At 47.2% G+C, this 57,671-nt stretch carries 38 protein-coding genes (1 of these 38 cut by a window edge); 6 read left to right on the plus strand and 32 right to left on the minus strand.

The window, feature by feature from the left end; translation table 11 throughout:
* The 7 genes in view from ACO05Z_RS06555 to panD are tightly spaced (at most 39 nt apart) and all read right to left on the minus strand, a layout consistent with a single transcriptional unit that may run on beyond the window.
* Window positions 1–1,447 carry the 5' portion of a non-ribosomal peptide synthetase gene (locus tag ACO05Z_RS06555; protein WP_421901355.1) on the minus strand. The gene continues 1,853 nt to the left of window position 1, outside the view, so only the first 1,447 of its 3,300 coding nucleotides appear in the window; it begins with the start codon at window positions 1,445–1,447; its stop codon lies off the left edge, out of view.
* A gap of 39 nt (window positions 1,448–1,486) precedes the next feature.
* Complete coding sequence (locus ACO05Z_RS06560) at window positions 1,487–4,501, minus strand: type I polyketide synthase (RefSeq protein ID WP_421901356.1); 3,015 nt, start codon at window positions 4,499–4,501, stop codon at window positions 1,487–1,489.
* A gap of 36 nt (window positions 4,502–4,537) precedes the next feature.
* Entirely contained in the window at window positions 4,538–10,618 is a 6,081-nt protein-coding gene (locus ACO05Z_RS06565; RefSeq protein WP_421901357.1) for a condensation domain-containing protein, read from the minus strand.
* A gap of 2 nt (window positions 10,619–10,620) precedes the next feature.
* Window positions 10,621–17,217 carry an amino acid adenylation domain-containing protein gene (locus tag ACO05Z_RS06570; RefSeq protein WP_421901358.1) on the minus strand — a complete coding sequence of 2,199 codons (6,597 nt, stop codon included), beginning with the start codon at window positions 17,215–17,217 and terminating at the stop codon, window positions 10,621–10,623.
* A complete protein-coding gene (locus ACO05Z_RS06575) occupies window positions 17,217–19,043 on the minus strand; it encodes a non-ribosomal peptide synthetase (RefSeq protein ID WP_421901359.1) in 1,827 nt (608 codons plus the stop codon). Before ACO05Z_RS06575 ends, ACO05Z_RS06570 begins: the two co-directional genes overlap by 1 nt.
* Window positions 19,044–19,045: 2 nt before the next feature.
* Window positions 19,046–19,921, minus strand: coding sequence for a 4'-phosphopantetheinyl transferase family protein (locus tag ACO05Z_RS06580; protein WP_421901360.1), 876 nt, complete (start codon window positions 19,919–19,921; stop codon window positions 19,046–19,048).
* The gene (gene panD / locus ACO05Z_RS06585; RefSeq protein WP_421901361.1) at window positions 19,884–20,300 is read right to left on the minus strand and encodes an aspartate 1-decarboxylase; all 417 of its coding nucleotides are present in this window, start codon (window positions 20,298–20,300) and stop codon (window positions 19,884–19,886) included. Before panD ends, ACO05Z_RS06580 begins: the two co-directional genes overlap by 38 nt.
* A gap of 428 nt (window positions 20,301–20,728) precedes the next feature.
* Between panD and ACO05Z_RS06590 the strand changes: the two genes are divergently transcribed.
* Window positions 20,729–22,837 (plus strand): TonB-dependent receptor, encoded by a 2,109-nt coding sequence (locus ACO05Z_RS06590; RefSeq protein ID WP_421901362.1) that lies wholly within the window; start codon window positions 20,729–20,731, stop codon window positions 22,835–22,837.
* A gap of 55 nt (window positions 22,838–22,892) precedes the next feature.
* Here ACO05Z_RS06590 and ACO05Z_RS06595 read toward each other — a convergent pair whose 3' ends face one another.
* Window positions 22,893–23,927 carry a helix-turn-helix domain-containing protein gene (locus ACO05Z_RS06595; RefSeq protein ID WP_421901363.1) on the minus strand — a complete coding sequence of 345 codons (1,035 nt, stop codon included), beginning with the start codon at window positions 23,925–23,927 and terminating at the stop codon, window positions 22,893–22,895.
* A 258-nt stretch (window positions 23,928–24,185) separates the two neighbouring features.
* On the opposite strand from ACO05Z_RS06595, the gene ACO05Z_RS06600 reads away from it, so the two are divergent.
* From ACO05Z_RS06600 to ACO05Z_RS06610, 3 genes are read left to right on the plus strand one after another with little or no spacing between them, the layout of a single operon-like run.
* Window positions 24,186–25,976 carry an ABC transporter ATP-binding protein gene (locus ACO05Z_RS06600; protein WP_421901364.1) on the plus strand — a complete coding sequence of 597 codons (1,791 nt, stop codon included), beginning with the start codon at window positions 24,186–24,188 and terminating at the stop codon, window positions 25,974–25,976.
* Window positions 25,973–27,754, plus strand: a complete 1,782-nt coding sequence (locus ACO05Z_RS06605; protein WP_421901365.1) for an ABC transporter ATP-binding protein — start codon at window positions 25,973–25,975, stop codon at window positions 27,752–27,754. The genes ACO05Z_RS06600 and ACO05Z_RS06605 overlap by 4 nt, the downstream gene beginning before the upstream one ends.
* Before the next feature lie 22 nt (window positions 27,755–27,776).
* Window positions 27,777–29,183 (plus strand): MATE family efflux transporter, encoded by a 1,407-nt coding sequence (locus tag ACO05Z_RS06610; RefSeq protein ID WP_421901366.1) that lies wholly within the window; start codon window positions 27,777–27,779, stop codon window positions 29,181–29,183.
* An 81-nt stretch (window positions 29,184–29,264) separates the two neighbouring features.
* Here the strand turns inward: ACO05Z_RS06610 and ACO05Z_RS06615 are convergent, their stop codons facing one another.
* From ACO05Z_RS06615 to ACO05Z_RS06665, 11 genes are all read right to left on the minus strand, one after another.
* Complete coding sequence (locus ACO05Z_RS06615) at window positions 29,265–30,269, minus strand: class I SAM-dependent methyltransferase (protein ID WP_421901367.1); 1,005 nt, start codon at window positions 30,267–30,269, stop codon at window positions 29,265–29,267.
* 69 nt (window positions 30,270–30,338) lie between these two features.
* On the minus strand, window positions 30,339–32,402 hold the full coding sequence (locus ACO05Z_RS06620) for a TonB-dependent receptor (protein WP_421901368.1): 2,064 nt from the start codon (window positions 32,400–32,402) through the stop codon (window positions 30,339–30,341).
* Between the two features lie 184 nt (window positions 32,403–32,586).
* Complete coding sequence (locus ACO05Z_RS06625; protein WP_421901369.1) at window positions 32,587–33,555, minus strand: helix-turn-helix domain-containing protein; 969 nt, start codon at window positions 33,553–33,555, stop codon at window positions 32,587–32,589.
* A 153-nt stretch (window positions 33,556–33,708) separates the two neighbouring features.
* The gene (locus ACO05Z_RS06630) at window positions 33,709–34,620 is read right to left on the minus strand and encodes a DUF4198 domain-containing protein (protein WP_421901370.1); all 912 of its coding nucleotides are present in this window, start codon (window positions 34,618–34,620) and stop codon (window positions 33,709–33,711) included.
* 17 nt (window positions 34,621–34,637) lie between these two features.
* A complete protein-coding gene (locus ACO05Z_RS06635) occupies window positions 34,638–34,943 on the minus strand; it encodes a hypothetical protein (RefSeq protein ID WP_421901371.1) in 306 nt (101 codons plus the stop codon).
* Between the two features lie 4 nt (window positions 34,944–34,947).
* Complete coding sequence (locus tag ACO05Z_RS06640; RefSeq protein ID WP_421901372.1) at window positions 34,948–36,153, minus strand: tetratricopeptide repeat protein; 1,206 nt, start codon at window positions 36,151–36,153, stop codon at window positions 34,948–34,950.
* Window positions 36,150–36,803, minus strand: a complete 654-nt coding sequence (locus ACO05Z_RS06645; protein WP_421901373.1) for a TonB family protein — start codon at window positions 36,801–36,803, stop codon at window positions 36,150–36,152. Before ACO05Z_RS06645 ends, ACO05Z_RS06640 begins: the two co-directional genes overlap by 4 nt.
* The gene (locus ACO05Z_RS06650) at window positions 36,800–37,213 is read right to left on the minus strand and encodes an ExbD/TolR family protein (protein WP_421901374.1); all 414 of its coding nucleotides are present in this window, start codon (window positions 37,211–37,213) and stop codon (window positions 36,800–36,802) included. Before ACO05Z_RS06650 ends, ACO05Z_RS06645 begins: the two co-directional genes overlap by 4 nt.
* Before the next feature lie 4 nt (window positions 37,214–37,217).
* Complete coding sequence (locus tag ACO05Z_RS06655; RefSeq protein ID WP_421901375.1) at window positions 37,218–37,802, minus strand: MotA/TolQ/ExbB proton channel family protein; 585 nt, start codon at window positions 37,800–37,802, stop codon at window positions 37,218–37,220.
* Window positions 37,792–39,219, minus strand: coding sequence for a MotA/TolQ/ExbB proton channel family protein (locus ACO05Z_RS06660; RefSeq protein ID WP_421901376.1), 1,428 nt, complete (start codon window positions 39,217–39,219; stop codon window positions 37,792–37,794). Before ACO05Z_RS06660 ends, ACO05Z_RS06655 begins: the two co-directional genes overlap by 11 nt.
* Before the next feature lie 12 nt (window positions 39,220–39,231).
* On the minus strand, window positions 39,232–39,993 hold the full coding sequence (locus ACO05Z_RS06665) for a DUF3450 domain-containing protein (protein ID WP_421901377.1): 762 nt from the start codon (window positions 39,991–39,993) through the stop codon (window positions 39,232–39,234).
* A 466-nt stretch (window positions 39,994–40,459) separates the two neighbouring features.
* Between ACO05Z_RS06665 and ACO05Z_RS06670 the strand changes: the two genes are divergently transcribed.
* A complete protein-coding gene (locus ACO05Z_RS06670; protein WP_421901378.1) occupies window positions 40,460–41,875 on the plus strand; it encodes a hypothetical protein in 1,416 nt (471 codons plus the stop codon).
* Window positions 41,876–42,154: 279 nt separating this feature from the next.
* Here ACO05Z_RS06670 and ACO05Z_RS06675 read toward each other — a convergent pair whose 3' ends face one another.
* The 9 genes from ACO05Z_RS06675 to ACO05Z_RS06715 form a co-directional block, all read right to left on the minus strand.
* Window positions 42,155–43,312 carry a serine hydrolase domain-containing protein gene (locus ACO05Z_RS06675; protein ID WP_421901379.1) on the minus strand — a complete coding sequence of 386 codons (1,158 nt, stop codon included), beginning with the start codon at window positions 43,310–43,312 and terminating at the stop codon, window positions 42,155–42,157.
* Between the two features lie 152 nt (window positions 43,313–43,464).
* Complete coding sequence (locus ACO05Z_RS06680) at window positions 43,465–44,091, minus strand: trimeric intracellular cation channel family protein (protein ID WP_421901380.1); 627 nt, start codon at window positions 44,089–44,091, stop codon at window positions 43,465–43,467.
* A gap of 235 nt (window positions 44,092–44,326) precedes the next feature.
* On the minus strand, window positions 44,327–45,109 hold the full coding sequence (locus tag ACO05Z_RS06685; protein WP_421901381.1) for a hypothetical protein: 783 nt from the start codon (window positions 45,107–45,109) through the stop codon (window positions 44,327–44,329).
* Window positions 45,110–45,377: 268 nt separating this feature from the next.
* The gene (locus ACO05Z_RS06690) at window positions 45,378–45,914 is read right to left on the minus strand and encodes an adenylyl-sulfate kinase (protein ID WP_421901382.1); all 537 of its coding nucleotides are present in this window, start codon (window positions 45,912–45,914) and stop codon (window positions 45,378–45,380) included.
* 6 nt (window positions 45,915–45,920) lie between these two features.
* Window positions 45,921–46,694 carry a class I SAM-dependent methyltransferase gene (locus ACO05Z_RS06695; RefSeq protein ID WP_421901383.1) on the minus strand — a complete coding sequence of 258 codons (774 nt, stop codon included), beginning with the start codon at window positions 46,692–46,694 and terminating at the stop codon, window positions 45,921–45,923.
* Window positions 46,695–46,716: 22 nt separating this feature from the next.
* A complete protein-coding gene (locus ACO05Z_RS06700; protein ID WP_421901384.1) occupies window positions 46,717–47,475 on the minus strand; it encodes a phosphocholine cytidylyltransferase family protein in 759 nt (252 codons plus the stop codon).
* Window positions 47,476–47,489: 14 nt separating this feature from the next.
* On the minus strand, window positions 47,490–48,095 hold the full coding sequence (locus ACO05Z_RS06705) for a gamma-glutamyl-gamma-aminobutyrate hydrolase family protein (protein ID WP_421901385.1): 606 nt from the start codon (window positions 48,093–48,095) through the stop codon (window positions 47,490–47,492).
* 32 nt (window positions 48,096–48,127) lie between these two features.
* The gene (locus ACO05Z_RS06710) at window positions 48,128–50,518 is read right to left on the minus strand and encodes a PEP-utilizing enzyme (RefSeq protein ID WP_421901386.1); all 2,391 of its coding nucleotides are present in this window, start codon (window positions 50,516–50,518) and stop codon (window positions 48,128–48,130) included.
* A 199-nt stretch (window positions 50,519–50,717) separates the two neighbouring features.
* Window positions 50,718–51,935 (minus strand): hypothetical protein, encoded by a 1,218-nt coding sequence (locus tag ACO05Z_RS06715; RefSeq protein WP_421901387.1) that lies wholly within the window; start codon window positions 51,933–51,935, stop codon window positions 50,718–50,720.
* A 195-nt stretch (window positions 51,936–52,130) separates the two neighbouring features.
* Here ACO05Z_RS06715 and ACO05Z_RS06720 point away from each other — a divergent pair, with 195 nt between their 5' ends.
* On the plus strand, window positions 52,131–52,403 hold the full coding sequence (locus ACO05Z_RS06720) for a Nif11-like leader peptide family natural product precursor (RefSeq protein ID WP_421901388.1): 273 nt from the start codon (window positions 52,131–52,133) through the stop codon (window positions 52,401–52,403).
* Between the two features lie 8 nt (window positions 52,404–52,411).
* Here the strand turns inward: ACO05Z_RS06720 and ACO05Z_RS06725 are convergent, their stop codons facing one another.
* The 4 genes from ACO05Z_RS06725 to divK all read right to left on the minus strand — a co-directional run bounded on the left by ACO05Z_RS06725 (window position 52,412) and on the right by divK (window position 57,644).
* Window positions 52,412–54,679, minus strand: a complete 2,268-nt coding sequence (locus tag ACO05Z_RS06725; protein ID WP_421901389.1) for a PAS domain S-box protein — start codon at window positions 54,677–54,679, stop codon at window positions 52,412–52,414.
* A 29-nt stretch (window positions 54,680–54,708) separates the two neighbouring features.
* On the minus strand, window positions 54,709–55,140 hold the full coding sequence (locus ACO05Z_RS06730; RefSeq protein ID WP_421901390.1) for an RrF2 family transcriptional regulator: 432 nt from the start codon (window positions 55,138–55,140) through the stop codon (window positions 54,709–54,711).
* A 101-nt stretch (window positions 55,141–55,241) separates the two neighbouring features.
* A complete protein-coding gene (locus ACO05Z_RS06735; RefSeq protein ID WP_421901391.1) occupies window positions 55,242–57,191 on the minus strand; it encodes a response regulator in 1,950 nt (649 codons plus the stop codon).
* A gap of 87 nt (window positions 57,192–57,278) precedes the next feature.
* Window positions 57,279–57,644 (minus strand): DVU0259 family response regulator domain-containing protein, encoded by a 366-nt coding sequence (gene divK / locus ACO05Z_RS06740; RefSeq protein ID WP_320176105.1) that lies wholly within the window; start codon window positions 57,642–57,644, stop codon window positions 57,279–57,281.
* Between the last annotated feature and the right edge of the window lie 27 nt (window positions 57,645–57,671).

The following is a 57,671-nucleotide window of genomic DNA, read 5'->3' on the forward strand; positions in this document are numbered from 1 at the left end:
TAAGATGTGCTTGCGGGGCACTCGCGGGATGTTTTGCGTGCCAGATATCTTCACTGTCAGCAAACAGCTCCAGCAGCCGCATATATTCTTCGAACATGTCCTGAGTGAGTCCTTCAGGGTATGCGTCAGCTTGAGTGTCCCAGTTGATCTTGAGTCCATCGTTCAGCAGGAAGTACTGGCAGTCCAGTTGCACCTGAGGTGTTTCGCCTTTGGTGGAAAGAACCTCGCCGAAAGAATCGATAGCCTGTTCCAGTGCCTTACCTGTGGTTCGTCTGTCGGGCATGGCTGTGAAGACCACCGGCATGGCCTGAATTTCCAGTGCTCCTTTTTCGCGGGTGAGTTCGCGGAGTAAACGCAGGCCTGATACACTGCCATGTTCCAGATCGGTCCACATTCTTTGCTGCAGATTCTTTGCTCGTTCCAGAAATGTTTCTCCGGAATCAAGATTCACTTCAAGCAGGGTGAAGGAAGCAAATTCGCCTACTATGTCGGATACATCGGAATGCCAGTCCAGATTGCGATTGAAGCGTGGGAAGTTGAGTGTAAAATGCTTCATGCCGCTCCAAAGCCCGATTACTTCGCTGTAGACCGCTCCCATGAATGAGGTCAGGGACAGGCCATGATATGAGCATATACGTTGAATCGCCTTAGTCCGTTGCGGGTTGAGTGTTTGGGTGAAGGTCACAAAGCCTTTTGAGCCCGTAACAGCTGATTTTTTTTTAGCCGGAGGACGGGGCAGGGCCGGTGGAGGCGGTAGAGTTGTCAGCTTATCCTGCCAGTAGGCCAGATCATTTTTGTACGTTTCACTTTGCTCAAATTTTTCAAGGGCCAGAACATAATCCCGGAAGCGTAGGTTCAGGTCGGGAAGAGCTGTTTCCGGATCGCGATACAATGTTGCCAGATCTTCAAAAATTATCTGGAAACTGCGACCGTCAAAGCACCACATATCCCATTTGAAATGCAGGTGTCCGTCATTCGGACCGGAAGTGGCGCTGAACCGGAACTGGCTCTGGGGCCATTTTTCCAGATCGGCTACAGTTTCCTGCATTTCCAGAGCAATCACTTCGAGTCTTTTCTTTTGTTCTTCGGGATTGAATCCGGTCAGGTTTTCATATTTCACTTCCATGGCAGGGGCGTTTTCCAAAACCCGTTGCTGCCCGTCTCCGTGAATGACGCAACGCAGCATATCGTGACGGTGCACCAGCAGGTTGAGGGCCTTGGTGAAGCGGTTGCGGTCAAAGTCTCGACAGCGGAATTCCAGATACATCTGCATTCCGGTGCCGCCCTGAAGTTCATTGCTCCTGCCGATCCAGTAGGCCTGTTGCAGGTCGGTGAGAGGAAAGGGCTTGTACCTGTCTTCTGCTGAAGGGGTTAGATGGTTCTGCTCTTTTTCGGGAGCAAGGATTTTATTGAGTTGAGCTTTGGTAAAAGTGAATTTTTTAGTCATGGTTTCCTCATGGTTCAAAAGGGAGCGAAAGACTCTGTCTTAGGAGGCCGCGAGTGGGCTGGATTCTTCGTTTTCTTGTTCTCGAAGAAGGGCTTCAACATGTTCTTCAAGGGCACGCAGGGTACGCATATCGCTGAATTCTGCGAGGGAAACAGTAACGCCCATCATGGTCTGAATGGTTGTCATGATGCGGATAGCTGAGATGGAAGTTCCTCCCAATGCGAAGAAATCATCATCTTTCCCCAGCTCCTCAATGCCGAGAATCGAAGTCCAGATTGCTGTTAAAGCCTCGCCTAAGCTCATTTCCTGTTCATTGCTTAGTTCCAATGTATCCTGTTCGGCGGGTCGGCAGACTTCGCCAAGCGATGTGCCGGGTTTTGCTATGTCCAGCCAATGACGGTCCCGGGCAAATGGATATAGAGGCAGGGAAAGTAAGGGGCCGGAAGATTCTTCAGGTTTCGGGGTGATCCCTTGTTTGTAAAGTTCGATGAGTCCCTGTGCGGCGGCCTGACTGTCGGTGTCTACCTGTTGTTTTGTGAAATCCAGCAGCGGTATCCATGCGCATTGCGTATTCAGGGAGGCTAAGGTTTGAACAGCCGGGGCGATCAGTACCGGGCGCGGACCGATTTCCACAAAAAGATTCTCTCCGTTCTGAGCTGTATTGAGCAGTCCCTGACTGAACAAAACCGGATTAAGGGTATGGTCCAGCCAGTATTCAGGTGATGTGAGCAGGGTTGTTTCTGCCTTGCCTGTAACATTGGAAATGATCGGCATTTCCGGCGAGTTGAAATTCGTCTTCTCCAGTTCACGGGTAAATTCAGCAATCATGGGCTGCATGAGCGGGGAATGAAATGCATGGGAAACATCAAGTCTGGTGCAGCGAATTCCCTGATTATCCAATACTGATTTGAGCTTTTCGATCTTGTTCGGTGTTCCGGATACTACAGTCTGTTCCGGAGCGTTGCAGGCGGAGATCACCAGAGCAGGGTCGGAATTTTCAGGAATTGCGTTGAGGTATTGGCCAAGTGTTTCCGGTGTTGCGGCGACAGCCAGCATATCCCCTTCAGGCAGTCCTGCCATCAGCCTGCCTCGTGCGCAGGTAAGCCTTAATGCGTCTTCCAGAGAGAAAACCCCGGCAATGCAGGCTGCGGTATATTCACCGAGGCTGTGTCCCATGACAGAATCAGGTTTGATCCCCTGTGCCTTAAAGGTTTTGTATAGAGCGTAGCCTACTGCCAGGAGGACCGGCTGGGCCATGTCTGTGCGGCTTAACTCGTCTTTGCTGATTTCCGGAGAAAGGGCCGAAGCCATGAGATTTTTACCCGTATATCTTTCTATGAGGAGTCCGCATTTATCAATGCTGTTCCTGAACACGGAATTTTCCCGATAGAGCTCTTTAACCATTCCGGGATATTGACCGCCCTGTCCTGAAAACACAGCCACAAGGTTTTTGGTTGATTTGCTGGCAGGCTTGCCGGGAAGTGTGTTTGCCGCTTTGAGCAGGGAGTCCTTAAGCTGTCCGGGATTGTAAGCCCAGATTCCTGTTCGCCACGGGAGTGTTTTACGGTGGGCGAGGCTTTGGATGGAGAGGTCCTGCAGGGAAATATCCGGGTTACTTTCAATATGATCAGCCCATTTCCGGCAGAGTTCACCCAGTGAATTACGGCTGGCTGCGCTGAGATAGATACAATGGGTACCTTCAGTTTCCCGGTTGCTGTGCTTTGTGTCTGCGGCAGGCCACTCTTCAACCACAGCATGACAATTTGTTCCGCCGAAGCCGAAAGAGCTGACGGCCGCTATTCTCGCAGAATCCTGAAGCCACGGTGTCTTTTCCGTAATTATACGGAAGTCACTGCCATGGAGCGGAATTTCCGGGTTCGGGGCCTCGTAGTTGATCTGGGGAGTGAAGGTTTTGTTCTTGAGAGACAGGATTACTTTGATCAGGGAGAGCATGCCTGCGGCTGCTCCGAGATGTCCGTAGTTGGCTTTGACCGACCCTAGCACGCAGGGCATGTTTCGCTTGTCATCCTTGAAGATGGATTGCAATGCCTTGAATTCGATTGGGTCGCCCAGTGCTGTCCCGGTGCCATGGGTTTCAACATATTGGATTTCACTACTGCGAACACCGGCAATACTGTGAGCATTGCGAATGACCGCTTGTTGTCCTTTGATACTGGGGCTGGAGTAACCGGGACGTGCTGCTCCGTCATTGTTGACCCCGCAGCCACGGATTACGGCTTGAATGGAATCTCCATCAGCAATGGCGTCATCAAGACGTTTAAGCAGTACGGCTCCCACGCCTTCCCCGCTGATGGTTCCGCAGGCCTGAGCATCAAAAGGACGGCAATGGCCCGTGGGGGAAAGAATGCTTTCCGGTTCAGCCAGATAGCCCCAGTTACGTGGAGAGCTGACACTTCCTGCCACAGCCAGAGCCATGTCGCAGCTATGGTCCAACAGGTTCTGGCAGGCGGTGGCTACCGTTACCAGCCCGGTGGAGCATGCGGTCTGGATATTAAGGCTGGGCCCGCACAGGCCAAGCTTGTATGAGATCCATGTGCTCAGAAAATCCTGCCCGTTGAAGAGAGCCGGCTGGAGGTAATTGAGGCACTGGTTGGCCTGATAATCGGGCTGCACATTGCAGGGCCAGTAGAGGCTGAATTGTGCCCCGGCGTAGACAGCGGTCAGTCCGCAATCTGATCCCGGAATATATCCGGCATTTTCAAAGGCGTGCCATGAGCATTCCAGCATGAGCCGCAATTGCGGGTCCATGTTACGGGCCTCTGCGGGAGTGTATCCGAAGAAGTTTGCATCGAAATATTCAATGCCTTCCATTTGCGCGGTCATGGGCACAAAGCATGGGTGTTTCCTGATGTGTTCGGGGCATCCTGCCTCATCAAGAAGTTCCGGCCCCAGTGGACGGATTTGTTCCATGCCGTTTTCAAGATTACTCCATAGCTGATCCAGGTCATCGGCCTGACTGAAGCGTCCGGCCATGCCTATTACAGCCACGGCGTTCATATATTCATCCCTTTCCCATTTGTTGTCTGCTGACATGATTGTTCTCCGCCCTGTCAGGGGTTGGGTGTTTCGTTATTTTGCGGCCTGTTTCTTGCGTTTCTGGCGGGCCGCGCGCTGGGCTGCTGCCCTTTTGTCGGTTTTTTCATCGGCTGGGGAGCTATCTGTCCTATCCTGTTTCGGACGGATCTGTCCGTCTATTGCCAGAGCCATTTCCCGCACGCTTGCGTGCTGGAATATTCCCGTGCTGCCGATGTCCACTCCAAATATTTCATCCACCTTAACCCTGAGCCTTGGCAGTAGTACTGAACTGCCGCCAAGTTCGAAGAAGTTGGCTTCGACATCCAGATGTTCAAGGTTCAGCACCTCCTTCCATACTGCTGCCATGCGTTGTTCTGTGGCAGAAGTAGAGGATGATTTTTCCGCATTACCTTTGTTGCCTGTTTCCTTTTGCGTCAGTGCGTTGGGCAGTTTAGGGCACAGCGGGTGTATCAGCGGGTAGCTGGGGGTGAAGTTGCTGTTGCTGGTTAGGCTGATGGCTTGAGCATTGGATACCTTGGAATGGAAATCCGCAGAGATTCCCGGGTTGGTACGGTCTAAACCAATCAGTGCTGCGGGCAGGCCGCTCTGGAGCATGCCCAGCATGCTGATGAAACCTTGACGAGGAGTGATGGAAAGGAATCCGCGTTTGGCAAGGAAGCTGCTCTGCATAATGCTTTCTTGAGAAGTTGTGTCCGAAGTGAACAGGGACCAACTTAGATTGCAGCCTGTGCCGGGGCCCTGTATCGCCATGTTGTGGATGAAGGACTCTTTGAGTGCGCTGCATGCCCCGTAGACACTGAACCCTCGTTCTCCCCAATGGGCGAAAACCGTGGAGAAGTTGATAAACGGTCCCACTCCATGATGGGACTTGAAAGACTCTTCCAGATTCTGGAGGTTACGCAGGGTGGTCGCTGTAGCTTCCGAGAATTTATCAAAATTGAGTTCATGTATCTGGTGAGAGCTGGTGTCAGCAGCCATATGCAGGATGCCACCGGGCTTGCACTCAAAATGGTTGCAGGCTTTTTTTAGGGCCATGTCCAGTGCATCCCGGTCAGCAAGATCGGCCTGAGCATAGAGCACTCGTTTTGTGTCGATGTTTTTAGTTAGTTTTTTGAGTGCGCTTTGACCCTTCTGTTGCGGGCTGCGTCCGATTATGAGCAACCGTCCGTTTGTGGAGGAGAGTATCTGGGGAAGCAGACCGGAGCCTACAGTTCCAAGGCCGCCGGTGCAGACGCAGAAACGGTCACTGCGGAACGGTTTTTCCCACTCGGTATTTGCCGGAACGGGTGCAAAGTCGATAGAATTCAGGTTGGGCACATAACGTTTGCCATTACGCAGGGCCACAGTGGAGTGTGCGGTTGGTTCGCATATTTCTGTGGCAATAGCTTCAGCTTCGGAAGTGAGATCTGTTCCTTCAGTATCCAGAAGTAGAACCCTGTGGTTAATGTTCTGGCGGCGGTGGGCACTGAGCAGGCCGTTAACAATGGAAGCTCCGGGGGAGCATGGTTTTGCCATATCTACAGTCTGAGCATTAACGGTAACAGCGCAAAGCAGATCAGGTTCAGGGATATCCTTGCAACCCAGATGTTTGGTGACATCAAAAACCGGGGAGATGGCTGAGGCCTGCCATTTTTCGAATTGTTCCGCAGCGCATGAAGAACTATCCCGGGCATCCGGAATCAGGCATATGATGCCTACCTTATGTTCTTTAGAATGATCTTTCAGCAGCTCGGTCCAATGTGCGGGATCAGCTGTTTTAAATTTCGACTCGTCCGTGAGTGTGTTAACCACCGTTGCTCCCTTTGCTTCAAGTGCTTGTTGCAGAGGTGTACGCAGCGCGTAGTCCGGACCGACAAGGAACATTGTCCATGAGTCCAGTGTTTGATTATCGCTTCGGTGCAGGTTTTCAGGTACCCAGCGTTTTGTTGCAAACCAGTCAGGCATAGTCCGTTCATTATTGACGAGCAGGTCAACGTCACGGATGGCATCTGCAAAGCCGCCTTCCAAAAAGCGTTTGATAAGCGCTGCCCGCTGGATTTTGCCCAGTCCAGACTTGGGAATATCCCTTGTCGGCACAGGGATTACATGCTTGGGTACGACTCCGAAACCTTGTGAGATAACGGTCTGAATCCGGCTTACCAGTGCTGCTTTTTCTTTAGCGTTATGCAGGTCTGTGGAGAAGAACAGTAATACTTCTTCCACCTTGGTCTTTGCATCGCGGCAGCCAAGTGCTGCGGTGAATCCCGGAACTACACCGGGAAGAGCTTCCACCGCTCCTTCTATTTCCACCTGAGATATGTTCTGACCTCGGATGATGAGAATTTCTTTTTCACGACCGTAAAGAATGATTTTGTCATCGCAGATCAGAGCCAGATCTCCTGTGCTGAACCAGCCGTCTTCGGTGAAGTCTTTGGCGTTGGCCTTGGGGTTATTGTAATAGCCGCGGATTACAGCCGGACCTGCTACCTGCATGGAACCGATTTCTCCCTGCGGAACAACCTCGCCCTGAGCATTGACAATGCGCATGGACATTCCGGGGATGGGTCCGCCGGCGTCCACTATGCTTGCAAATACCTGCCCCGACCCGGGTAACCATGGGCGCGCGATGGTATAAAAGGAGGAAGTCTCGGACATGCCCCATGCATTGGCGAGCACTCCCCGTTTCATGCCGAATGGCAGGAGCACTTCTTCCAATCGCTCAAAGGTTTTTTCCCTTGTGGGTTCTCCTCCGGAGAAAACGTGGGTCAGACTGGAGAGATCCCATTTCTTTTTGGAGTCATCCAAGGCATCCACAGAACTGCGCAGTTGTCTCCAGAGGAATTCCGGGGCCCATGTGCGGGTGATTCTGTATTCAGTTGTCAGATCCAGAATGCGGCATGGGTCGGCTAGAATATATTGCACCGGGCAGAGCACGAGGCGGGCTTTGCGCAGGATGCCTAGAGTGCAGTGTGCAAACAGTGATGCGACATGGTCCAATGAGGTCATTGAGAGAAGAGTTTCATTTTCCAGCGGACCGAGCCATTGTGATTTGCCAATGAGCATAGATGCGATGTTCCGGGCCATGAGTGGCACAGCTTTGGGTTTTCCCGTACTTCCGGAAGTGAAGGCCATATAGATGAGTTCATCGGGGGCTGCCGGTGCGATCTCCGCCTGTTTGCCGTCTCCGGGTAATTCCTCAACAAACAGAACCTGCCCCGTTTTTTCGGGTAGTTTCTGGTCACGTGTGGTCACTAGTGCCGGATGATCCAGAGATTCCAGAATGTATTCAAGGCGCTGGAGAACTGGTTCCGGTGCCTGACCTTCCACCGGGGGTAGGAATATGGTCAGGCAGTAACCGCCTAGCAGCGAAGCCCAGAATAAAGGCAGGATATCAATTTGGTCCGGGCAATAGGTGATAAGTTTGTCTCCGTGCTGCATTCCATTGTTTTGCAAGCCATGGAGGAACTGTTTCGCCTTTTCCATAACTTTGCTGCCCGGAAGTGAGGTCTGTCCCCCTTTTTGTCCGATGAAAATAAATTCTGTGTCAGCAGCATCTTCAATGGTTTGTATGAAGGAAAAGGATTGCGGGTCACGGTCTGGATCACCTCCATACACCTGCGACATGCGACCGAAATCCTGTGTTGATTCAGGAACAGGCATTTCCATGCCCATGGCTGTGTATTGTGGCTCGATGGGGCAGTGCACACCCGGTTTAGCTGCATCGGAATGGTGCAGCATCGGCAGGGAATGTGCAGCCGGAACCAATGTCGCATGAGGATGTTTTTCCAGTGCTTTTTTCGAGAGCACGGGCAGTCTTGAGAGAATTGTGAAATCAACATCACCCGTTTCCGTGAGGGGGATGGAACTGACTTTTACCCAGTGGTCAGGGATGATTGTTCCTGTGCCGGCCGGCAATGCATCATCTTCGCTTGTATACCAGGCGATCAATTGTTCGGTTTTATGCCCTGTAGGCAACTGTCCCGGTGTCGGAGCGGGCATCATTCCAAGAACAAGATTAATTCCCATATTACTAGAAAGACTTCGCGCCAGAGTATTCAGATTAAGGCATTTACCTTCAGTCCATACTGTCCGGTATTCGGGGCTGGGCAAAGGCAGAAGCAACTGTCTGTTTTCAGCAAATCTTCCGGGCAGTCCCGGAATATATTCTACTAGTTCGCCGCTATGATTGCCTTTAATTTGCTTTGAGAACGTGACGGGGATGAAGCATTCATTGCCCTGAAGCTCTTCCATCTCCTCAATATTTATAAAGATGTGTTTTCCCTGATCTTCGGGATATTCCAGAAGCAGGGAGACCTTTGCTCCACATCGCTGCAGCCATTTTAAGTTATGGGCATGGCAGAGTGTGTTCAGGAAGCAGGTGTGCATGTTTTTGAGCTTTCCGCTTTCCAGTGCTTCGCGCAGATCCTGCGGATGAAGCGCAGTGACGATGATGGAATACTCTGTGATATCTTCGGGAAGTGTATCTGCCCATTTGCAGGCGGCTTGCAGTCCTCCGGCTCTGGCAGCCAGCAATTTTGCCAGAGGTGCTTCTTTGGCTTTCAGGAAAAGAATTGTGTCAGTCTTTTTTATTTCCGGCAGGGCCTCGGCATTTTCGCTGGCAGTATCATCTGAAACATTGCTTGTATTCAGAGTAAGTTCTGCAGGATTTTTATCCAGATTTTCCGGCAGGGCTCTGCATATGGAGAGAAATAGGTCCGTGAATGAACCCATGGAGTTGTGCGAAAACAGGGCGGTGTCATACTCAAATATTCCTTCCACGCCGCCCCGGACATCCCAGAGAGTAAGGGCTAGATCATTGTTCACACCGGCTATGGGTAACGGGTGCGGGATGACAGGAAGTCCTAAGAGGTCCAGTTTGTTGTATGAAAAGAAGATCTGGCTCAGCGGTTGCCAGCTTTGTACTCTTGGCTGGGATTCCAATAATCGCGCAAAGGGAAGCTCTTGATTTTCCATAGCTTCAAGCAGGCAGCGCCTTCCGGCGTCAATGGCTTCTGCGATGCTTTTATTTAAGTCCAGCTTGGAGTGAAGCAGCACTTTGTTGGCAAAACAGCCCACAAGAGCTTCCTGCTCGGTTCTGGTCTGGCGGTTGGCAGAAGGAACGGCCATCACTGGTTCAAGTTCATGACCAAACCGATACAGAGCCAGACGGAAACATGTATGAAGGATCATAAACATACTTGTCCCGCTTATATTGGCGACTTCCTGTAGTGCGTCTATTTCGCTTTTCTTTAATATGAAAGGAATACGGCTTGTTCTCTCTTCACGAAATTCCGGGCGGATATAATCTGTGGGCAGGGAATGCAGCGGTGGCATTTTTTTAATCTTGTTCTGCCAGAAAACAGACTGATTTTTGTTCAGCTTCGGCATGACCGTATCGAGCATCCAGGCAACGTAATCACGATGCTGGAATGCAAGCGGCGGTAAAATTGATTCAGAAATGTCATCCTTTTCCAACAGGGAGAACAATTCGCGAAGAAGAACTCCGACAGACCAGCCGTCAGCCACAATGTGGTGTACGCCGAGGACCATGGTTTGTTTTTTAGGGCTTTGCACCAATCCGATGCGGATGGGTTGAGCGTCCTGCAGATCGTATGCGGTGTTCTGGAATTCTGCGGCCATTTCTTGGAGGACCGTGTTGTGTTGTTCCTGTGATTGGACGGCTGCAATCTGCAGTTTCAGGTGCTTGGCTGGAGCCGTTATCTGTTCTGCAATTCCTGAATTTCCGGTCCGAAAGCATGTGCGCAGGGCATGGTGTCTTTCGATAAGGATATTCCATGCTTTTTCCAGCCGGTGGGAAGATGTTTTTTCTTCGAGGTCGAAGGCTCCTACCAGATTGAGCATGGAGTGGTCCGGGGTATCGCTGGTCTGCGAAGCCCACAGGATTTCCTGATATGGGGATAACGGAACGGCGCACTCTGCCGGCAGGATTTCGGGGAGCGGAAATTCTGAAGGATTATTCAGAAGTTCGAGAAGTTGCTCCTTGGAAGCTTTGATGGCGTTGCGCAAGGAGTTGTCCATGGCTCCGGCTGGAGAATCGGCAGTTAATTTACCATTGTCTGCGGCAAGGATTATGCCTTTATCCCGGCACTGTTTCAGGACATCGAGTGCAGTCATTTTTAGAATTCCTCCATTTCGCGGCATTCGTTTTCATCATGCCGATATTCATGGGTGTTTGATGCAAGAAGATCGATGGCCGAAGCCATATCTGCCAGTATTGGCATTTCAAAAATCTGATTGGTTTTTATGGTCACATTGAAATCTTCCCGGATGCGTGTGGCCAGTCTGGTGGCCAGCAGGGAGTGGCCGCCAGAGGCGAAGAAGTCTGCAGCGGGTGATATTGGAGCTTTCCCAAGAAGATCTTTCCAAAGACGGGCAAGTTTTGTTTGAGTCTCGCCGTCAATGTCTTTTGCTTGGCTTGGGTCAGTCGTTTCAGCCATCTTTTTTAAAGTCTGCACATCGACTTTGCCGCTGGTCGTCAGAGGTATTTCTTCTACTGTCAGAAAGATGGAAGGGATCATTGCCGAAGGCAGTATGGAAAGCAGGGAAGCTCTGATTCCTTCCGGAGTGACTGATTCGCCTTTGAAAGGGACGACTGCCGCAGCCAGGATGATGTCGTTTTGCATGGACATGCCGAATACGGCAGCATCACGGACTGTTCTTAATTGCTTCAAGGCATATTCAGTTTCAGCAGGTTCCACCCGCTGGCCTCTGATCTTGAGTTGTCTGTCTTTTCTGCCGAGATAGAGAAGCTCGCCTTCGTGAGTCCACATGCCCAGATCGCCTGTAGCAAAGCTGGGTGCGCCGTTGTGGATGAAGAATCCTTTATCTTCAGGAGCGACATAACCGAGGCCCGTTCCGGCTCCACTAATCCATATTTCTCCCGGAATTCCGTGAGGGAACTCCCTTTGATTTTCGTCCAAAACCGCAACAGATATATTGGCAATAGGTTTACCGATGGGAACCGGCCCTTTGCTCACGGGATCGACGACGTGCCAAGTAGCATCGGCGGTTATTTCCGTGGAACCGTAGAAGTTGTACAGAGCCACATGGGGAAGTAATTTATTGCAGCGTCTGGCTAAATGTCTGGATAGCTGCTCACCGCTGGTGGTCAGGTGGTGAAGTTTGGAAACGTCCTTTGGCGATTTTTCCAGCAAATCAAGCATGGCTTCCAAGAGGGTCGGCACTACTGTTAAGCGTGTGACTTCCTGTTCAATCACTGTGTTGAGCAGATTCTCCGGGTTTGTTGCTTCATTGGTGGAGCAAATATACAGATCGCCACCGTAGAGCAGAGGGCAAAGGTATTCGCACAGGCTGTCCACAAATGAGATGGATGTTTTGGCGCACCATTTTTCTTGCGACTCGCGCGGAATAGCGTGCCAAAGCCATTGAATTCTGTTGAGTAGGTTGCCGTGGGAAAGCTGCACCGCCTTGGGGGTGCCGGATGACCCTGAAGTGAAGTAGAGGCAGGCCACGGTGTCTTTCCCATTCCGGGAAAATTCTACATGCTCCACTTCATGAGAAGGGAAACAGGGGTGTGTGCGGATGATTTCAAGGGAAAGGGCCGGAATTGCAACCCCCTTCCATAATTTAACACCTTTCTCTTCGGTAAGTATCAGTTTTGCCTGAGCGGTCTTTGCCTGCTGCTTTAAGCGTGCAGCAGGAAGATTCTCTGCCAGCGGGAAGAAGGCAGCACCGCATCCCCAGCAGGCCAGCATGGCGATGGCCGTATCAATTCCGGGGGAAAGGTGGAGTCCTACGAAATCTCCCGGTTGAATATCAGTATTTCTCAGGACTCTGATAAGTCCTTCGATGCTTTGTAAAAGTTCCTTGTAGGTCGGTTCTGTTGAACTTAACACTGCTTGACCAGAAACCGGGCAGTGCAAGGGAGTTCGGCTGACCATATCCATAAAAGGTGCCAGCAGGCTTTGGGTATGCGGGAAGTTCTTCTGGGTATTATTCCATGCGGACAGAAGTGAAATGTCCTTGGGGGTTCTAATCTCCAGCGCATTAAGATCTGTCTTAGGGTGTTGTGCTGCTTGCTCTGCAACAAAGCGGAAACGTTTCAGGATATCGGTGATAGCTCTGGAACTGAAGCGGCTGTTATTGAATGTCGCGGTGACCAGCAGAGAACCGTTTTCCTGAGACAGCAGTGAAACCTCCATGTCCAAGGCGGTGCTGTGCTGTTTGCCTGCAAGGAGTTGCAGGCTCATACCGCCGCCTTCGTAAATCCGGGCCGGAGAGTTGTCCTGACTGAAGGCAATGGTGAACAGTGGATGTTCACCTGCTGTTCGAGCAGGAGCCAGTTCCCGAACCAGAATATCGAACGGGACCACCGCCCTTTCCTGCGCTTTTGCTATATGGCGGCTGTTGTCTTTCAGTGTATCCAGCAAACTGTCTGTTCCGTATTCCAGATTCAGAGGGACTGGGTTGACCAGCATGCCCATCATGGACTCCAGGCCGGGGATGGCCCGTGTGGCAGCGTAGGTGCCGATACGGACTTGCTGTGAATTGGTGTGCCGGGCAAGGGTCAGTCCGAACAGGGTGCATGTGGCGGCAAATCCGGTGACTCCGGCCTTGCTTGCAAGTTTAGACAGGTCCTCGGCAAGCTCTCTGGATATTTCAATATTGACGCTGTCGTAGTTCGGAAGTGAGTTGCCTGCGCTATCTTTTTTAGTGCTCCAAAGTCTTGTTACAGCTTCCTCGTTCAGGAATTCCTGTTTCATGGCATCAATATGTGCCTGAATAGCCTGAAGCGTTTGAGGGTCCTGTTCCCAACAGCCAAGATCTGCCTGAGAATATTCAGGGTTGGATAGAGTACTTCCTCTAAGGTCGCTGCTGAGATCGTCCATGAAAATTCCCATGGACCAGCCGTCAAATACTGCATGATGGAAAGCCAGAAGCAGTCTGGCTTCATTCTCGTTTAATAAGATTAGGGAGGCCCGCCCCATAGGAGCATTTTCCATGCTGATGGGTTTAAGTGCGTTACTCTGACGGAGTCCTTCAAAGATTGTCATGGCTTTTTGGGGGTGATCCGCGCGGAGGTCTTCAACAACTAGGGGAAGTTCAACTTGTGGGTTTACCTGCTGAATCAATTTATCTTCATGAAAGATCAGGCTGGTTCTAAGAGCTTCGTGACGGGAAATCACTGAATTAAGGGCTTCCTGTATTGCCCAAGGAGACACGTCGCCTGTGATCTTTATGTTGAAGTGAAGTATGTGATGAGTATGGTCGTTTCGGTTTTGGCTTTCAAACCAGAGGCGTTGTTGTGCTCTCGTGGCTGGGACTTTGTTGTTATGGCACTGTTTTTTTATTGTAGGCAGCTGTGTTGAATCGGCGGTTTGCTGTTCGTTTTTCTCCATGACCCGGGCAAGTTCCCGGATTGTCGGGTTGGAGAATATGGTGGAAACATGCAGTCCGGGATATTCTTCAGCAAGCAGGGATGTATAAAGTCTGACTGCAGCAATGGAGTCTCCGCCCAGTTCAAAGAAGTTCTGGTCAATGTGCAGAGACTGCTGACCAAGGATTGTTTTCCAGGCAGAGGCGACCTCTCTTTGCATATCTGTTTCAGGCATGATGCCGGATTCAGTTTGAGGCGCTTCCCATTCAGCTATGGTCTGGCGGTCTATTTTGTTGTTTTTATTAAGGGGGAATTTCTGGACAACACCGATGAATCGGGGATGCATATGCCGGGGCAGCAATTCCTTGAGATATGCTTTAAGCTCTATTTCAGCAGGCTCCTGAGTACCGGGGAGGCAGGTGCACCAAAGCCCGATGAAGCCGTTGCCACCTGCGTTTTTGTGGATGGTTGCCACGGCCTGATTTATTTGTGAGTGACGGTTCAAGGTCGCTTCCACTTCACCCAGTTCAATACGATAGCCGTTGAGGTTTACCTGATGGTCCCTGCGGCCGATAAATTCTATGTGGCCGTGAGGTGTCAGCCTGCCCAGATCGCCGGTGCGAAACATCGGTACCCCGGTTTGGGGGTGTTTAAGGTAGGATCTGCGGGTTTTCCCTTCATCATGGAGATAGCCAGCTGTTATTCCTTCTCCCGAGCAGAACAGTTCTCCGGGAACAAGTTCCGGGCAGTCCTGTAAATGGTGGTCCCAGACATGGTATGTAACGTTTTGGATAGGGCGTCCGTATGGGATGCTTTTCCATGCCGGATTATATTCTTCAACAGGATAAAGGATGTTCCAGCCTGTAGTCTCGGTGGGGCCGCCGCTGGAAATCAGAGTGCAGTTCCGGGCATGTTCGGCAAGGCGTGGAGGAGTGTCTGTGGGTATCCAGTCTCCTCCGAGGATGGAAATACGTAGAGCTGGGAGACGGGGGGCTTCTGTGTTGGAGTCCAGAAAGTCCAGCAGCATGGTCATCATCGCTGGGACCGTGTTCCAAACACTGACCTTATGTTTTGTGAGGCATTGTACCCAATGGCCCGGATCACGCAAAAGATCAGGGTCTGGAAAGACCATGTGTATTCCGCCTGAAATGCTTCCCACTACATCGAACAGTGCAAGATCGTGGTGAAGGGGAGACAGGGAAAGTACAGCGTCATCTTTGCCAAGATTGAAGGTGCCGAGAGTATGCTGCATCATGTTCAGGATACCGCGCATGGGGACCATAACTCCTTTGGGAGTGCCGGTGGAGCCGGAAGTGTAGATGACGCAGTAGAGGGAAGGATCGAGCAATGCTTCGTTGAACAGGAGTTTTTTGGGTAGGTCTAATTTATCCCAATCCGCAGTCATATCCAGAGCATAGCCGCCTGTTTCTTCTGGTCGAATTTCAGTGGCTCCATCTGTGAGCATGAGACGCGCACCACTGTTTTCCAAGATTCCTAGGCCTCGTGATTGCGGGAGATTGTGATCAAGCGGGATGATGACTCCGCCCAGCCCGTGGATTGCCATGCTCGCGATCGGCTGGAGACGGCCTTTGGATAAGGCTAAAGCTACGGGAGTTCCCGCACTGACGCCCATGTGCGATAATCTATCCTGCCATAGCAACACTTCATCCTTGAATTGTTGCCAGTTCAAGGAACCGTCTTTGTCGCTTATTGCCTTCTTTAAAGGAATCTCGGCGGCGTTTTTCTTGAGCCTATCCCATGGTCGATCCATGTTCACAGCAACTCGTTGTCCAACCAGTGTTTTCCTGCGGATTTGTTCTTCTTCCGGAAGCGGGACGGGGGTAATGCTTTCCCATGTTTGCGGTTTTTCTGCTAAGTTGCGGACAAGATCAGCGTAAGCTGCGAACATTTTATCCGGCATACCGGAGGGGAACATGGATTGATCAACATCCCAGAACAGAAACAGGTTGCCATCCACAACTGCGTACTGGCTATCAATCCAGACCTGGGGAGTCTGGGTCAGGGTTCTTTTGACTTGTCCGATCCGTTCAAGGGAACTGACCCATGATCCGCTTTGACCGTTCTCGGCTTCCGGCTCGCTTGTAAATACATATGGAACCAGAGTGCCGGGTGTCAGGCCTAGTTCCCTGCGCCATTCGCGAAGGACTTTTACGCCTGAAACATGACCATTCCTGAGGTCGTCCCAGACCTGCTGTTGTAGAATATGAGCATGTTCTGCAAAGGACAGTGGCTGCCTGCGGTCCACTTCCATAAGGGAAAAACTTGCAAATTCACCCGCTATATCATTGATGCGGGGATGGACAGGCAGTCTGTTCCAGCGTGGGACGTTGATAGTGAAATGTTTATCTTCGGACCACTTGGACAATGTTTCTGCATAGCAGGCCAGTAACAGGCTGGCCATGGTCAACTCCCGTTTTCGGGCTTCCTCGCATAGGGAATTCCATTGGTCGGCTGATATTTTCGCTTTTTTGCGAGAAAAGGACGGGCCTTGATCGCTACTTGACTCCGCCAGCGGCAGACGCGGTGCCTGAGGAAGCTTTTTGATGCGTTCCTGCCAGTACTTCCAAGAGTTCTGATACTGGGCTGAAGTGCGTATGGTTTCCAGATGAAGTACGTAGTCCCGAAAGCTGACTTCAGGAAGTGGCTCCAATGGTTTGCCGGAGTAAATTGCTTCCAGATCATTGAAGATAATCTGAAGACTGCGTCCATCCATGGCCCAGCAGTCCAGACTTCCCATTATCAGAGCATCTCTTCCAGTGCGGAAAATATTAAAAGAAAACTGGGGCCAGTTTTCCAGGTTGTAGCACTGGTGGGAGAGCTCATTACGCGAATCCTTGAGCTTCAGTTCCCAATTTTTCACTCCTTCACTTTGCTGGTCGTATTCTTTTATTATAAATTCAGGCGGGGCTTCCTGTACCATCTGAGTCCCATCAGGGAGAACTACCGCGCGGAGCATATCGTGCCGTTTGACAACCTCTGACCATGCTGCACAGAAACGTTCTGTATCGAAGTCAATGCATTGTACTTCGAAAAAGATGTGAATTCCGACATCCCCGGAGTCCTGCTCACTTCCCCTGCCAAGCCAATATGCTTCCTGATTCTCTGTAAGAGGGAAAGGTTGGTTTCTTCTGGTTGGATCAGCTTTTAACCGGGGAAGTTCTTCTTCTGATTTCATTCCTTCCAGAAGTTTGAGCAGTCTAGGCTTGGCTTTTGTGATCCGTTCCCTGATTTGCGGGGTGAGAGTACCCGGCTCAGCCTTGCAGACAAGGCCCCGTTCGCCTGCGCATAGGGTGATCCCTTGCTCTTTCAGCTCCTGAAGAAAGATAAGGTCCTTAAAAATATGTGTAGTAGTCATTAGATGATCACCTCGTCATAGGCGTTGCTATTCTGCGGGGAAGAAAGTGGGGTCGTTTTTTCAGCGGCAAGGGAAATAAACATTTCAATCCCTTCCACGGTTCTGGGTTGGTAAAATAGATCCAGAGGGATCATGATGCCCGTGGTGTTTCTGATGGAAACGATAAGTGACGCGGCTTTAAGTGATGAACCTCCGTGGGCGAGGAATGAATCTCCGCTTTGAAAGTTTGTGCTGCCCAGAGTCTGGCGGAATAAATCCAACACCGTATCTGAATCAGACTGCTCCGAGATGTTGATCAACGGGTCGGGAAGACGGTTTTTGTCTACCTTACCGTTGGCATTAAGCGGCATCTCAGGAAGGAAAATTACATGGTTGGGGAGCATGTACTTCGGGAGACGCTTCGCGATAAATTTATTCAGGGATATTTTTGTCAGACCGGATTTTGGTTTGCTGACCACATAAGCCACCGGTTCCGGACCCGGATTGTGAATCACTCCCACATGAGCAGTGGCAACTTCAGGAATAAGTTCGATGGTGGAGCAAATTTCTCCGAGGTTGACCCTGTATCCGGAAATTTTGACTTGATCGTCGATCCGTCCGAGCAGGGTAAGTTCACCTTGCGGGGTCAGCCAGCCGAGGTCCCCCGTGCGGTAAAGAGTCTTGCCGGGGTTGTCATGATCGGGAATGAAGCTTCTTGCCGTACGCTCCGTATCGTTCAGGTAGCCCATGGAAACGGTGGGCCCGCCTAAAACCACTTCACCGGTTCCGCCCGGAGGCAAGGGGGCGCCATTGTTGTCATAAATGTTTATAAAGGTCTGCCCAATAGCATTTCCAACTGAAAGGGACTCTGTATTTTTTGCTACTTCTTTGACCAGTTTTTTGCTGATGATGACTGTGGTTTCGGTGGGGCCGTAGCAATGATAAAAATGTTTGGGAGGAGTTGCCGCAAAGACAGCGTGCAGTATTTCCATGGTCGGTTTCTCGCCGCCCATGAAAAGGTAATCCAAAGAAGCAAAAACATGGGGATCTTGAAGTGCCAGAGCGTTTAAGGCAGCTGTTGCCAGAAACAGGGAATTGACATTGTTTTTTTTCAGGAAATCTTTACAGCGGGCAGCATCAAGTATGTCGCTGGTCTTGCCACCGACAATGGTACAGCCGTTCAAAAGACTACCCCATATTTCCAGTACGGTGGCGTCAAAGGTAAGTGCTGCGCAAAAAGCCACCCGGGCTCCGGGTAAGAGTGCTTCGTGGCAGAAATTTGTGGCATAATGCAGCACGTTTGCATGGGAAACCACCACTCCCTTGGGCTGTCCGGTGGAGCCTGATGTATGCAGTATGTATAGCGGCAGCTCTTCTGCGTGGCGTTCCGGGCTTTCAACGGATTCAATAGGGGACTTGGTTGAAATACTCACCGGCAGAGTGGGGAGACCGCAATATCCATTTTTGTTCTGTCTGTCGCAGGGCGCGATGAGCACCAGCGGTGCGTTGCATCTTTTCAGAATATTGCTGCTCCGTTGTTCAGGCCAGTCCGGGGCCAGAGGGACATATGGAATTCCGGCTTTGGCTGCAGCAAGGAAGGCCACAATGACTTCCGGCGAGCGCTCAAGGAGTACTCCAATAGATTTTTCAGGACCCAGGCCTTGGGCTTGGAGAATACGGGCCATTGCATCGGAAGCTTTATCCAGTTCCATGTAGCTCAAGCTGTAGTCGTTGAAGACACAGGCCGTTTGCTGGCTGTGTCGTTCCACAATGTGGTTGAAACGTTGCAACAGGGAAGGGGAGCTGTGCCTGTCGCATAATTTTTGATCGAACATATTTTTTTTCATTGCTACTGCTCCGTATTTATTCCGTTGTTCGAACTATGTTGTGAGTCTGGGGGCCAGCTCAGCCATTTGGGTGTGGAGAGCTTCGGGTCTCCGCAGTTTCCGATCCATCCGACGGCTAAGAGCAATTGTTTGTGCCCTGTTGGTATGCTTCTGGCCGTTACTGGAATATGCAGGGATGGTTCGCAATGCACCTGACCGGATTCCGGGCAGACATGGAATGATTCGAAATCCCATGAAAGTCCCGACCCTACAGCCTTTGCGGCAGCTTCTTTCTGAGTCCAGATATCTAGAAAACAACGATTTTTTTCAGTGGATTTTGCAATTCTTTCACGGTCTGCAGGGTGAAGCACCGCTTGCATCTCTTCATGTTGCACGGTGAAGTCATTGGAACATTCGACATCTATTCCACATAAGTAGCGTCTGGAAATTGCAACAGCCACAATGGGCCATGAATGAGATAGATTGAAATGAAGAGGGAGTCCGCTCGGCGTACTTCTGACCATGGGTTTCCCATAGGGGTTTTCAATAAATCTCCATTGTCGCGGGCGGCAGACCGGTTCATAGCTGCTGAGCAAAATTCTTTTCATTGCATGGGCCGTGCAATAGAGCAGTGAATCTTTTGCAAAATGGAAGCGTTTCATACGTTCTCTTTCCACAGCTGAAAGCACTGTTTCTGATGGAAAGCTGTTAGGCGGTATGAAGTTTCGTGCGTTTGCCAGCCAGACATCGATAGTGTCCGCTCCCTGCTGTTCTGCTGTTGATCCCTTAGCCCGATCAGGCTGCGGAAACTGGATTATGTTTCCGCAGCCGTAATCGTTGCCTGTAGGATTCCGGCAGAGCTTACTCTGCCGGAACCATCTGGAAGTTGAAGTCGTCATTTTCGTCTTTATAGGCGTCATATTTGAGAACTTCGGTGACTTTGTTGTCGTCGTCGAAGAGGAGCACGGTCGGTTTGACCTTGCACAGATCATCAGGAGAGTTGACGTATTCGGAAGCACCGATAATGACTTCGTCTCCAGGCTGGCAGCGGCGGGCGGATGCTCCGTTCAGGACGCAGCAATTGGAGCCCGGTTCGCCAAAGATGACGTAGGTGGAAGTTCGTTCACCGTTGGTCTTGTTCCAGATATAAACGTACTCCAAAGGATAGATCCCGGCTTGTTTGCAATGCAGGGGATCAAGGGTGATAGAACCCTTGTAATTGAGATTGCTGTCGGTAACTTTTATACCGTGTAGTTTTGCTCTAATCATTTTAATCATCTGAGATATCTCCTTAATTATATTGTTTTAATAAAAGGCTGCTGACCCTGTGATGGCAAAACACTAATGGGGAAAGGCTGGGTATGTTGCTCGAAAAAGGAGTATGAATACCCGTTTTTGTGAAATTGATTATTAATTTCAAGATGAGTCTGTTTGGTATAGTTTTCAAGATGTTAGTAAAATTAACTCTTGATACTGAGGTAAGGTGGCAGAAAATGGTGAAATGAGGTCTTTTCAGCTTAATTTTCCATTATTTAAGTTGGTTATGATGTCTGGGTTGTTCTTTTTCTGAGATTATTTTGTTTATTTTGGGTATCGAAGCTCCGTCTGAGGGGAGAGAATATGTGTTTGCTTGATGTTAGTAATCAATTTCATTTGAAGGGGCTGACTGACATCCATAAAATTCAACCATATATAAGGAATGAAGAATGAATATTGTATTGAGGACCATGCGGGGGAGCACTCTTTTGCTGATGGCGGTTGCCTTGGCATTTGTGCTTGGGGGAATATTCCCCGCACATGCTCAGGATCAGAAAGAGGAAAAAAATGGCACAGAAGATTATGTGCTCGAACCGGTGAAGGTGTTCGCAAACAAGCGTGAGCAGAGTGCGCAGGAAGTGCCCATCTCCATGACAATCATGGATATGGATAAGCTTGAGGATGCAGGAATCAAGACACTTAAAGATGTTTTTGACCGTATTCCCAACCTGTATACAGGGGAAACTGTCGGTAATAACCGTTTTATGTCTTTTCGTGGGAAAACCACAATGGGCTTTATCGAAGCCAACCCACTTATTGTTTATGTTGACGGCATTCCTATGGATTCTTTTCTAAATACCGACCCCAGCTTGTTGAATATTGAACGTATTGAAATTTTGCGTGGATCGCAGAGTGTCATGTATGGAAAAAGTAGTATGGGTGGGGTTATTAATATTATTTCTAAAAAGCCGACCAATGAACAAATGATTACTACTTATGGCTCTGTTGGTAGTTACTTTAGCCGTGAATTAGGCGGATTGGCTACAGGACCCATTGTTGAAGACAAGGTTTATTATTCATTTTCCGCTCAGTATGATGGCACTAACGGATATATGGATAATAACAATTCCAATGAAAGCAACAAGAGGGATACGGGACGTGTTAAGGGGCAGCTACGTATGATCCCTAATGACCAGCTTGAGATGAATCTGGTTGCCGACTACATGGCTGAATATAAAGGGATGGAAGCTAATATCAAAGGCATAAATCCTACCTTGGACAGTGAGCTTAACCCGGACGATAGAACCATTGGTAATGCTTTTAATACTGCATTTGCCCTGAATTATACTACGGATTGGAGTAAGTTTGAGTCCGTATCTACTTACCGTCAGGATTCAGTTGATTACACTCAGGACATGACTTACCTGCAGCTTGCTGGAATTAAGGATTCCGGGCGTAAGGTTAATAAGTGGGAGTTCAGCCAGGAATTTCGTTTAAAGTCTCCTGAGGATCAGGATGGCATACGCTGGCTGACCGGCTTTTATGGCAGTCATAAGAATCATGACAGGAAGAAAGTCTATTCTACCATCCCTGCCCTTAATATGGAATCGCACAGTCCCAACGAAGAGACTGCTAACGATTTTGCTGCCTTTGGTCAGGTCGTGTTTCCATTCTTAGAAGATAAGCTTGAGCTGTCCACAGCCCTGCGTCTCCAATACACGCAAAAGCATATTGATTTTAAGCATTACACAGTTATGAATAACGTGATCATTCCGGGTAACCAGGAAAGCACCGGCGATAACTGGGCTGCGGTTTTGCCGCGTTTGGGGCTTTCTTATCATTTTACTGATGATATCATGGCCTACTCCAGTGTTACCAGAGGGTTTCAGCCCGGTGGATTTAACTGGTCAAGTACCAACATAGACCCTGAAAAGCATACTTTCAACGAACAGACGTCATGGGATTATGAGATCGGCGCAAAGTCTATGTTTATGGATAATAAACTTATGGTCAATGCCAACCTGTTTTACTCGGATATCAAAGATTTGCAGACCATTTCCTATGATGCCGCAACACTGTCCTATCTGGCACAGAACGCCGGTAAAGCGTATAGCTGGGGTGGTGAGCTTGAAGTTCTTGCCCGTCCGATGAAGGGGCTGGACCTTGAGTTCTCCGCAGCTTTTACAAGGGCAGAGTTCGAGAAATATACGGGTGAGAATGCTGCTGGTGCCTTTGATTATAAAGGCAACAAAGTGCCTTTGACACCTGAACACACTCTAAGTGCTGCTGCACAGTACAGGTTTGATAACGGTATATTCATTCGTGGTGAGGTTCTTAATTACGGTAAGTTATATTGGGATGATGCGAACACATCTTCTCGCAGTGATATGACTATTACCAACGCAAAGGTAGGCTACGAAGCTGATAGCTGGAAGGCTTTCATCTACGGAAACAACGTTTTTGATGAGCGTTACCTGAGTTACTATAGTGCCAGCTCCGATATGGGTACCGTTGGTGCCCCCACAGAGTTTGGGATTAAAGCTGAACTGACATTCTAATAAAAAACTATAAGCATGAAAAAAGCGCAGTCCGTTTATGCGGACTGCGCTTTATTTATTTTTGAAGACTTGTTGGAGCAGGGAGGCGATATCCTTTGGCAACAGCTCCCGGAGTAACCCCGAAGTGTTTTTTAAAGGCGGTAATAAAGTGGCTTACATTTGTATAGCCCACATCCCAGGCGCACTCACTGACGTTTTTTTCTTCATTTATTATGGATAGGTACGCTGTTTTTACTCGTTGTTTCTGAAGGTAACCGAATACTGTGGTGCCGAAGGCCTGTTTAAATCCTCGTTTGAGTTTGAATTCGTTGATCCCTACTTCCCGGCATATATCCTGAAGTGAGGGAGGGGTTACGATATTACTTTTTATGAGCATCCGAACTTGATGCAGTTTTGTTATGTCATCCTGCGAAATAGAGATTTTCTTTCCGTCCCTGTTTTCTTGGAGATGGTCGAGAATGACGCAAAGCATTTCCATACCGGCACTGCAAGCAAAGACCTTAGCCAAATCAGGGTCCATGGTGGACCGCATTACCCGGTCAGCCAGAGCAATGGCTTGCGGGGGAGCTGGAAGGCTTTCTGCGTGAAGTGTTTCGTTATTTTTTAAGATCATATCTACAAAATTGGCCGGAAGGCTTTGTACCAGCCTGGTACCAAAGAGGTCATACAGGAATTGTGGGTCGGTCATGAGCATCACACTGCTGTGGCTCTGGTTTCCCATGGATATGGTTTCACCGCAGCTGTTTGGTGCGTACCCAATGTAGAGGTCGTTATCGCATACATGAACTTCTTTAACGGAATCACCGTAAAATCTGACAATGCCGTGTCCTGATAGTGATACGGAAAAAACGAGAGGAGATTTCTTGAACGAGAAAGATTTCGGCTCCGGGTCAGGGGCAACATTATCAGCGATGACCATGCTGAATCCTGAATTTAGGGTCAGTTCGCATATGCCCTGAGCATAGTTGGTATGAGATACATCAAGGGAGCGGGTGAAGGAATTGTATACCTTGGAATTCAAACGCTCTAGGGCACCGAAAAAGGTGCTGTCCATATTGGGCTGAACGACCATATCAATAGTGCCGGTCATAATATCTCCTTGATTGTTGTGTAAAATCAGTAGTCTCTTGTTTGTTGGTTATTGATATAGAAAATCAAAATCAAATTCAAGAGAAGTTCTGCTTATGTCACAAAATTTAATTTTTGAGCATGGATGATCCTTTTACAGGTAGCGCTAATTCTTTGATCCAAGCAAATAGTTCAACTGAGTATCTTCAGGATGATCAACCCTGAATTGTTTCTATTCTTTTGTATGTTTCCCGGTAACCGGTGATTGAGAAGGATTTCCATGCTGCTAAAAATTGTTTCCAATGTGTTTCATTATTCCGGTGGGCGCTCAGTCGTTCTAATTCCCGCTATCGTATGCTCCCTGTTGAGTTCTGTTTTGGCACTGTCCCCAGCTATCGCAGCCTTCGTGGTGCTGCAGGCAGTATCTACAGGAAAAGTCGACAGCCAGTGGTGTTTTGTTGTCGGTTTGTTAACTGCAATAGCAATGGTATTGCGCTATGTTCTCGCACTTGGCTCAGGGCTCATGAGTCACAAGATCGGTAATGTAGTGGCTACTTCTCTTCGTGAGGCAATACTTGAAAAAGTGGGACGTCTCGGAGCCGGGTCCCTTTCTTCTGTCTCTCAGGGACGTATGAAAAAGATGCTTACCGAGGACGTGAATCAGATCGACATGTTTGTTTCACACCACCTACCTGATCTTATCTCAGCGATTGTTATGCCATTGGGGATCGGCCTTACTTTGTTTCTGATTGATTGGCGCATGGCTTTAGCTGTCCTTGTACCGTTGCCGTTCGCCATGTGGGTTCAGGTTGGTTCGGGAAAGATCGTCCAGCAGGATAATTTTATGGCTACATATGGTGCTGCCCAAGAGCGCATGAATAACACCATTATCGAGTTTGTCCGGGGAATGCCGGTGGTGAAAATTTTTAATCGCAACCATGAGTCCTGCGACAAACTAAGTTCAAGTGTGGCTGAATACAGGGACATGCAGGCTTCTTTCATTAAGAAGCTTACCGGGCGTTGGGGAACATTTCTGGCGCTCGTTACCTTGTGTCATGTTCCACTTGGAATTTTCGGATTGTGGATGCTCTCGCAGGGAAAAATAGAGCTTGCTGAGCTTGTTTTATTCCTCATGCTCGGGCCCATGCTGTTTGCTCCGCTTATCAAAATGATGCGTATCGGCGCGATACTTAGTCAGTTGAACGAGATTATGGCCGGTATGGATGCGTTGTTTGCAGAAGAAGCTGATGATCGGCAGGTTTGCCGTGAGCAGGGAGGAGTTCGGGTTGAGGGTAACAATACGATTACTGTTAAGGATCTTTGCTTTTCTTATGGAGAGTCTCAGGTTCTGAATGGCATCAACATGGTTATCGAGCCTGAAAGTCTTGTGGCTGTTGTCGGTTTGAGCGGAAGTGGGAAGAGCACACTGGCAGCGTTACTAGCCGGTATGGAAAGGCCTCAGTTCGGTTCTATTCATTTCGGTTCACGGGACATGTCAGATATGAGTCTTGAGGAGATTTCTGAGGCAGTCAGTGTATTCCTTCAGGACTCTTTTGTTTTTACCGGATCAGTCCGTGACAACATTTTACTGGGTTGCCCTGATGCTGACATGGACAGTGTCGTCGAAGCAGCCCGAACAGCTCAATGCCATGAGCGTATTCTTGCTTTGCCGGATGGGTACGACACCGTTATCGGAGAGGGCGGGCAAGTGCAGTTAAGCGGTGGAGAAAAACAACGTGTTGTCTTAGCCCGCTGTATTCTTCGGGATGCCCCCGTATTGATCATGGATGAGGCTACAGCCGCAATGGATGCAGAAAACGAGTCCAGAATTCAGCAGGCTTTGTCGCGATTTACCAAGTCTAAAACTGTCATTGTAATCACCCACCGAATCAATACTGTGGAAAAAGCAGACCACATCGTTGTGCTTAACAAAGGTTGTGTCTCCGGACAGGGGAGTCATACCCAACTCCTTAAGACGGATAATACATATGCAGCCATGTGGAATGCACATCTGGCAGCAAAAAGTTGGAAAATCGGTACAGGGATAAAAGAGCAGGAGGTGGTAGCATGATGGTTGCTCAGGTCGTACGATCCATATTCAGAATTTCCGGCAGTGGAACCCGGTTTGTAAAACCTGTCTTTCTCTCGGCCTTGGGCACATGTCTGTTCGCGCTTACCTACATTGCTGTTGCCTGGAGTGCCGGGGGAAATTGGCTTTATTCCGGGACGGGCTTGTGGGTAGGCGTGGTTGTCCTGATAGCCCTAGGCCTAGGTTACGTGTCTACTGCAACAAATGCCCGTTTGAATTCTACGCTGATGGCTTGCGATATGGTGGCAAAGGCTAGAGTCCGTTTGGGGGAGCATCTGCAGAGTTTGCCGTTGTCCTTTTTTAAGCGCAAAGACCCCGGGACTATTACCGCCTATATCCTTCAGGATATGGTCAGTGTGGAGAATGTTTTCAGCCAGTTCTTCGTGGAACTGGTTGCTTCAGTCACCTTGCCGCTGGTTTTCGCTTATCTGATGTTTAATGTGGACTGGCGATTGGCATTACCCCTTTGCATGGTCTTTGTTCTGGCGTTTCCTGTATTACAGCTCGCCCGGACAGCAGTTCAGAAGTACGGGCAGAAGCATGTTGAATCCCGCAACAGAGTTTTCCTTTATATTATGGAGTATATTTCCGGTATCCGTGAACTTCGATCCAGCATGGCTACCGGGATGGGCTTCAAGCCCATGGCTGAGGCTCTTGAACGTCAACGCACTTCCTTGATGCGCTTCGAGATCTGCTCCGTGGTACCGATTCTCGTTTATTCCGCTCTTTTGGATTTCGGTTTCATTATAATGTTCTTGGTTGGTCTCGGCCTCATTGCTTCATCACACATTGATGAAGGTGTTTTCGTCATGTTTCTTGTGCTTGGATACAAGTTCTTTGATCCGTTACGGGACATAGGTGCTTTCCTTGCCGAACTTAAGGGAATGGGCACTGCTGCCGTAAGAATCACAAATGTTATGGATCAGCAGCCGCTTCCGGTGAATATGTCAGATAAAACTCCGTTCGGTAATACGGTCGAATTCAAAAATGTATCTTTCTCATATGAAGAGAATGCCCGGACATTAAAAAATATCAGTTTTGCGGTACCTGAAGGAACCATAACAGCGCTGGCCGGTCCTTCGGGAGGCGGCAAGACTACTATTGCCAGTCTGGTGGCCAGATTCTGGGATGTGCAGGAAGGGGCTATTCTTATCGGCGGAGTAGATATCCGTTCGTTGCAGCCGGAAGAGTTGCTAAGCAAGCTCAGTGTTGTTTTTCAGGATGTCTATATCTTCAACGATACTGTTTTCAACAATATTCGGATAGGCAACCCTGATGCAACAGATCAGGAAGTTATGGACGCTGCAAAGGCGGCGTGTTGCCATGATTTTATCGAAAATCTTCCTCAAGGCTACCATACTGTTGTGGGCGGGATAAGTTCCGGGCTTTCCGGTGGGGAGCGTCAAAGGTTGTCCATTGCCCGGGCCATACTTAAAGATGCCCCGATTGTGTTGCTTGATGAGGCCACTTCCGCCCTTGATCCTGAAAATGAGCTGGCTTTGCAGTCTGCCCTAAATAACCTCCTGATCGGCAAAACCGTTTTGGTCATTGCCCATCGTCTGGCAACCATATGTGACGCTGACCAGATTCTTGTACTGGATCAGGGAAGTCTCATTGAGCAGGGAACCCATGAAGAACTTATGGGCAAGCAGGGCTTATATTATAAGCATTGGAACCTCCAGTATCAAACAGAATCATGGCAGTTTCGTTCCAGTTCCCAGCCTTCCGAGAACTGTATTGTGGAATTAGTAAAATCGTAAACCCTGTACAAAAGGAAAGTACATGAAAAGCAGTTCTTTATGGAAAGATATGGCTGGTATTGCAGCTCTTATGGGACCGATACTTATCACCCAGTACGCACAGATTGCCAACGGGGTGGTGGATACTCTTATGTGCGGGCGGCTTGATGCTCAGGCATTGGGAGCGGTTGGACTTGGAGTTGCCGTCTGGGTTCCCATGCAGGCATTCCTTATAGGTATTCTTTACGGTCTTCTTGTGGAGCTTGCTCAGCTTTGCGGGGCCGGCAAAGAGTCGGAAGTATCTTTTACCACGCAACAGGCCGCATGGCTTGGGGTTGTCCTTGCCGGCGTTATGGGGGTACTCATCTATTTTGCGTCAGCCCAATTAACTGTTTTAGGGTTGCCGCAGGAACTTGTGCCCATGGTTGAAAAATATTTGCGTGGTCTGGCTTGGGGATTCCCGTTTTGCGGCTTGTTTTACAGCTTGCGTTTTTATTGTGAAGGGCAGGGAGCTCCTAAAGCGGTGACAGCCATTTCCATCGGTGCGGTAGGATGTAATATTCTACTTAATTACGGTCTTATGTTCGGCGGATTCGGATTGCCTGCGCTCGGATTGCAGGGTTGCGGTATTGCGACCGGCCTGTGCTGGGTTCTCACTTTTGTTGCCGCGGCTGTTTATGTGTCTGTTGCTTCTCGGTTTGCCGGGAGCAGACTTTTTAAGACCATGTTTGCACCGGCTATTACTTCAGTTGTACAACTATTTCGTGTCGGGCTGCCGATCGGCATTGCATTTCTTTCCGAATATCTGGTCATGGCCTGCATTGCACTCATGATCGGACGTCTTGGAACAGTTGCTGTTGCCAGCCATCAGATTACCTACAACTTCTCATTAGTGCTGTTTACTCTGCCTGTGGCACTTTCTATAGCTATCAGCATTGTCGTGGGACAAGCTCGTGGTGCACAGGACACAGCGCTTGAACGGCGCATGGTTAGTACCGGGATGTTGATGTCTACGGTTATTGGAGTTTTCTTGACTGTATTGCTGCTATTTATGGCAACATGGATTCCTACTCTTTATACTAATGATCCTGATGTGCTGCATCTGGCTGGTGCTCTGCTGACTATTGCAGCATTTTTTCAGCTTACAGATTCCATTCAGATCGGCCTTTCAGGGGCTTTGCGAGGCATTCATGACACTACGGTTCCCCTGATTCTGACTGCCGCCAGTTACTGGGGAGTAGGTATTCCTCTTGGATACATACTTTCCGAGGGCACAGAATTTACCGCCGGCATCCTCCCACAGATGGGAGTTCAGGGGTGGTGGATAGGATTGATTGTGTCTATTTCATTGGCCGGAATGTTACTCTTTGTACGTGTAAGGCGAAGTTTCTGGGGTGCGGAAGTTGTGGCACAGGTGGAAACTGAAACACTGGCAGAAGAGTCTGTCTGATCGTTTTGCGGTAGATAATTTAAAGGTCACCTTACGGTGACCTTTTTTGTCCCTGCTGCGCAGTGTCTGTGCGGCGGGGCTTTATTTTTGTCCGGCAACAATGGCTCCGATCCCGTTGTATCCTGCTGAAGCCGGGGGCGGGCAGTGAAAGCCTGCTTTTTCCAATTTTGCAATCAGTTCAGCGGTGTCGATGAAATGTGTGTCGTATCCGCTCATTCTGGTTATGAATTCGAGTGTGTTTGCATAGTCTGGAGGTAGGCTGCCGTTTTTATCCATATGCTGGGTTACGAACCAGCCTCCACTATTCAGGGCATTGTGAATCATGTTTAGGATTTCATCCAGTTTGTCCATGAAGGCATAGAGCACGTGTGATGCAATGATCAGGTCGTAGTGCTTTTTGGAAAGCTGTTCTGAGCGGAGATCTCTTGGAATGAGCGTTATCCGGTCCTGATATTTGTGCAGCGGGATGTGCTTTGCCGCAACCTCACAGACCTCCGGGAAGTCGGTAATTTCACCTGACAGGGTTGGGTTTTTATCAAGCAGGGCCATGGTGAATTCTCCGTGGCAGCCGCCGATATCGCACATTGTGCGCATTTGTGGAAATTCAGGCAGGGAATATATGAATTCCGTGGTGTCCTGCAAAGCTCCAAGTCGGGCATGGGCCGCAGAACCCTTAATGGATTCTTCCATGGCCCAGCTTTCATCGCAGTTCTCTCTGGAATCATTTGCGCCTTTCAGGGTGGTAAGCAGGTTGCTGCTGATGGACTCGTTGAAGTGACAGTTAATCTTGAGCAGACTACCTTGGTAGTGTGGCGCATTCGTGATCATGTGTTCGGATGATAGCCGGGAGTTCGTGTAGCCTTCAGCTGTCTTGATTAACAGGCCGTTGGCTGTGAGCAGTTCGAGCATGGCTGTGGTTGGCTGCTCTTTAAATCCCCTTTTTTTTGCATATTCTCCAGAAGAAAAAAAATGCTCCTCGAAATCATCAAAGAGCTTTATTTTCAGACATTCCATAATAGTACGAAAGACAACACCGTTCATCATGAGTGATTCAATTTTTAGAAAATCAGTAGCAGGTCGATTCATTTTTCTCTTCACGTGGTTGAGGGCTAAAAAAGGACTTCCCGCAAAGGGAAGCCCTTTGCTGATGGATGATTAGAAACGGGCTGTCAGTTCAAGGCCGACGGAACGTGGCGCGCCCTGCTGGATCAGGGTCGGGCCACCCCAGTCCCATTTGTTTTCAGTGTAGTTCTCGTCAAAAACGTTTTTAGCCCAGAGAATTACATCGTAGTCCTCGCTTTCGTAGCCCAAACGGGTGTTAACCAGAGTTCGGGCATCGTTTTTCTGCAGGTTCTTAGTGTCGGAGTAGTATGAGCTGCTGCCAACAACGTCGGCACCGGCAAGAAAACCATTTTCCCAGCGGTAGGTCGCACCCACGGCGTAACTCCATTCCGGTGAGCCGGGGGTTGTTTTGCCGTCATAATTATATGGGTCTGCTCCGGTGGTTTCCCAGTCTTTCATTTCACTGCACAAGTAGCCCAGCGAAGAGGAGAGGGTCAGCGGTTTGATGGGTTGGTATTTGATTTCGAGTTCTGCGCCGTAGGATTGAACCTTTGCGGCATTCACAATTTTGCGGGCTTCCGGGTTTCCGGCAGTCGGTTCCATCTGTGCGACCTGCTTGTCCTGAACATCAATAAAAAAGAGCGCGAAGTTAGCAGTCATTGTTTTATCCAGCAGGGTGGATTTTATGCCGAGTTCGTATGTCCAACTGTATTCAGGATTATAAGAGAATTGCTCCTGTGATTCAGCAGTGGAATAGTCAAAACCTCCTGCAAGATAGCCTTTCGCTACTTTTGCGTATGACATTATGTCTTCGGTAATATTGTAAGCCAAAGTCGCGGTCGGAAGAAGTTCAAGATAATTTAGATCCTTGTCGAAGTGCGCAACGGTTATACCGTTGTCGTAATCCTGTTTACCTGAAAGGCTGGTGGAGTCGAGGCGGAGTCCTCCTGTCAGGTGCCATTCGGATGTTATATTCCATGTGGCCTGACCGAAAGCGGCAGCTCCCCAGTTATCCTGTTTGGTGTTATGGATCATTCCGGCTTCGTATATGGTATTAATATCTTCTGAGTATCCGTAGAGTCCGGCAAGCCAGTCAATAGTCCGGCCTTCTTCTTTGGGAGAGGTGAAACGCAGTTCCTGACTGTAGATGGTCACATCGTATTCCCCGTTGGAATTGCCGAACGGTTGCGGGGTCATGTCCATGTCATTGGAGAACTTTTGCAGGTAACCCTGACGCCCGGTAAGGGAGGTGATTTCAAAGTCACCCATGTCATGCTCAATTTTGAGCAGTTCCATGTCCGCGTTTACATTGTTTCGGTTTGCACCATCCCATTGCAGGGTGTTGCGTTTGGTGGCGGAATCGCCGCTGGTAAAGCGGTATTCAGCCATGCCGTCGCTTTTATCGCGGGCTTCTAAGGTAAGTGATACGGCTGTGTCGTCAGTGGGAGTCCAGCGGGTAATGGCTCTTCCTGTAAGATGCTCAACCTTGTTGGCTGGTTCATCTTTATAGGTGTTTTCCATCCAGCCATCGGAGGATTCAATCTGTCCGGTCAAACGCATAGCCAGAGTGTCTTTGGCAACGGGCAGGTTGAGTGAGAATCCACCCTTATAGATGGGATTAAGGTCATCGCCGTCCCATAGGCCGATACCGGCGATAATCTTGGCTTCCAACTCGTTAGTGGGCTGCTTGGTGATAACGTTGATTACACCCGCTTCCGAGTTGCGCCCGTAAAGGGTGCCCTGAGGTCCTTTCAAGACTTCAATCCTTTCAAGGTCGACAAAATCAAGGTCCTGCATCTGATGCAGGGGGTAGTTCATTCCATCAACATAAAATCCGGTGGAAGAGGTCATTCCACCTGCAAAAGAGGAAATACCGCGGATTACGATTTTGTTTTCCGGGCCGTTTTTGCGGATGGAAAGGTTGGGTACATAATCGATCAGGTCGTGAAACCTTTCAATATGGTGTTCATCCAGTTCTATCTCAGAGAAAGCGTTGACGCTTGTGGGGGCTTCCTGAATGTTTTCCCCTCGTTTCTGAGCGGTTATGGTTATCGGTTGCAGCTGGTAGTCTGTTGAGTTGCCGTCCGCATATGCCCCTGCAGGAAAGCCAATCAACAGAGCAAGCAAAGCTCCTGTAAATTTACTCCATTTAGCCATTTTACACTCCATAATGTTGTATTCATATGTAAAAGCAGAATTGTATTTAAAATGAATTTCAATTTCATTCTTGCATCTGCTGAATGAATATTTGCTAAAAAAGAATGCACTGCAGCTGAAAAGAAAAGCAGCCCTGTAAATACAGGACTGCTTTTTCTGGGAGATTGGCAGGTATGGAAAATTTTTATGAACTGCTGAACAATTGTTTTGCCAATATTTCAGACTGATATTTTTTGGGTTGTGTACCGTATGTTGAACTGAAAACCCTTGAAAAATGGCTGGGGTTGGAGAATCCGCACTCATAAGCTATTTCAGCAATATTGAATTTACCGTCTTCAATCATCCTTCGCGCGCATTCAAGGCGTATTTCACGCAGAACATTAAAGACCGTGTTGCCGTATACAGAGCGGAAAACCTTGTTCAATCTTGTATGGGTAAGTCCTACCGTCTGGGCTAATTCTTGTAATGACGGAGGAGATACAAGATCATCAATCAGGATTGCGTGGGCTTTTTGTACGGCTTCATGTTCGAAGGAAGATATTCCCTTGCTGGCATTAAGAGCCGAGTCCAATGTGCCTAACTGGGTGTAAAGCAACTCCATGGCCTTGTATTCGAGAAATACTTTTTTGCGCGTTCCTTCCAGCTGGCAGTCGATTATTTGTTTCACGGTCAATTGCAAGGGGAATGGCAGGGCAGAAGTCATGAAGAAGGTTTTTCCAGCATCGCCGTTAGTCAGCTTCTGAATTTCGCAATCTGTCTGCTGGGCCAGTTGCTGAAATATTTCCAATGAAATTTGCAAGCCGACAGCTTGAAGCGGTTCTTCCGGTTCAATATGCGATATTCCGGTTGAATTTGGCAGATAGGATAATGTACAGCAGCCCGGTTTTGTGCTCAATTTTATGTCTTTGCCGGAACTGTCACGCAGGATATTTGTTGTGGTTCCGGAGAGGCAGTACAAGAATTCAACCGGAGATTTTTCAATTTTGAAATTAAAGCTTAGGTGTTTAGCTACTGGCGGGGAATTTTGCACCAACAGTTTTATGCCGTGGCGAATAAGGTATTCATCCCAGACAATCTGCTTTTCGGTTTCGGGGAAAAGTGTTTCCTGCATTTTGGAAAGTTTTTTCCATGTATTCACATCAACAGTGACCATATTCACTCCTTGCGGGTATTCACTAACAGTATGAAGGTGAAGTTGCAAGTCGTTATCATCTGGGTAGGCAGGTTGAGTATTCCCTGCTGAATGATTTACTAGAAAAGGAGCCGGAAGTGTTGTTCCGACTCCTTTATTTGTGGAATGGTCTGTTTATGGTTTGACGGTGAAGCTTACTGAGGCTGCTGAGAAATTTTTGCGGCACTTGGTTGCGTACTTTTTCATAGTTCCTTTTGTAGTAACTTCCTGAGGCAGTAAAACGTTTGCCACCCAGTGTCCGGCGGTGGGGATTCTGAATTGGGCTTTTCCATCCATGATATACGCTGAAAGGAAGAAGCCGTCCGGAGTGCCGAAGGTATCACTCATGAGAGTCATGTAGTTGATGCCGTTGCTGTTGGTAGTGACCGGTTTGCCCATAAAGCTAACCGAGAATTCAACGATCTCTCCGGTTTGCATAGAGCTGAGGTCCGTTTCAGGGATTATTTCCAGATCATAGCCCATAGCTGTGGGGCGTTGCCACTTTTCTACTGCATAGAAGGATTTGGCATTCATGCTAAACCGGAAACTTTCAAAGACCTGCTCTACGTCCTTCAATTCGTCGAGAGGTTTGGGTGCCATGCGCATTTTACCCTTGTTGTCTTTGTAACGGGTGAAGAATCCCGGTTTGCATGTAGCACAGACCTGATAAACACCAGCTTTGCTGTCAGGGAGACGGGATATCTTTTTTATTCCGGCATCTCCGCTGATGATGTTTGCATAGGAGGCGTGTTTGTCTGTTCTGGTTTCGGTCTGTGGTAGTCCCAATGATATGCGTTTCCCATCCGGAGTGACCAGTTCATAAGTTTCAAGATTTACGGAGCCCTCCGTTGAGCTGATCAGGTCATCAAGGGGCGGAGTATGTCCCCAGCCTAATGCGGAAATGACATGCCCGGGAGCGTGGGTTTTGGATTCAAAAAGGTTGACCCAAAAAGAGTGGGCTTGTGCCTTGGGAGCAGTCATGAATACCGCGATAAGCATGGTTGCGGCAAATAATGATGCTTTCTGTATAGCTGTTTGTGTTTTCATAATATCCTCTTGTTGGTTTAAATCCCGTCTTCTCTGGCGGTGTGGCCCGGTCCGGCATCCAGCTCAACTTCGTAGGGAACGGTCGGTTTATTAAAGGTGCATTCACCGTTTTCATCTGTTTTGCCTTGCCAGATAACGCTGTTATCCAGTGTGTTGATCAGTCTGACCGGAGTTGCTACGGGTGCTTCTCCGGTGGAGTACATACCGGCCAGATCAACTGTTCCGTCTTCGTTGTCCATGAGAGTGAAGTACAGGGTGTGGGCTTGAACAGCCGTTGTTCCCAGCAGAATAATCATAGTCAGAATCAGGCATATTTTTTTCATTGCTTTATCCTTTACTTGCTTCCGCTCTGGCTTCTTCAAGGTCATCCAGTGCGGCTAAGGCACTTTGAGCTCTGCTTTTGTATTTTTTGAGTCCTGTGAGTTGCTGAAAATCTTTTCGGGAAAACTCCCACTGTTTGAGCTCCCAAAAACAAAGAGCCCTGTATAGCCTTGCTTCCGGTGTAGGTGTTTTTTTCAGGCAGAGTGAAAAGATCGCTTTTGCCGCGCCATATTTGCGCAGCGAGTAAAGCAGTTTGCCTTTAGTTATCATAAGCTGTTGAAAAGAAGTCCCTTCTGGTTCGTTGTTCAGTGACCTGTTGATAATTTTGAGGGCTTCCTGAGGTTTTCCTGCCCTGTCATAAAGTAGGGCAAGTTCCTGAGCCTGTTTTGGGGTTAGTTGTCTGCCATATAGGCGGCTCATTGCATTTGCGGCTTTGAGCGGGGCGTTAATGTATTTATAGATCTGGAGCAGCTGTCGACTCTCTTGATCCGTGGGAGAGATGAAGCTGTAGCCCATCTCCAGCGCCGCCGCAGCTTGAACATATCTGTTGCGGTCCATTTCGACTTTTGCCAGCAGCTTCCAGTATTCAGCTTCCTGCGGGAATTTCTTGAGTAATGTATCAAGGTAGCTCAGGGCCTTGTTCTGTTGTCCTGCCTGCAGATATGAATGCACAGCGAGCTTTATCCATTCTTTTTTAGGGCCTTGTGTTGATGCCAGCAATCTGGACAACACCCGTGCGGACTTGGCGTATTTTTCGCCCTCGTAAAAGGCCGCTCCGGCATGGTAGAGCATGCGGGGTTCTTTGGGATCAGTCAGTTCGTACGTTCTTTCAAACAAACTGGCCGCTTGTGCGTATTTTTGCTGTCCATAAAGGAGCACTGCACTGTTGTGGCAGAGCGGTTTATTTTCCGGGTATAGTTTCAGGCCGCTCATGAAAGCTTCAAGGGCGCCCGCTTTATCTCCGGTGTCATTCCTTGCTCCACCCTGCATGATGAAAACTTCCGCAGGTACTGTTTCTTTTGTGCTTTGCAGATATTGGCTGAGGATTTTATCTGCCTCAGCCAATTTTTCATTTTTGATGCAATTTTGCGCTTGGATTAGGGCATGTCTGGCCTGTGGCGGGAAATCTTTTGCAAAAGCGATAGTCCCATAAAGGATGATGGCCGTGCAAAGTAGAACCCGCACTCCGGTTATGAAAATTGTATGCTTCATTTGGTAAGCTCGAAGTTGAAGGGAAGCAGGACCCAGGTGTCCACATCATTCCCGGCATAGCGTCCGGGTTTGAAACGCCAACGTCTGGCTGCACTCAGGGCTGCCGTATCGAAAATCCCAACAGGCGAGGAAGAGTGGACTGTGATATTGTCAGGCTTGCCGTCTTTTCTGACCAGCAGCCTAAGCACCACCTTTCCTTCTGTCCGGGAACGCCTTGCAGCGTATGGGTACTCGGGGGGAACACTGCGCAGGACCTGCGGAACATCATCAACCTCATTAATATTGAAGCCCATGTCACCCAGAGAGCCCGCAGGTAGGGAAATCCCTCCACTGAGTGATGGGTGGATATCTGCATCAAAAGAGGGCATCCGCATCTGCATAACCGGAGCAACTTGCTTAGGAGCGGCTTTGGCCGTGAATTTCAGATCCAGATCTTTGGGTGGTTCCGGTTCATCCTGTGGTTTTTCAATCTTTTCCTCAATAACCTGCTTCGGTTCCGGGGCAGCCAAGCGGATTGCCCCTTCGATTTCGGGCATGCTTTGGGGACGGTCTATTTCCGTAAGGCAGACCATACCCAGGCTTATCCCTCCAGCCATGAACAGAGCGAGAAGCAGGCACAGAGAATATGCGCCGACACTGCGGGTGCTCATTTCGGTTTCCTCGCGGCAACGCTGACATTTTTAACTCCTGCCAGACGGCATTGATCCAGAACTTGAACCAGTGTTCCTGTGTTGCTGGCTTTGTCGGCAACAACAACGGCGGAACCGTCCGGTGTCTCTGCGAGGAATCTTTCCATATAAGCACGTACGGAGCGGATATCCAGAGAGCGGCCTTCAACAAAGACCCGGCCTTGGGCGGTCAGCCCGAGGATTACGCTTGCTTTAGCCTTGGTTTCGGCTGATTGGGCCGAGGGACGCTCCACCTCCACTCCGGCTTCACGCACAAAGCTGGTGGTGACGATGAAAAAGATCAAAAGAATGAAAACCATATCAATCAGCGGGGTCATGTTTATTTCACATGAACTGCTGCGCAATTTTCTGTTTCGGCGGATGTTCATCATGTCCTTATTCTCCGGGGCGGGAGGCTGTTTTTCCGGTTGTGCCGTGTTGTAGTCCGATGCAGAAAAGCTCTATCCGTTTACTGAGTTTGTCAGCCCTGCTGTAGAGGATTGCTCCAAAAAGCATTCCCGGCACAGCGGCGATAAGCCCGCTCTGGGTGGTTATCAGGGCTTCGGAAATGCCGGAAGCAAGTGCTCTGGCATTACCGGTGCCGGATATAGCGATCACATCAAATGTTGAAATCATGCCGGTTACTGTTCCCAGTAGACCCAGCAGAGGTGCAAGGGCCGCAAGGACCATGATGGTGCGGATATGGCGCATGGCATTTGATTGTTGGGCGGCTTGAATTGAATTCAGGGCCTTTTGGTTTAATTCCGCATTATTGCATCGTTGCATCTGGTACTGGGTGTGGATTTCCTTTTGCCATCCGGCATACTCTGCTGTCTTTTCACTTTTTTTGACGAGCATGAAGAAACGGATTTTGATGAAGATCAAAGTCCACATCACAATAGAGAGCAGGAAAATGGGAATAATGATTTCCCCGCCGTTTTGGATATGGAACAGCCATTGCTCAAGAATGCTATGCAACATCTCCGTACACCGTGCCCTTTTCTGTGGCTGGTTCCTTTTTCATCAGGGCAACAGCAATGCTGGCTCCTTTTTCTTCCATATCACCCACAATTTTATCCACCCTGCGGTCGAGGATATGATGTAAGAGCATGATGGGTACTGCTACTGCCAGACCCAGCTGGGTTGTGACCAGTGCTTCGGAAATTCCTCCGGACATCATGCGCGGGTCTCCTGTTCCGTATATGGTAATAATCTGGAAAGTGTTGATCATGCCGGTTACTGTGCCGAGCAGCCCCAATAAAGGTGCCACTGCGGCCAGCACGTTCAAGGTTGGTAGGAATCTCTCAAGTAAGGGCATTTCTTTAAGAAGACCTTCCTGAAAAGCATTTTCGAGGACTTCTTTGCTGGTTCCGGCGTATTGCAGGGTATGATTGATAACGCGGCAGGTGGGGAAGCTGGATTTCTGTAAGCAGAATTCTCGGCACTGGGGCCATTGTCCCTGAGAAATCATTTCAATGATGTGGCTCATGTTCTTGCTTGAATTGGCTCGGATTCGGCTCAGGGCAATGAAGCGTTCAATAATGAGAAGGGCAGCAATTAAACCTACAAGCAGGATCGGCCAAACCAGAATACCTCCGGCAGAAAGCCATTCGGTAAAACTTTTTTGCGTCTGAGCCAGACGCTGCAAAGCCGCGCCGTTAGATATGTCCACGGGGAAAAGATTGCTTTTCCCGTCAAAGAAGTCATTGATTGTGCCGGATAGCTGCCAGCCCGGTTTCCCCGCAACAGCCTTTAACCCGTTGCCGTTCGAGTCTGGTCGCAGAAAACCCAGCTCCCCGTCAGGAGTTCTGAAAACGGTTGCAAAAGTACCGACGCGGATGGTTTCGCCATTGGTCTTGCGGCCGTCTTCAGTGATGAAGTTGGTGTCCTTATGGCTTATTTCTCCTCCTGCACGCATTTCATCCAGATAGAGATGGAGGAGATTTCTGATGCTTTCCATGCCGGGAAAAATGTTCGGCTTGAGTATGGATTCAAGCACAGGCTGGCGGTCCGGGTGGTCGGGGGTGGTCAGGCTTTCACTGAAAAAATCGCCAGCCTGTTTGGCAGAGGTACGTATTGCGCCGTCAATTGTTTTCAGCTCATGAGCCTGTTCCGCCAGCTCTTCTTTCAGTTTTTTTTCTTCTGCCAGAAGTGCTTCGTACTGATTCTTTAATGCCTTGAAATTTTGTTTCTTTCCGGCAATGGATTTTTTTAATGCTGAAGATTCGCTAAGTAGTTCTTTCTTTTGGGCAGCGATACTGCGGCGGGTCTGTGCAGCTTCTGCTCGAGCGGTTTTGTAGTTTTCATTAACTTTCTGGGATACCGATTCCAAGTCGGCAGCCTGTGTTGAAGCGGCAAGAGTCAATATAGCCAGCAATGTAATTATAATTTTTTTCATGTTTTTTCCTGATCAGATATTATCGGCAGGCTGGGCAACAGGCAGAGAGATAAGCTCAACCGCCCGTTTGCGCGAGGCCATATCTTTGGCTTTTTGAATGTCTCTGGAAAATTCACTGCTAACCGGGACCCATATTTTTTTGTTGCGGTCCCAGTAGCCGGAAGATTTACCGTCTTCAGTCTGATAATAGAGGGCGGTCCGTCCCAGCCGGAAAATTGAGACAGTGGTCGGGATACCGCCCAGCTCAATCTGTTCGGAAGTGTTTTCAACATTGCGTCCGTACTCTGTTTCTATCTGCAGGGCCTCAAATACCCGGCGGAGTTTTTCGCTCAGCTCAAGATGATAATCATCAAGGGAGTCTCGCAGGAATGCGATGCGCTGGGTCCGTTCCTTATTCAGAAAGGGCAGGTCGGCTTTGATTTGTTCCTCCAGCCTATCGACAATTGTTTCGAGAAAAGGCTCGAGTTCCATGCTGATTTTTTGAGCTTCGATTTTACGTCGCTTCAATTCTGCTATGGTTTTCTGTTGCCTTTGGACGTAGCGCTGATACTTTGAGTTCTGGAAGGTCATCCAGTCATCAAGCATTTTCATGTTTGTGATTTCAGCGGCTAGGTCCTTTTTTTCGTCATCCCATTTCTGATATTCTTCAGAAGCAGCGGCTTCCGTTTTCAGCGCAGAGATGGCCTTTTCATAGGCTGGTTGTGATGCTGCGCCTGACTCATTCGCTGTCAGCGTGAGCATCAACAGTGCCCCAAGAGTTATCGATTTAAGCATGGAAAAACTCATATTTTGGTTAAAGTGATTTTGATTATGAAAGTCTCTATCAATACAAAGCGAAAACTGCAAGTATGCAGCGGCCAGTTTTCATATGTTAGAAACGGCGGTAGCCCGACATAGTCATAAACATCCGTCTTGATATTTATGAAAATTTAAATTTTCTACTCTTTGAAGAATAAAAAATGCTCCGTAAGGGATTTTGTGTGGCTTGAGTGTCCGGCAAAATCTTTAGATTGTGGGTTAGACATCGGATAGCTAAGTTTTTTGGGTAGAAGAAGCGTTTCAATAATGGAGCGAATCCATGCTCGAAATTTACGGTAATGACTTAGATTAATTTTGGTGCGTAGGTTTTTTGAGAGCAATTTAACCCTCGCTATTTGCTGATTAAGAAGTAATTATGTTTACACTTGAAGTTAGAAAGAAAATGGGGTTATTAATCGGTAAATCAAGATAGGAGTAAGATATGGCATTTCAGTATATAGATCTGTTTGATGATGAGTTGTACTTTCCTGAAGAGTATGGCGTAAAAGGTGGGGTGAATGAAAAACTTCTTCATCTTGAAAATACAATACGCCTTCAAATTGTTATGGCTTTGTTAAGTGGGAAACAGATAGTCATACCCGAACAGTGGATGTCTTCGTCAGCTACTTGTTTGAAAATTGTTTCTGAGGTTACCCGGGGATATTTGAAATATAGGCAAAACCCCGAAAATGAGTCATCTGAAAATCAAGTCTCCCCTCCTTTTATTATTGGTTATCTTTCAGATTCTGGTGTTGGAGGAATGGATCATTATGTTTCATGCTTTTTGAAACGTCTCAAAGGAAATAATAGGTTATGCTTTTCGCCTAAACTTTCTCTTGAAGACAATAAAGAAAACGCGAGTACTAGATCTGAACTTATTAATTTTTTTGACACAGAGAAGCGATATCAGTTTGATTCTGTGGGCGTGCGTGATGAGCTTAAAGATATTATAGGTAATGGTAAAATAGCTGGGTATATTTTAGATATCGTTCGTTATTTCAATAGTTTTCCGGAGAATCCAAAGAAAAGCCCTAGAATGTATTTTTATTATGACAAATCTCAGTATTATGCTGGAATTGAGAACAAGTTAAGACAAGTCCGTGCCAAGTGCGTTCCGAGCGCTACTAATGATAGTTATGAAAAAGAAATTTATGAGGAACTGGAACTGTTTTTTAGAACTGCAAAGGATAAGCATAATATCCCTATCGGGGAACTCCTTATGCTTTGGTGGCATTCTCAGAAAGGAGGTTATACCAGCCAAGCAAAGATTTTTATAGAAAACATCGGGCGCAATATACTTCATTCTTCACTGGCAGAGCAAATTAATTGTGATTACAGTTCTTTTTTTCATGGTTGTATAAATACTAAAATCGAAGATGAGTATTTGTTTAAAATCGATCCCGTTGTTAAGAATTCTGTTGCTCTGAGTTGGGGTGATAATAATAAAAAAGGTGATGATTTTGATATTTTTGCACGTAAATTCAGTCGTCGGCTTTTTGAGGAAACGGATAGAAACGATGTCGTTAGGAAGGAGTGGAGCGATAATTGGCAAGGTATATTTGAGACAATGGATAGCAAAGATTTTGTTAGTCGTTATGCAGAGAAAAGAACTAAGTTTATAAAAGATGCAGAGAAATATAAGAATTATTTTGATGATGATATTTCGATTAAAAGTATGAATTCATTTTATGAAAATCTGGGTAAGTATGTTGAACCACATGGTTTTTTTACCAAGATTAGTTCTAATGGAGATTCTTACTGGGGAGTATTTAATGAATCTCATTTGAAAAGGAATGCTATCGGCGCACTCATTCCTGGGGTATTGGGGGGGGGGAGCGGTTCAGTCAGTAGATGGTGATCCCCTTAGTTCTTGTATAAGTTTTGCTGCAGGAGCCGGTGTGCCAGTTTTTGAGTATTTTTTTTGCGGGAAGTATAGAGAAGATTGGCGTTCATTAGAGTATGTCAGACAAAGGAGAAAAAGAGCAGCCCAAGAAGAAGACACTATGAAAGGTCATATGCAGCAGAAATAAATTTAATATTTTCGGTTCTTAAGATGATTAAGAGTTAGCATTTAAGTATAAATAGAGTTTCAGTTAAGACATCCATTTCGTTAAGAGAAATGGATGTCTCTGTTTAATTATCCAATTGCATCAAGAATTTGATAAATAGGCATTGGGGATCTGTTGGTTACAACAGCCGCAATGTCTTTATCTTTTGTGTATATTCTCAAAGCTGAACTGAATCCCGGTGCAGAGCCATCAGTCATAATAAAAGTTTTACCATTGCTCTTGCCTATTTTTAGTCCCATTCCTGAGCGGAGTTCCCACTTTTGGGATGAACCTGTCATGGCGGTGGTTCCGGCAATCATTTGGGAAAAGGAATCTGTTTTGAGGAGGCCGTTCTCTTGGCCTAAAAAACCGTCCAACAGTGCCTTTCCGAAGATGTATAAATCTTCAATTGTTCCAAAAAGTCCGGAAGCTGCGAGAGTGTTAGGATAAAACTCAAAAGGTGAAAAGTAACTAATAGACGTCGGAGGAATGGCCTGCTCAAGTGCGCTTGGGTAGAAATGTTCAGTAAGTAGTTTGTATAGGCTGGAACTTTCAACCTGACCTTCAGCGAAGTTTATTTGCTCTTTTGGCCGATAGAAAAAAGTGTTTTTCAGTCCTAAGGGCTCGATTATACTGGCGACGATATATTCATCATATTTCTGACCAGATACTTTTTCTATGATCGCTCCAAGCAAGTGGTATCCGAAGTTCGAATAACCATAATGAGTACCGGGCTGGTGCTTAATTTTTTTAAAAGAGTGGAGCTGTTGTTTAAGAAAGGACTGCGTGCCTATATAATTCTTTTTTGAACTATGACTCCATGAGAATAGTTCTGGGCCTTCTTGCGGAAGTCCTGATGTGTGGTTTAGAAGGTGCTTGATTTCTATCTTGTCACCATTCGGAAAATCTAAATATTTAGATATGCTATCGTTAAGTGAAAGCAGATTTTTTTCACGTAGCTGCATTATACCAATGGCTGTGAAAGTCTTTGTTATCGAATACCATCTGAATACAGTTTTACGGTCAGGATTTGACTTGTCTTTGTGATTTTTGTGCCCAGCGAAGGAAAAATGAACTTTCCCATCTTTTTGTTGATGAGTTGTTGTTATAGCAGGATTGTTGGTTGCGCTTGCAAAGTCATTAATTGCTTTATTGTGATCTGCATTGGGAACAAATTCATTTTTTTTCTTTTTAAATTGATTAGAAATAAGCCATGCAGCCAATTTTAGCTTGAGGGGAAATTTCATTAATTAGTCCGGTCTAGGATGCTGTTTATTTAAGATTTTGAAATCGTTGGTAGAATAATTATCCTAAATAGTCTTTGCTCTCAATTGCTTTTTGGTTCTTAGCGTGAAAACATTCATACCTTTGGTCAACTAGATGACTTGCAGTAATCCTACTAGTTTTCAGCTTCCTCATCACCACTATAAGTCAACCATCGCGGATAATATAAATTATAATGAATCGCGAGAAGACGGAAAATAATTATCGTGGCGACACCGCACAGCCATGAGCTGCTGAAAGCCGGGAAATAACGGTCGAGTAGTGCATACAGGATTGCTCCTAAAAGGGCAGGGGTTGCATAAAATTCTCTCCCAAGGAGTAGGGGCATCCTTCCGGTAAGAACGTCTCGAAGCATGCCTCCTGAAATGCCGGTGATAAGCCCCATCAGTACTGAAACCGTATAATTGTTGCCTAGGCTAAGGGCTTTTTGCATGGCCGTTATAGTGAAAAGGGCCATGCCGAATGTGTCAATATAGATGAACAATTTCAGGATACGGGAAACATGGCGAACACAAAAAAATGTGATAATCGCAGCGATTATAGCCACCCACAGGTAGGTCAGGTCTGCTATCCAAAATACCGGACGAGCATCGAGAATCATGTCCCTTAATGTCCCGCCGCCGAGTGCTGTTACAACCCCAAGCAAAACGATACTGAAAATATCCATATTCCGCTTTCCTGCTGCAATTACACCAGTTACGGAAAATGCTACAATTCCCAGCATCCCAAGATAATAAACCATGGAGATTTGTCCTTTATCAATTTTTGAGATTCTTTTGTCGTATCCGAAATAGCGCAGTATCTGAAATAGTATTAAAAAACAACTAGATCTGCTCCATATACATCAGCAAATCATCGCTTCTTAATCAGGAAACTTGGTAGCGCAAAGTTAATGTTGTATAATGCTTAGTCCGTAGTGTGAGGTGATAATAACTCACGAAGGATCTGCATTTTGGGAAAAGTTATAGTTAAATTAATTAATAGTTAATGATAAGCTTATGATCAATATTGTTAGTGTCTATGCCGAATTTTGGGTTGTATTCACCCCAGCCGATTACTTCTATGTTTGGACCTGAAGAGCAATGTGAAGATAGGTATTTTTGAATAGTTGTTAATCGTCTCTCGCGTAAAGATGCACAATATGCTTCCGGTTGAGATTTTGAGCAGTCATTTTGGAGTAAGTCAATTGTAATATCATTTATGCCTTGTTGAGTAAAAAAGTTACAAAGCTGTTTCAAATGTATCAAGCTTGATTCTTTTAGTTCTGGGCTTCCTGGTTTAAATTTTATCTTTTCAATAGCACTCTCAATATTAAAAGAAGGCGTTTGTTTAGGCGTGACAGGGCCAGACATTTCTACATAACTTTTTTCTTGAAATGTAAAGATTATAAGTACAACTCCTAGTGTTGCTAATACAAGTCCCGGCGATGCTGTTTCTAATCTGACCTTAGTGTCTTCATTTTCCAAGCCGAGGGAGTACATTTCTTGACTTAATCTGAGGACATAAAGTGTTCCAATGAAAACAAGTATGAAACCAAGAAATATTACTGTTAGTTTAGTAAATGCAAAATCCATTGCTCTGGATAAAATAAGTGTCGATTGAATTGCCCCTTCACTGCATGTCTCTGCCAGAGAGATGCCAATGGAATAATTTTTCCACGACAAATATAGATTTAAAATGAACATAAAGCAGATGAAAATAATCAGAGAGCATCCAATGACAAACAAATATCTATCAATTTTATTTGAATGATTAACCATATCTGCCCCCCCTGGTGCTTGAAGAAATGTTTCGTCTTAGTGTGCAGAAATAATAGGGGTAAAAGTGCACTCATGTATACAGTCTAGGCCACGGACATTGTACACTTTAATCTGAATATAGTTCAGTTTGTTGCTTAAAACAATTCTTATATGAATTAAATCAATGTGGGAGAACAGGCCAGATAGAATTTAAGGCTCGTGTGGTTGTATCTTTGATGAGGGTAAAGCTGCCCCTTAATCGGAGTAAGGAGCAGCTTTTGGGGGTGAGCTATTTAAAATTTGAAATTGTCGCTCTATCTAAAATATCAAGAGCCACTTCGCTGACGTCATTTAAGTCTTCGTTGTTGAAAATGGTCATTTCTGGGTTTTTGGGAAATTCAGGCGTTAAATCCATTCCGGGTAAATTTTCAGCATCGCCGGTGGCTATATGTTTATATAGTCCTTTGGGATCCCGTTTTTTCAGTGTATCTAAATCCGCCCTGATCCATACTTCAAAATAATCAGGAAAATTCTTTCGATTCCATTCATGGATTTCGTGATACAAGGACATCGTGGCAACTATGACGACCAGCCCCTGCCTTGCGGCCATATTGGCAAATCTGCTTATTCTATAAGCATTCAGTATTCTGCTTTCAGGGTCGTGCCCACAATTATGGTCAGCAACAGCCTCACGGAACTGATCTCCATCCAGGAGAAGGGGCGTTTTTCCCTTCTCCCGGAGGAGTTCCTGCATTTTTTTTGCTATGGTTGACTTACCAGACGCGGAAAGGCCGGTAAGCCAGATCACTTTTCCAGAATTACCCATACTAGATTACCTGCATCTGGCAAGCCAAGCCCTTGTCTGATAGTGGGCATTAATATGATCAATTTTGCTGGATTCTTTCCCGATGTAAGTCATAAATTCATTGAATCGGTCTTCACCGGCCTGAACTCTTATATCGTTAACAGAATTCCAGAGTCCGATATATCTTTCCTGACTTTGCTGCTCGACGTGGAAACCTTCCAGATAAACCACATCATCGAAACAACCGCATTCAGAAAGGCGGGAGTGCAAATTATCGCAAAATTCGGATCGGCCAGAGGATTTTCGTTTAAGGTTAGGCAATAGCTTATGTAGGTATTCTTCTACGTCTTTGGTGAAGGGATCTCGTTCTACTGCCCGAGTGTTCCACAAGGCAAGAAAATAACCACCTGATTTAAGAAGTCTTGAAAACTCTGTGGTAGCCCGATCAAAATCAGGCCAATGAAAAGAAGAAGCCATTGTAACGAGTTCACAGCAATTGGCTTCAAGGCCTGTTTCTTCCGCAGAGCCATTAACATATGAAATGTTTGTGTCCTTGCAGTCTTCAATTCCATGAGTTCGCATGTCTTCATTAGGTTCAACAGCTGTAACTCTAATGCCTTTGTTGGCAAGCATTCTACTGAAGATTCCTGTTCCGGCCCCGGCATCTACAGCTCTTATGGCTTCAGTCTCAGGAAAACTGTTGGAAACAGCTTTGCATACAAGGTCAACAACCATACCAGAATAACCGGGTCTGTATTTGCTGTAGTTCTCTGCCAACCCGGAAAAATCTCCATGTTTCATCTTTACTCCCATATATATTTGGTTATCTCCAGTCATGACTCCAAGTACTATGGCTGGCCGAATGTTTCAAAATCTGTTTTTCGTAAGCATTTATATCGCTGGCGGAATCAGCTTCACACCATTTGCCTTCAACAGCTATAACACCAATATTTATCTTCTCCTTAATGAGGAGATTGAAAAGCGCGGTCATATCCAGCTTGGCAACTTTATCCCGTCCCAAAGTATCGAGGAGATCTGAAATTGTTTTCCAGCCTTTGGGGGTAAAGCGCATAAGACCCATAAATTGTCCCTGAATTTGTGAATAATCTAAGGCAGTTTGCCCAATTTCTTTAAGTGTTCCATTTTCTTGGAAAAATGTTTCGGCATCACTTAAAGGATCGGCAAACCTTAGTTCCCATAGTTTACGCCACATTGTGTCGTAAGTCATGGCAATGTCGTACTCGCTTTCCGAAATGGCTTTGACATGATCCGGATGGTAAACAATATCCGAATAGGAAACAATGCAGGGCTCATCAGTCAGCCATGGTGCTGCCTGCCTGAGGGTTTCAACCATGTTGCTTTTATCCCAGTATGGATTATCAATAGTGCTGAAATCACCTTGCAGTTTCTCTGCCAGATAACCACGAACAACAAGAATATCATCGACTCCTCCCTTACGCAGGGCACCAAGTTGCCAATGCAGCAGAGGCTTGTCCATGAGTTTGATCATACATTTCGGTTGATCATCAGTTCTCTCTTTCATCCGTGATCCGCGACCAGCCGCTAAAATGATTGCCTTCATAGTTTGACCGTACTTTAAATTGTTTTGAATAATGATCTGAAAATAGCGAAATCAGTTTCCGAAAAAGACTCCTCTCTTTCCGGATGCCACATAAGCCCGATCTGTTTATAATTTAAAGAATATGCGGCTTCAACAAATCCTTCTGCGTCAAGTGCCAAAGGCACAAAAGGTTCAATCAGAGTATCAAGGTTGATACCATTAGAATGGAAAGAGTTCACCGAAGCTTCTCCAGCTGGAACAAAAGGATTTTTCTTAAAATATACCGAATGCCTTTTAGCAACATGCTTATCAGGTGAGACTTCCGCTGTTCTGCCTCCCAAAAACGTGTGCAACATTTGAAAGCCTCTGCAAATACCGATGAGTGGGATTTTTTCTTTGATACAGAGGTCGATTAAGGTCGATTCTGTCTCATCCCGTTCAGGATAAGCACTGTAGCTTTCTCCACCAGAGAGAATTACGCAGTTAAGCCCGAAGGCTTTGACTGTGTTAACTATGTCCTTACCAATATTGGGTAAAGCGCACCACACAGATCCGGGCAGGGCTGCTGCAATAAAAGACTGCCACGTAAGGGCTAGTCCGTCTCGGGGTTCGTTATAGTCACAGGCGTCAGAACGCCTCATTGTGACTCCGATTCTTAACTTTGAATACATGCTTAGTTTAATCCTGATCCGGAATTTTCCGGAGTGATTGTTTTCTGGCAGGCATCAAGTGTGCATCGCAATGAACCAGAGATTTTTTCATAAAGCATTTCGCCACAACCGATGGCTGCAGGAAGTCCGTATTCGGCACAACGTATCGCCATGTGCGAGTTTGTTCCACCGTACTTGGTGATCAGACCTGCAATATTTCTGGTAAAAACCCAATCATAGCCCGGGTCAGCACTTTCAATGCACACAATGAAACCTTCAAGGTTGATATTCTCAGAACAATGGGTATCAATTTTTACAATAGGGGCTTCAACACTTTTTGCGGTAACAAAGTTCGGGGTGCAGCGGTGCTGTGGTACGATGTATACGTCACGTGCTGAACGAATCAGGTAACTCAGTTTAAAAGAACTTGCTAATTCGCATTGCATTTGTCCTTTTTTAGCCAGATAATGGAAGTGTTTTTGAACTTTATTGCCTAACTGTGAATAAAGGGTTTCCATAATATCTCCGAAATTAAGCAGAGATATCTGTTCTCTCGTAAGGTCATTCAGTTTTCCCCATAAGGCCAGGCCTTCAAGGGCGTCTGAGAGGTTTTTGGTGAATACGAATTTAGCGTACTCCCTGCCAGCTATGGCCTTGCCCGCATAGTCAAAAAAATCATGGGCTTCCAAATTCATAAGGTCAGATTCTTTTAGTACTCTATTTATAGCTTTTTCTTCTGACTCAGTGAGTTCAAATCTATCTGCATGCTCACTTTCATTTGGCACAGAAGCTCCAGCAAAAAGATTTTCGCGGTCAGCGTATCGGGGTGAAAGAATGTCGTAGGTTCCGGGACGCAGATGGCCATATCTTTCAAGGAAGAACTGTTCATTTTTCTGCCCAAGGCAGACTTGACGATAATCACTGCTCATCTGGCCGGAAACGGTTTCCACTGACTTTTTGAAATCAGAGATTCGTTCGGCACTGATTGCACTTTCTGCCACAAGTGAACGGAAAAAAGATTCGGCAATGAAACCGTGCCTTGCGATTATGGAGAACGGTAGTGTGCCATATTCACAGCAGTCAGCTACAAGCTCTTTAATCATCGATAGGACATCAAAACTCTCCATGTCTTCTGAGAAAAACTGGTATTTTTCTTGTCTCTGGCGAAGTTCTTCAATGTCATCAAGAGCCTTATCCAGTGATGATTTCATAGCCAGATTCTTATTTGTCAGATCCAGCAATGCTTCACGGAAAATTTTAAATTCTTCTGTAGTAAGCAGGTCAGGATACCTTTTGTGGAATAATTTTTCAAAGTCAGGAGTATGAACAGTGAATGCAATCTCAAATTCAACCTTATCGTGGAAGTGTGGATTTTCATCAAGACGCTCAATCCATGCGTTGATAAGCTTTTCTTCCAGTTCTGCGGGCAGTCCGGCAGGTAGAAAAGAATTGAAGCTGTTGCGTACATCTATATATGGCCTGCCGGCAATGAGTACCATCAATTCTTCGGGCGGCATGCGGCGGTATCCCATAACTTCCCTTGCCTGACTCCATACCTTACGGGTCACTATTTCACGATAAAGTGAAGCGGCGAGCGGCTTGGGTGTTACTCCAATTATTTCAGCAGGGTTCCAGTCCGGCATAACGCCAAGAATAGTCCTTTCGCCCTGAATGCCACTTCTGCGTTTCATATAATTGTTCACAAAACTTTCAACAAAAGAAATTTTTTGGGAAACAATATTTTCAACGTTTCTTTTCCAGTTTTGTGTTGTGCAGATTCTTCGAACCTGGAAAAGGTGCATAATACCATTGCTGTCCAATCCGAATTCAATATCAAGCGGGGTATCTGGAAATGCTTTTTCAAGGTCATATACAAGGTCGACCATCTTGCGCAGGCGGGAAGAGTCAAAGTCATGACGACTAACGCCCTTGTATATGAAAACGGTTTTACTGACGCCGGTTCCACCGGTAATAGAATCTGTCTTTCCAGACTCGTCATCGTAGTTGATCACGTAATATGGAGAACCATCTTCAAGGCAACGGCTCATGATGACTCCGCTGACTTCTATCATGCCGATCATGGGCTGAATCAGGATTTGGTCATTTTTATCGCCCTTGAATGAAGAAGCTACGGTACTGATTGCCTGCCGCAGTTCTTTAGGTCTTTTTATATTTACATTGAGAATAGACTCAAAGGCCCCTGCATGGGAAATAGCGCTGCCGTCTTCGGCCTGAGAACTACTGCGAACGATAATCTTATCATGTTCGCTGAACCGTTTCAAAACAGCAGCCAGAACCAGCTCAGGATCATCAAGCCATTCTTCGATGCTGAAATAGTATAAATCCGGTACATTGAAACCGGTTCTTTTAAGAATCTCCAGTGTTTCAGCTTTGGTTCCGAATTCAAGGTTCATATTTTTGTCCTCCTGCTTCTTGGTAGCAAGAAAAGTTCCAATCTCAACAAGAGGTATACAAGTTAAGATAATTTTCTTGCTGTACGAACCTTGTGTTTTTTATTTAACTATTTGTAAAAAATAACAAATGTTATTTGCGCGTTATTTGTGACATGTCCTCTCAGTCTTTACAAACAGACGTAGAAAGCCAGAACGTTTGCTAAGCCGACAAGTCTTTGATTGCGAAAGTGTCTTTACCAAAACTTCCACTTGATAAAGCTCTAATAGTCAAAATTGCAGTTTTTTGTGCTGCTCCTGATATGCAATAATCACCAAAGACAGGGCGCATTTTAGCTATGTTTTCTTCATCGCTGGTGTGTGAAAATCCTTTGTTCTGCTCAATAAAACTTAAGATTCCTTCTGTGTTGTTTATATTATAAGAGACATCCAGATGAGAGTGTATTCGTTGGGTCACACTGTTGCCGGTAATATGCTCAGGTGTAAATTTGCAAATAAGTTTATCCCTTCTCTTCTTGGGTTGAACATGTGTAGTGTGGCATGCAATCATAGGAATGCCCAGCATAGCCGACGAAGTCATGGTCCCAGACTGATAGCCAGACAAAATCATGTCTACCGAAAAACGTAGTAAGTTTTGAGCCATGCGCCTTGACGGCCAACGTATCACACAATCCTTAATGCTGGGATATAGTTTGTCGTATTCCAGACCTTCATAACCTTTATAGATTACGGTCACGTGGTTTGAAAGAGCTTTAAGTCCGATTGCCAGTTCCGGCTCATAACAAAACTCGTCTTTAAAAAAAGCGATTATGGGCTTATCTGGTATGTCGATTCCTAGATACTCACATAATTCTTTTTTGAGTTCACATTTAGGCTCAAGCCTTTTTTGCTCCCATTCACCAAGGTGGTAAGGCCCAGTGTATGTATACTCTCCACGTTGGGATTCCGGGAGAGCGGTCATAGAATTGAAGAGGGCCGGATCGTCAGTTTTTAATACTTTTCCATTTTCAGGTGCTTCAAGGCTGCGTTGAAATTGCCCGATAACATAGCGTGCAGGGGGCTCTAGATATGCACTTTGGTCACTGGCATGATACAACCACAATACCCTTTTGGTCTTTAGCAGCTCAATATCTATCCAAGGGCTTTCCTTGTAGACGAGTAAGCCGGCACTAGCGAGGATTCCAGAATAGTTCTTTAAGCTCTCGTTAGTTGCAATAGTTACATTAAAACCTGATTCACGGAGTGAGGCTATGGTATGATAAAAATCTTCTGAGACTTGGCCACTTTGCAACAAGTTTTGCTGCCATTCAAGTTTATGTTCGCCAACGAGTATATCTATAAAGTCAGGAGGAAAGCTCTTGATTAACCCTTCAAAATAACTGAGCTCTATCGCAGACACAAGAAATGCACATGTTGCCACTGTCTATCCCTCCAAAATTTAATTCTAATTTGCATAAAAAAGTAATTATATCTTTATGCGGAATGTTTCAACTCAATGAATGTCTAAAATGAGAACGTGCAACACATGTATAATTTGTCATGCCTTGCTCTAAGTCGTTGGCCAAGTTAATATCAGGCATGATCGTGTAATCTTTAACACCGTTGGAGAGCAGGTATGTCTGTTGAAAACGCTAGAGCATTTATCGAAAAGGTCAAGTCGGACGGTGCGTTCAGCGCATTAATCAACAATGCAGGAAGCAAAGAGGCGCGTGTGGGGATTGCAAAAGAGGCGGGTTTGGAATTTACCGAACAGGAATATCAGGAAGTCACCTCGCAACTACCCACATGGACCATGGACGATTGGCTGGCGGCCCGGAGGGCATACGATGCGTTTGAAACAAGCTGGCTGGCCGGTGAATTTAATCCATGGCGTAGCGACTTGGAGTAGTCCTGAATTTATTCACCAACATCTCCGCGCGGGAAAGTGATGGTGAAGCATGCTCCGAGGTCTTCTTTTGTGGAGGCGGAGATGGTTCCGTTGTAATCCTTGATTATTCCGTAGGATATGGAAAGACCTAGTCCGGTTCCTTTGCCTACGTCCTTGGTGGTGAAGAAAGGCTCGAAGAGACGGGCCTGAATGGGGTCCGGGATTCCCGGTCCTGTATCGCATATTTCAATGATTACATGCTCATCCGTAAAGTCTGTCGTGATGTAAATTTTCTTGTCGTCAGCAAGGGGCACGCTGTCTTTCCAGCGTTCCTCAATTGCGTCACGGGCATTGATCAGTAGGTTTATGACCACCTGTTCCAGACGGTTGGAATCAGCCTTGATTATGGGGAGATGGCTATTGAGATTCCATTCCACGCTGATGTTGCGCAGGGTTAGCTGTCTGCTGAAGAAATCGAAGCCACGTCTTAAAACTTCGTTGACCTGCACAGGCATGGTTTTCATGTCGGATTTGCGCCCGAACTCACGCATGTGCTCAATGATCTTGCTGGCCCTGTTGACGTGGGTGTCCACACCTTCTGCCATTTCTTTGAGAACTTTCGGTTCAACCTGCTGGTTTCTTGTAACCTTGCGCATGAGCAGGTTGCTGATGGTTTTAAGGATTGCCAGCGGTTGGTTAAGTTCATGGGCCACGCCGGATGCCATTTCTCCAAGTGTGCTCATCTTGCTGGCCTGAATCAGTTGCTGCTCTGCTTCAAGCTTCCGGGTAACGTCACTGCAGGTGACGATTAGGGTGCGATTGCCATCGAACTCAGCCGGTGAAATTCTGAGCATGGCGTAAATTGTATTGCCTGATCTTGTCAGATGAGAGCAGGGGCCGATTTCTTTTTTTACTTTGAGCAGGTGCTCGTAATCATTGTGCTCTTCTTCCCGGAAAAGCTTAAGGAAGGAGCTTCCCAGAATCATATCGCGTGAATAGCCGTATATCTCCTCAACCGGGTCATTGCAGTTAAGGATAGTCAGTTTTTCAGCATCCAGCACGAAAACTGCCTGAGGAATGGAGTCGAAGATGGCATGGTAGCGTTGCTCGGAGGCAGCAAGGCTTTCTTCAAGTTCCTTGCGCCGGGTAATATCAAGCATCATTTCCATGGCAGCGACGATCTTGCCTTCACGGTCCTTGATAGGGGAGGTGTATACTATCCAGTGGATGGGTTTACCATCTTTGGAAAGGCCGGATTCCTCGCTCATGTGCGGGGTCAGGTCAAAAAAAGTTCTTTCTACCGGGCATTCTTCACATTTGCGGTCCCGGTCTTTGTTGATTTGGTAGCACTGCCTGCCTCGCGGTTTGCCAAAATGTTTTTCATAGGCTTTGTTATGGCGGATGACTTTGAAGTTGAGATCAACAACTGAAACCAGACAGGGGACGTTGTCGAAGAGATCCCGGTATTCTTCTTTCTGTTCCAGAAGGGCACGGTGTTTTTCCTGAACCTGCCTGCCCATCATGTTGAAGGCATCGGCAAGGGTACCAATTTCATCGGTCTGGGCGAGCTGGATTTCTACGAAATCCTGAGCCGAACCGAACTTACGTGTGGCAGTAATCAGTGCTCTGATCGGTTTAAAAATGAAATTATAGGCAAAAACAAACAATGCGCCAAAGGTGGCGATAAAGACCACCAGCGCTATGCCGAAATTGGCTTTTTCAAAAGTAGCTAGGATGGAGTCTTTTTTTTCAGTGGAAATTTCAAGGTCGAGCAGCCCGAGCAGTTGTTCATCTACAGAATGGACATGGCAGGGGCCGGGAGCACAGCCCTCAGAGTTGGGGATGGGCGTCATTATGCCCATGATCTTTTCACCATTGATGGTTTTCATCCGTGTGCGTTGTTCAAGGCTCATGGTGGCCGGCGGATTGTCCAACTGGTGGCAGTTCCAGCAGGGCGGGCTTTTGATATCAATGACGTTGTGGATTTCATCCGGATCATTTGAATAGATGATCTGGCCTTTTTTATTGATGACCCGGATGGATTTGATTTCGCCCTGCCTGCTGATGTTGTTGATGTCGTTCTGGATGAACTCCTTGGAATCGAGCATCATTGCGTGATGTAAGCTCAGCAGAACAGTGTCGGAGAGCATGGCAATATCAGACTGGATATTGCCGGTGACATTCTTCTTAAAGAAAACCACATTAAAGCTCGTCCAGAGGATCACGCTTAAAAGCAGGGTGACCCCACCGGAGAGGAGCATTTTCATGATCAGGGTGTGACGGTATTTTTTAAACACTCAACATCCTGCGTCTTGTGATTTATACGTTATTCCGGCCTGTCCATGGGACAGAGGCGGGCGTCTTTGATCAGGTCGGCAAGCGTGTATGAGTCCAGCATTTTGTACATGGCCTGATTTGCGTCATCCCAGATGGAGCGACGTAAACAAACAGCTGCACGGGTACAGGTGGTCATATCCCCATCACAGTCGAGTATCTTGTCTTCGCCTTCAAGGGCTTCGGTAAGTTTGCCAAGTGAAATATCTTCAGGAGCCATGGTCAGCACATTACCGCCATTAGGGCCGCGTTTTCCTTTGATGTATCCGGATTCTTTAAGTATTTTAAGTATCTTTTCCAGGTATTTCAGGGAAATATTTTCTCTGCGTGCTGAATCCTTACTGGGAACCGGGCCGTTTTCAGAATGCAGGGCAATGTCGAGCAGCAGGCGTGCTCCGTATCTTGAGCGGGTGGTAAGTTTCATTAAATTAATTGTATTTGTTTAAAATTATTAGGATATCCTATAGCTTGTTAAGCTCTTATAGCAGGATGCCGTCAAGATTGAAAGTCGGAGTAAAATGTAACTTATGCACAGGGGCAGGGACGTGGCTCTTTCTTAATTTCAGCTTTGCGCGGCAATAGAATTGTGAAAGTAGTTCCTTGTCTGGGTTCCGATTCCACGGTTATCTTGCCGCCGTGTTGTTCAATAGTCTGGTTGGAAATGAAAAGGCCTATTCCTGTTCCCCGTTTACCTTTGGAAGAAAAGAAGAGGGTGAAAATCTTTTCACGGGTTTCCTGATCCATACCCGAACCATTGTCGCTGATCTTGATTTCAATCTGCTCTGCTATTTCTTTAGCAGAGATATTGATAGCGTATTCTTTGTCTGGCAGTGGAGGCTCGCAGGCATCTACTGCATTTTCGAGAAAGTTTACTAATGCTGCGGACATGGAGCTTGTATCAATTTCAATTGTGCCGAGTTCTTCAGGGATGTCGATGTAGAAGGAAACATTGGCTGCTGCGGCTTTGGGCACAATCAGGGCGGCGGTGTCATTCAGGAAATTGCCGGCGGATATTGTTTCGGTCTCGATTTCCCGTGACTTAGCGTAGTAGAGGATGTCCAGTACCATCTTTTTGACCCGGCCGACGACATCTTTCAATGTTTTGGTGGCGTCTTCAACACGGGTGGAGTCGTTCTTGCGCAGCCCTGATTCAAGACGGTACAATCCTCCGTCTAGCGCGGTGAGCATGCCCTTAACTCCGTGGGACATGGAACCGAGCATGAATCCCAGTGAGGTCAGGTGATCCTGTAAACGGCGTATCTCAGTAATGTCAGTGGACATTTCCATTACCTGCTTGATTTCACCGTAGGCATTGCGCAAGGGAGCCGACCAGACCAGCATGTTCTTCTGTTCGCCGTTCTTGGTGGTAACTACAGTCTCCATTTGATGGGATTCACCGTCTTTAAAAGTCCGTTGAACCGGACATTCATCGCAGGGAGTGTCGCGGTGTTTGTATGAGGAGTAGCAGGTGTCCCCTATGGGTTCCAGAAAGTCTTCCTTAAAACGACGGTTGACTTCCGCAATGGTGTAATCCCTATTTTGTACTGATATGTAGCAGGGGGCTTCGTCAAAAAGGCGCTGAAATTTGGACTGTGTTTCAAGCAGTTCATCCCGCAAGCGCTGCAGCTCGGTCATATCTACGGAAATGTCGAGGACCAGCTCGATTTCTCCATTCTTGGCCGGGATGGGGGCGGTATAGACGGTTACAGGAATTTCTTCACCGTCTTCTGTGATAAAAGTTTCCTTGCTGCGCTGGCCTTTCCCGGTCTGGAAGGTCAGCTGAACCGGACAGGCGTTCCCGGCAGAATTGCGGTCGGAATAGATGTCAAAACTGTTTTTGCCGACCACGTCTCCGAGACGTTCCTTGAGAAGTTTGTTGGTGGCGACAATTTCGAGATAGCGGTTATGAATGGAAACCAGACAGGGCAGTTCGTTAAACATGCTGCTTTCGGATTCTACTTCATGGGCAGCATTTGAAAGGGCATCACTCATCCCTTCCACAACCTGACAGGCGGCGTTCTGACGCTCCAGCTCAATAATACGGCTGGTTTTTTCCTCGACCATTTTTTCGAGATTTTCAGTGTATTCCCGGACCTGACGTTTGAGCTGAATTTTTTCCATTACCCGCTCAAGGGAAAGCTCAAGCACATCATCATCAACGGGTTTGGTGATGAAGTCGGCAGCGTCGTTCTTGAGGGATTCAATGGCCAGATCAAGGTCGCCATGCCCGGTGAGCATGATTACTTCAATATGGGGATGGTCGTCTTTGATTGCTTTTAGCAGATCAATTCCGTCCATACGCGGCATTTTGATATCGGTGACGACTATGTCAGGGTGAAAATTTTCAAGCAGCTTAAGTGCCTCGACCCCGTTTTCCGCTGTCTCGACCGTATAACCAAAATCCATAAGAGTGAGTCCGAGGAAACGCCTCAGGCCTTCCTCATCATCAACAAGCATTATTTTATTGTCACTCATCACCGCACCCCTGCAAATTCATGACACAGTTCCGGCAAGCATGCCGGAAAAAATTAAGTAAGAAAGGCCCCTCCGTCGACAAGCAAGCTAGTCGTCGGTCTCGCCCAGAGCCTTTCTAACTATCTCAATAACTTCAGTGGGATCAAAAGGCTTTTTAATTGTTGCCACAGCCCTTTTGATCGCCATGTGAATTCCCGGAAGACCGCTGATGACGATAACCGGGATATTGGAAAATTCTTCTTCGAGGGTCAAACGGCGGTAAAAACGCGGCCCCCACTCATGGGGCATTTCCAGATCAAGGGTGATCAGGTCCGGTTTTTCAGCCATGGCCACATCGAAGGCAGATACACCGTCAGAAGCACGGCAAGTAAGGTAACCGTGGTCCTCGAATACCGTCACGAGGTAATCCACAATGTACGGATCATCATCCACAACCATTATTTTTTTTGGCATTTTTTCACCTATGCAATGATTTTAAGG

Source organism: Maridesulfovibrio sp. (genome assembly GCF_965230075.1).
Classification (GTDB): Bacteria; Desulfobacterota; Desulfovibrionia; order Desulfovibrionales; family Desulfovibrionaceae; genus Maridesulfovibrio.

Coding starts and splice junctions, on each gene's coding strand:
- ACO05Z_RS06655 (WP_421901375.1), bottom strand. CDS start 37,802: ATGTTGCATAGCATTCTTGAGCAATGGCTGTTCCATATCCAAAACGGC.
- ACO05Z_RS06700 (WP_421901384.1), bottom strand. CDS start 47,475: ATGAAGGCAATCATTTTAGCGGCTGGTCGCGGATCACGGATGAAAGAG.
- ACO05Z_RS06680 (WP_421901380.1), bottom strand. CDS start 44,091: ATGGTTTATTATCTTGGGATGCTGGGAATTGTAGCATTTTCCGTAACT.
- ACO05Z_RS06685 (WP_421901381.1), bottom strand. CDS start 45,109: ATGGTTAATCATTCAAATAAAATTGATAGATATTTGTTTGTCATTGGA.
- ACO05Z_RS06610 (WP_421901366.1), top strand. CDS start 27,777: ATGAAAAGCAGTTCTTTATGGAAAGATATGGCTGGTATTGCAGCTCTT.
- ACO05Z_RS06615 (WP_421901367.1), bottom strand. CDS start 30,269: ATGAATCGACCTGCTACTGATTTTCTAAAAATTGAATCACTCATGATG.
- panD (WP_421901361.1), bottom strand. CDS start 20,300: ATGATTAAAATGATTAGAGCAAAACTACACGGTATAAAAGTTACCGAC.
- ACO05Z_RS06695 (WP_421901383.1), bottom strand. CDS start 46,694: ATGAAACATGGAGATTTTTCCGGGTTGGCAGAGAACTACAGCAAATAC.
- ACO05Z_RS06650 (WP_421901374.1), bottom strand. CDS start 37,213: ATGATGAACATCCGCCGAAACAGAAAATTGCGCAGCAGTTCATGTGAA.
- ACO05Z_RS06705 (WP_421901385.1), bottom strand. CDS start 48,095: ATGAGGCGTTCTGACGCCTGTGACTATAACGAACCCCGAGACGGACTA.
- ACO05Z_RS06580 (WP_421901360.1), bottom strand. CDS start 19,921: ATGACGACTTCAACTTCCAGATGGTTCCGGCAGAGTAAGCTCTGCCGG.
- ACO05Z_RS06660 (WP_421901376.1), bottom strand. CDS start 39,219: ATGAAAAAAATTATAATTACATTGCTGGCTATATTGACTCTTGCCGCT.
- ACO05Z_RS06720 (WP_421901388.1), top strand. CDS start 52,131: ATGTCTGTTGAAAACGCTAGAGCATTTATCGAAAAGGTCAAGTCGGAC.
- ACO05Z_RS06575 (WP_421901359.1), bottom strand. CDS start 19,043: ATGAAAAAAAATATGTTCGATCAAAAATTATGCGACAGGCACAGCTCC.
- ACO05Z_RS06590 (WP_421901362.1), top strand. CDS start 20,729: ATGAATATTGTATTGAGGACCATGCGGGGGAGCACTCTTTTGCTGATG.
- ACO05Z_RS06645 (WP_421901373.1), bottom strand. CDS start 36,803: ATGAGCACCCGCAGTGTCGGCGCATATTCTCTGTGCCTGCTTCTCGCT.
- ACO05Z_RS06690 (WP_421901382.1), bottom strand. CDS start 45,914: ATGGGTAATTCTGGAAAAGTGATCTGGCTTACCGGCCTTTCCGCGTCT.
- ACO05Z_RS06640 (WP_421901372.1), bottom strand. CDS start 36,153: ATGAAGCATACAATTTTCATAACCGGAGTGCGGGTTCTACTTTGCACG.
- ACO05Z_RS06595 (WP_421901363.1), bottom strand. CDS start 23,927: ATGACCGGCACTATTGATATGGTCGTTCAGCCCAATATGGACAGCACC.
- ACO05Z_RS06560 (WP_421901356.1), bottom strand. CDS start 4,501: ATGTCAGCAGACAACAAATGGGAAAGGGATGAATATATGAACGCCGTG.
- ACO05Z_RS06670 (WP_421901378.1), top strand. CDS start 40,460: ATGGCATTTCAGTATATAGATCTGTTTGATGATGAGTTGTACTTTCCT.
- ACO05Z_RS06730 (WP_421901390.1), bottom strand. CDS start 55,140: ATGAAACTTACCACCCGCTCAAGATACGGAGCACGCCTGCTGCTCGAC.
- ACO05Z_RS06630 (WP_421901370.1), bottom strand. CDS start 34,620: ATGAAAACACAAACAGCTATACAGAAAGCATCATTATTTGCCGCAACC.
- ACO05Z_RS06665 (WP_421901377.1), bottom strand. CDS start 39,993: ATGCTTAAATCGATAACTCTTGGGGCACTGTTGATGCTCACGCTGACA.
- ACO05Z_RS06570 (WP_421901358.1), bottom strand. CDS start 17,217: ATGACTACTACACATATTTTTAAGGACCTTATCTTTCTTCAGGAGCTG.
- ACO05Z_RS06635 (WP_421901371.1), bottom strand. CDS start 34,943: ATGAAAAAAATATGCCTGATTCTGACTATGATTATTCTGCTGGGAACA.
- ACO05Z_RS06565 (WP_421901357.1), bottom strand. CDS start 10,618: ATGACTGCACTCGATGTCCTGAAACAGTGCCGGGATAAAGGCATAATC.
- divK (WP_320176105.1), bottom strand. CDS start 57,644: ATGCCAAAAAAAATAATGGTTGTGGATGATGATCCGTACATTGTGGAT.
- ACO05Z_RS06710 (WP_421901386.1), bottom strand. CDS start 50,518: ATGAACCTTGAATTCGGAACCAAAGCTGAAACACTGGAGATTCTTAAA.
- ACO05Z_RS06605 (WP_421901365.1), top strand. CDS start 25,973: ATGATGGTTGCTCAGGTCGTACGATCCATATTCAGAATTTCCGGCAGT.
- ACO05Z_RS06620 (WP_421901368.1), bottom strand. CDS start 32,402: ATGGCTAAATGGAGTAAATTTACAGGAGCTTTGCTTGCTCTGTTGATT.
- ACO05Z_RS06625 (WP_421901369.1), bottom strand. CDS start 33,555: ATGGTCACTGTTGATGTGAATACATGGAAAAAACTTTCCAAAATGCAG.
- ACO05Z_RS06735 (WP_421901391.1), bottom strand. CDS start 57,191: ATGAGTGACAATAAAATAATGCTTGTTGATGATGAGGAAGGCCTGAGG.
- ACO05Z_RS06675 (WP_421901379.1), bottom strand. CDS start 43,312: ATGAAATTTCCCCTCAAGCTAAAATTGGCTGCATGGCTTATTTCTAAT.
- ACO05Z_RS06600 (WP_421901364.1), top strand. CDS start 24,186: ATGCTGCTAAAAATTGTTTCCAATGTGTTTCATTATTCCGGTGGGCGC.